This window comes from Bradyrhizobium ivorense, from assembly GCF_900696085.1.
GTDB lineage: Bacteria > Pseudomonadota > Alphaproteobacteria > Rhizobiales > Xanthobacteraceae > Bradyrhizobium > Bradyrhizobium ivorense.
On sequence record NZ_CAADFC020000035.1, the window covers coordinates 1 to 55293 of the forward strand.

Sequence of the window (55293 nt, forward strand, 5' to 3'; positions counted from 1 at the left end):
TCCACGACCGACCCGCAGGCGCGGGTCATGAAGATGGCCGACGGCGGCTTCCGTCCCGCCTACAACTGCCAAGTCGCAAGCGTCGCCGAGGGACAGATCGCCATTGCCGTGGATGTGACCAATGTCGGCTCGGACCGCGGCCTGATGCGGCCAATGCAGGAACGGCTTGCGGGCCTTTATGGTCACGCGAAGCGTTACCTTGTCGACGGCGGGTTCAACAAGCACGAAGACATCGAATGGGCTGCTAGCCAGGGGATCAAGGTCTATGGCCCGCCGGCCAACAGCAAGCATGGGAGCGATCCCTATGCACCACGCCCCGAGGACGGCCCCGGCATGGCCGCCTGGCGCAGACGGATGAAAAGCCTGCACGGCAAGAGCGTCTACAAACGCCGGGCGCCGGGCGAATGCATCAACGCCCGCTTCCGCAACTGGGGCCTGCGCCAGTTCACGGTTCGGGGTCGCGAAAAAGTGCTCACCGTGCTGCGCTGGTTCGCCCTCGCCAACAACGTCCTCGCCGGACACAGGCTCCTGGCCCAAGCAGCATAACCAAACACCAGCGACCTTGAGGGTTGCGCCCTGATCGCCATCGCTCTACTGGGCCAAATGGCGCGGTCACCCCTGTTAGGGTCACAAGCTCTCAGGATGACGGGGAGGAAGGGCCCCTACCGCGGCACGAATGCGACCGGGACGCTGAAGGCGATCGCGCCCTGGGTGACCTCCGGCGGAATCGGCGGGAATGGCTGGGCCTGGCGCACCATCGCCAGCGCGCGGGCGTCGAATGCGGGATTGCCCGAGGAGCCACTGATGTGGCTCGCCAGCACCTGGCCGCCGCGGCCGAGCGTGAAAGTCAGCCGGGCGACGCCGCGCTGGCCGCGGTCCTCCGGCGGATAGGACTGGAAGCGCATCAGATGCGCGCGGACCCGCGCATTGTAGGCCGCGAGCGCCGACGCCGACGCGCCGGCGCTGATCGCGGAGGCCACCGGCGCCTGCCGCTCAGCACGGCTCGGCGCGCTGGTGCGCGGCGCCGGCGTCGCCTCCGACGGCTTTTTGGCCTCACGGCGAACCACTCTTGGCTTGACCGGCTCGGGCTTGCGCTGCGGGACAATTTTTGCCGGCTCCTCCTTTGGCGGCACGGCTTGCTGCTTCTGCTCCGGAGGGGCCGCGACTTCAGGCTTCTCTTGCAGCGGCGTCGGCGCAATCTCCTCCTGCACCAGCTGGGCGGCGACCGGCTGCGGCGGCGCCGCATCCGCTTCCTGCATCGCCGGCCCCGGCGGCGCCTCGGTCTGCGAAATCGCAGGCGCCGACGTAATCGGCGCCAGATCGACCAGCACCGCCGGCACCGCGACGCCCGGCGGCGGCGCCGCGACCCAGGTCATGCCGAGCGCGAGCAGTGCCGCATGCGCCGCGAGGATCGCCGCCGCCGACAGGCCCCAGCGCCGCAGCCGAACCTCGTCGCCCGCATGATGAAGCGCATAGTCGCTCATGACGATAGATCGCGTTCCCTCTCCCGCTTGCGGGGGAGGGCTAGGGCGGGGGTATCACCGCGAGTCGGACCGATCGTGTGGAAAGAGCCCCCACCCGCATCGCATCTTCGATGCGCTGCGACGTCCCCCGCAAGCGGGAGGGGTGAATCTCCGACGTGGCGGCTTCTCCACTTCATTGTCAGCTTCGGCCGTCGAGGCCGACCAGCGCGATCTTGAGATAGCCGGCGTTGCGCAACAGGTTCATCACCTCCATCAGCTCGCCATAGCTGACCGCCTTGTCGGCGCGCAGGAAAATGCGCTCGTCCTTCTTGCCCTGGGTGGCGCCGTCGAGCGCCGAGGTCAGCGCCTCGCGCGCGATCACGTCCTCGCCAACGGCAACCGACAGATCGGGCTTCACGGTGATGAACACCGGCTTGTCGGGCCGCGGCTGCGGTTCGGCGGTCGAGGCCGGCAGATCGACGCCGAGATCGACGGTGGCGAGCGGCGCCGCCACCATGAAGATGATGAGCAGCACCAGCATCACGTCGATGAACGGCGTGACGTTGATCTCGTGCGCCTCGACCAGATCGTCGTCGCCGCGGCGCCGGCCGCCGAACCCGCCGCCTGAGCCGAGTTTTGCACCCATCGCCTACTCCGCGGCCCGCGCCAGGCGGAACAGGCTGCGATCGCCCTCGCGGCTGACCAGCAGCATCACCATGACGGAGGCATCGCCGAGCAGCGCGCGGTAGGCCGCGATCCATCGCGTCAGATGGTTGTAGATCACGACCGCCGGGATCGCGGCCACGAGGCCGAGCGCGGTCGCCAGCAGCGCCTCGGCGATGCCGGGCGCGACCACCGCGAGGTTGGTGGTGTGGGCCTCGGAGATGCCGATGAAGGAATTCATGATGCCCCACACCGTGCCGAACAGGCCGACGAACGGCGCGGTGGCGCCGATGGTGGCGAGCACGCCGGTGCCGCGCGCGATCTGCCGCGACATCGCCGCCTCGACGCGCTCCAGCCGCAGCGCGATGCGCTCCTTGAAGCCGTCGTCGAACATGCCGCCGGACAGCGTCGCCTCGCGCGACGCCGACTGGATGATCTGCGCCACCGCATCGCTGGCCTCGCGGCTCCCCTGCTCGACCTCGGCAAGCTCTGTGTCGCGCTCGAGCAGGGAGATCCGCTGCCGGGCGAGCGCGGTCTTGCGGCGCAGCTCGACGGTCTTGGCGAGCCAGACCGTCCAGGTCACGAGCGAGGCGATGGCGAGCCCGATCATGACAGCCTTCACGACGATGTCGGCACTCTGGAACATGCCCCAGGGCGACAGGTTGCGCGGCAAGAGCGCGTTGTCCGATGCGGCGAGACATGCAGTTGGGAGAGATGCTGCAACGCTCACAATGATCGCGACCGAGACCCCGCCTCTCCTGTCAAACGTCCTGCCTAGCATGTCGCCTCCACGCATTCACATGTGAGATCTTCGATTCGCGTCGAGCCTCAGGTCACCTCGCCCCGCTTGCGGGGAGAGGTCGGATCGCATCGTTAGATGCGATCCGGGTGAGGGGGACTCTCCAGGCACCGCGCTCGCGGAGAGTCCCCCTCACCCCGACCCTCTCCCCGCAAGCGGGGAGAGGGAGAAGACTGTCAGCCCGCCTTCGGCGCGAGGCGGTCGGCCAGCGCGTGGAAGCGCGCCAGCTGATCGCCGCGCAGTGCACGGGTCTCGTCACGGCCGACGAACACCTTGAACATGATGCCGCCGTCACGGTTGAGGAACGCGATGAACGCCGACACCTTGCCCATGAAGGGCCGCTCCACGAACGCGATCGCGGCGCAGCGCTCATGACGGAGATGGCCGTGCAGGCCCTTCGGCTGCATCAGGTTGAAATAGCCGCGGCCGACCTCGCCCTTCGGAATGGCGCCGGTGAATTCGAAGATCGCATCATCGGTGTGCACGATCAGCGTCACCTCGCCCCATTCGGCGATGTCGGCCATCGCGGCGACAAACTCGCCCGGCCCGATCCGCACCATGCTCGCGGGCAGCGCCTCGAGCACCGCGCGCGGCGTCACCTGGCGCTCGCGCGCGACATCCTCGATCACCGCGCCGGGATTGTCGGCCATGGTGGCCTTGAGCTCGGCGTGCGCCGGGCTGAGCACGGCAACATCGGTCATGCGGCGCTCTTCGCCCGCTCGGTGATCAGCACCTCAAAACCCTCGAATTTGGGATGGCCGAGATAGAGGCTGCCGCCGGTCTCGTTGCCGGCGCGGGAATGGGCGCGGCGGAACGCCTCCGACCTGGTCCAGTCCTCGAACGCGGTCTTGCTGGCCCACACCGTGTGCGTGGCATAGAGCGTGTGGTCCTCGGCCTCGGGCCCCTTCACCAGATGAAATTCGATGAAGCCCGGCAGGTCGCCGAGATAGGATTCGCGGGTCTTCCAGACCGTCTCGAACGCTTGCTCCTTGCCCTTGATCACCTGGAACCGGTTCATTGCGATGAACATGAATGTCTTCTCCTGTCGGGCGGCGGATCTTGGATCCTGCCGGCTGATCTCGTTGATAGCATGAACGCGCCAAGGCCGCGCTGGGGGCACCAGCGCGGCCGGAGCAACCTGGATGGAATGATCGGCTCGTCGCGTTACGCTCCACCTAGGTGAATCTTCAGCCCAGCCTTGTAGACGGTGCCCGGACCGGGGCTCGAGAACAGCACGTCGTTCTGCGTCGTGCCGTCGGTCGAGGAGCCTGGGATCGCATAGGGCCGGTAGTACTGGTTCAACAGGTTGTCGACCGATGCCGTGAAGGTGATGTCCTTGGTGGCGTTCCAGGTCAGATAGAGGTTGACGAGGTCGTAGGCGGTCGAGGGCAGATAGCCCGCCGGCAGGTCGTTGTTGGCGCCGAACGAGGCCCATTGCATCGACAGGATCAGCGTGCGGTCGAGCAGCCGTACGCCCGCGGTGGTCGTCACCTTGCGCGGCGTGATGGTGGCGAGGCCGCCATTGGTCTGGGCGTTCTTGCCGCGCATCAGATGGCCGGCAACGCCGAGGAACCAGTCGCCCGCGTCGTACATCGTCTCCAGTTCGACGCCTTCGATCTGGGCCTGTGCGATGTTTTGATACTGGTAGAATTGGCTGAACCGGCCGAACGGCGTCAGGGTCGGCGCCGAGGCCACGAGGTCGATATAGCCGTCGACGTCGTTGCGGAACACGTTGATCTTGCCGCGGAACGAGTCGCTCGCGGAGAAGATGCCGTCATACTTCAGGTTCACACCGGCTTCCTTGTTCTTGCCGACCTCGGGCCGCAGGCCGGCATTGGGCAGGAAGCAGAACAAGCCGGAGGTGCTGTCGGGGCAGTTGAACAGCGCGGGTCCGCCGCCGGTGGCGTGGCCGCCGGCAATCAGCGTCTCGGTGATCGACGGCGCCCGGTAGCCCTCGGCATAGCTCAGATAGGGCGTGAAGCCCGCGACCGGCGTGACGCCGACCGTGATCTTCGGCGACAGCCGATCGCCGTCGGTCGAGGTCTTGTTCGAGTCGAGCTCGTAGCGGTCGTATCTGATAGCGCTGACGATCTCGAGCCAGGTTGAATAGTTCTGCTTCAGCTGCACGAAGCCGCCGGAGACCGTGCGCTGGCCGCCCGGCGTCGTGATGTTGGAATTGCCGCGCGCATCGAAGGTCTGGACATCGTCGCGGAAGGCATCGAAGCCGTAGGTGACGGCGTTGCGCCAGTCGCCGAAGTTGAAGCGCGTGGTGTTGTTGACGTCGAGGCCGACGGTGTCGAGCGAGTAGCCGCGCTTGTCGCCGACGCAGCCGGAGATGTTGTTGCCGGGATTGGCCAGCGTGCAGACACCGCCGCCGGTGGTGATGCGGTTGTTGTAGGTCTTGACCTGGTCGTTGTCGGTGCGGTTGCCGTAGACCGAGATGTTCCAGTCGAACAGCATGTCGTCCGGCTTGGCGTATTTCCAGGTCAGCGTGCCCGTGTAGTTCTTCGCGTCGGAGGCGTAGACCGAGGAGCCGGCGATCGCCGCCAGCGGCGCCGCGGTCGTGGTCGGGCCGCGGTTCGGCTGGCCGATATTGTACTGATAGTCCTGGAAGATCGCGCCGAGCTTGAATTCGTGGCCTTCGGCCGGACGCACCGTTACCTTCATCAGGCCGGCGGCGATGTCGTTGCCGGTGTTCCCTATCTCGGTGCCGGCGCCGTCCTTGTAGTTGCTCTGGGTGCGATAGACCGCGCCGCCAAACACATCGACATTGGGATCGACGCGCACGCCGCCGAAGATCGAGGCCATGCCGCGATCCTTGTTCGAGCCGTAGGAGCCCGAGGTGTCGACGCCCCAGCGCTCGCCGGGACGCAGCACGTCGTCGATGTCCTTGGTGCGGAACGAGACCACGCCTCCGATCGCGCCGGAGCCGTAGATGTTGGCGGTCGGACCGCGCACCACGTCGACGCCGCCGATCAGCTCGGGATCGAGGAAGAACGAGCCGTTGGCGTTGTGGCCGGTGCGCTGATAGTTCTGCCGCGCGCCGTCGACCACGACCGCGACCCGGCCGAAATCCTGCAGGCCGCGAATGTTGATCACGGTCGACGGATCGTCGCCGCGCTCCTGGAACGAGACGCCGGGCACATTGTAGAAGATGTCGGAGAGCCGATTGGGCTGCAGGCCCTGGATCTTCTCCAGCGTCACCGTGCTCACCGGCGCCAACGCATCGATCGCGCGCTCCTCGGTCTTGGTCGCCACCACCGTGATGGTGTCGAGCGACTGCACCGGCACCGCGCCGATCTGCGCGCGCGCATTCATCACCGGCGCTGCGGCGGTCGCCTGTTCGGCTTGCGGCTTCGGTTTGCGCTTGGCCTGTTTCGGCCGCTCGGAAGTGGGACGCGCGGCGGAAGGATCGGCGGTCTGCGCAAGACCGCTCTCCGATACCATTGCCGCAAAGGAAAACAGCGACGCGCCCAAAATCAAGGCGCGCGAATACCTAGCCCCGTCAGCCATAGCCCCAACCCGATGATCGCACTTCTGGTCTGGCTGGCTGGCGCTCTCACGAGCGGCTTGCTGGCTACCGCGTTGCAGTGCGAGCCACCCGCCCGCATTGCGTCATGATTGGTTACGGGCCGGCAACAGAACGGTCAAGAATGCGGCGGCGCTGTTTACATCGATTGTAAAGTGCGGCCGTTGGAACGCGGCGTTGCCCGCTTATACAAGCAGGCAACATTTGAAGATTTCAAGGCGCAGCACCAGCACAATGTCGGCCACTTCCGGAGACAACATCGGCGCAGCCGGCGGCCATGCGGAGAACGCTTCCGAGGCAACCAAGACGCTCATCATGCGGGGAAATCGTCTCGACAGCCGCGACCTGTTCACGACCGAGCGCGAGATCATCATCGCACATGGCGAGGAAAGCTACCGGCTGCGGCTGACCTCGCAAAACAAGCTGATCCTGACCAAGTGACATCATCGATGACAATTTGCCGCACGCTCGCTTTGCTCGCTCTCTGCCTGCTGCCACCAGGCGCGGCCATCGCCGAAGGCATCACGGTGCACGATGCACGCGACCGCGACGTCGTGATCAACGACCCGTCGCGGATCGTCTCGATCGGCGGCGCGATCACCGAGATTCTCTATGCGCTCGGCTTCGCGGACCGCATCGCCGGCGTCGATGCGACCAGCCTCTATCCGCCGTCGGCGCTGCGCGACAAGCCGGACGTCGGCTACATGCGCCAGCTCTCGGCGGAAGGCGTGCTCGGCCTGCATCCCTCGCTGGTGCTGGCGGTGCAGGGCTCCGGGCCGAAAGAGACCATGGACGTGCTGGAGGCCGCCAAGGTGCCGCTGGTGCTGGTGCCCGAGACATTTTCGGAGGCCGGGCTGATCGAGAAGATCAGGCTGGTCGGCCACGCCATGGGCGCCGATCCGCGCGCCGCCTGTCTCTCCGCGGCGGTCGAAGGCGATCTCGCGCAACTGCGCCTGCTGCGCGCCAGGGTGACAAAGCCGGTGCGCGTGATGTTCGTGATGTCGATGGTGGGCGGCCGCGCGATGGCGGCGGGCCACAAGACCGCGGCGGACGAAATCATCCAGCTCGCCGGCGCCGTCAACGCGATCGACGGCTATGACGGCTACAAGCCGCTCAACGACGAGGCCATCGTGGCGGCGAAACCGGACGTCGTGCTGTCGATCGAGCGCGGCAAGGATTCGCTCAACGCCGAAGCGGTGTTCGCGCATCCGGCCTTTGCGCTGACGCCGGTCGCGGCCAACAAGGCCTTCATCTCGATGGAAGGACTTTATCTGCTCGGCTTCGGCCCGCGCACCGCGGCCGCGGCGCGCGATCTCTCGGTCAAGCTCTATCCGGCGCTGGCCTCGCAGGCCGACAGTTTCAGGCCGGCCGCGCTGACCGCGAACTGCCGGCAATGAGCGTGGCGGCCGAGCGCGGCGCGCGCGGGGGACAACGGCGGGCCGGACTATCGCTGCGGCCGCCGGCGACGCTCACCCTGCTCTGCCTGCTTGCGGCGCTCGCCGGCACCGCGCTGATCGCCCTGACTGTCGGCGCCGCCGGCATTCCGCTGGCGCGGCTGCCGGCCGCGCTCGGGCTGTGGAGCGATGGCGCGGCGGGCCCGCTGCTGGCGCGCGACCAGCTCGTGGTGTGGTCGATCCGCGTCCCGCGCATCGCGGCCGCAGCGATGGTCGGCGGGTTGCTCGCGATGTCGGGCGCCATCATGCAGGGCCTGTTCCGCAATCCGCTGGCCGATCCCGCGCTGGTCGGCGTCTCCTCCGGCGGCGCGTTTGCCGCGGCGGCGGCGATCGTGCTCACCGACAGCCACCTCGGCGCGAGCCTGCAGTTCATCCAGCACCAGCTGCTGCCGATCGCGGCCTGCGCCGGCTCGCTGATCACCACCATCGTGCTGTATGGCATCGCCAGCCGCGGCGGGCGCACCTCGATCGCGATTTTCCTGCTGGCGGGGCTCGCGCTCGCCGCGATCGCCAATGCCGGCATCGGGCTTCTGGTGTTCGTCGCCGACGACCGCCAGCTCCGCGACATCACTTTCTGGCTGCTGGGATCGCTGAGCGGCGCGACCTGGACCAAGCTGACGACGCTGGCGCCGGTGCTGGCGATCGCGCTGATCGCCTGCCTCTGGATCGCGCGGGGGCTCGACGTGCTGGTGCTCGGCGAGGCCGAGGCGTTCCACAGCGGCGTCGACGTCGAGCGGCTGAAGCGGATCTCGATCGTGCTGGTGTCGGCGATGACCGGGGTCGCGGTCTCGGTCTGCGGCGTGATCAGCTTCGTCGGCATCGTGGTGCCGCATCTGCTGCGGCTGGTGATCGGGCCGGCGCATCGCCTGCTGCTACCGGCCTCCGCGATCTCGGGCGCTATTCTGCTCGTCGGCGCCGACACGGTGGCGCGCACCATCGTAGCGCCGGCGGAGATGCCGATCGGCATTCTGACCGCGGCAATCGGCGCGCCGTTCTTCCTCGCCATGCTGCTGCGCCAGCGCGGGCTCGTCTCGCTATGAGCGCGCTGCTCGCGGCGCAATCGGTGACGATGACGGTCGGCGGCGCCACCCTGGTCGATGACATCTCGCTGCGGATCGGCGCCGGCGAGATGGTCGCCATCGTCGGCCCGAACGGCGCCGGCAAATCGACCTTGCTGCGGATGCTGTCCGGCGATCTCAGGCCCTCGCGCGGCACGATCCGGCTCAAGCAGCGCGACCTCCACAGCTATGGTCCGCGCGAGCTGGCGCAGCATCGCGCTATGCTGTCGCAGCACGTCAACGTCAGCTTCCCGTTCACGGTGGAAGAAATCGTCGCGATGGGCGCCGGCGAGCGTTCCCGCGCCGCGGCCCGCGACCTCGTCGCGACGGCGCTCGACGAGGTCGGGCTTGCAGATTTTCGCGCGCGGCAATTGCCGACGCTGTCCGGCGGCGAGCAGCAGCGCGCGCATTTCGCCCGCGTGCTGGTGCAGCTCGCCTGCGGCGAGGCGCGGCACGGCCCGGGCCTGCTGCTGCTGGACGAGCCGACATCGAGCCTCGATCTGCGGCATCAGATCGACCTGGTCGAAACCGCGCGGCGGCGCGCCGCCCAAGGCACCGCCGTGATCGCGATCCTGCACGACCTCAACCTGGCGATGCGGTTTGCCGACCGCATCCTGCTCTTGCATCGCGGCCGGCTCGCCATCGACGGCGACCGCGCCGCCGCGATGCGGCCCGAGACCATCCGCCAGATCTTCGAGATCGACGCTGCGATCGCACACACCGAGCAGGGCGTGCCGTTCCTGCTGCCGCAGACCATGCGGCCGGTCTGAATCCCCAACCCACGTTGGATAGATGGGAGGCGACCTAACGCCGCAACCCTTATTCGGTGACAAGCGGCGCCGTTCATAAATCTGTCAGGCGGCTGTCATGGGCACCTCCGAGAACACCGCATCGTTTATCCTCTGGGGAGATCAACCATGCGCCTGTCACTGCTCTGCTCCGTCGCATCCGTGCTGCTTGCCACCGCCGCGCTCGCGCAAGGCGAAGGCGAATTTCCGGCGACGCTGGCGGGACACGCCGTGATGCCGGCCGAGAGCTTCATCGAGGCGCCGGCGGACGCGCCCGCCGACCTGAAGACCTCGGGCAAATACACCACCGGCAAGCGCGTCGACACGATCGGCACCGTGATGGGCAAATCCTATGAGCGGCCGACCGGCGTGTCGCTGCCGTTCAAGGGCCAGCCGCTGCAGGGCCATTCCGGCATCAAGGTGATGCCCGACGGCTCGTTCTGGGTGATCACCGACAACGGCATGGGCTCGCGCTACAACTCGGCGGACTCGATGCTGTATCTCAACCGGCACAGGATCGACTGGGCGAGCGGCAAGATCGAGCGCCAGGAGACCATGTTCCTGCACGATCCCGACAAGAAGGTGCCGTTCCGCATCGTGCATGAGGACACCGCCAAGCGCTACCTCACCGGCGCCGACTTCGACACCGAGGGATTCCAGATCATCGGCGACACCTTCTGGATCGGCGACGAGTTCGGGCCCTACGTGCTGAAGGCGGACAAGACCGGCAAGATCCTCGCCGTGTTCGAGACGGTTGCCGATGGCAAGCCGGTGCGCTCGCCGGATCACTGGGCGGTGCAGTCGCCTGGTGCACCGGGCGCCAGCTACAGCAACGTCAATCTGCGCCGCTCCAAGGGCTATGAGGGCTTTGCCGCCTCGAAGGATGGCAAGTTCCTCTACGGCCTGCTCGAAGGGCCGCTGTGGGATGCCGAGAAGAAGGACTGGGAGAAGGTCGACGGCAAGGAAGCCTCGCGCATCCTCGAATTCGACGTCGCCGCGGAACAGTTCACCGGCCGCTACTGGCAATATGTGTTCGAGCAGAACGGCAATGCGATCGGCGACTTCAACATGATCGATCCGACGGCGGGCCTGGTGATCGAGCGCGACAATGGCGAGGGCACCGCCGACAAGGCCTGCCCGCAGGGCCAGCGCGGCGAGCACTGCTTTCCCGATCTCGCCAAATTCAAGCGCGTCTACAAGATCGAGCTGTCCGACGCCAACGTCGGCAAGCCGGTGCGCAAGATCGCCTATATCGACCTCCTGAAGATCCGCGACCCCGGCCACAAGGCGAAGAAGCCGCTCAACGACGGCGTCTACACCTTCCCGTTCTTCACCATCGAGAACGTCGACCGGGTCGACGACACCCACATCATCGTCGGCAACGACAACAATTTGCCGTTCTCCTCGAGCCGCGATCCCAACAAGGCCGATGACGACGAGTTCGTGCTGCTCGAGGTCGGCGATTTCCTGAAGGCGAAGTGAGGCGTTTCTCTCTCTTCCCCCTCTCCCCGTTCTTCACGGGGAGAGGGTCGGGGTGAGGGGCTGCCTCAGCGAAGGCGGTGACAGCGGACTCGCGGAAGCTCCCCCTCACCCGGATCGCATCTGACGATGCGATCCGACCTCTTCCCGCAAGCGGGGCGAGGTGAATCGCGCCACCTCGTCCACATCCCGTCACGCGGTGCAAACTAAGCGCTCCACTACCAAACCCGTCATCCCCGCGCAAAAGGCGTCGCCTCTGTCGCTGAAGGTGCGAGCCTTGCGGCGCACTTGCGCCGCTGGGCGAGCCTCGAAGGATGCACGGCCCGGCTGGTGGCCGTCGATCCTTCGAGGCTCGCCGAAGAGGCTCGCACCTCAGGATGACGGTGATGGAGTTCTTACGCGGCTCCATCCACGTCATTGCGAGCGAAGCGACTTGTTCGCCGTAGCCTTGGCGAAGGCGGAAGCAATCCATCTCGCTGCAAGCGCAGACATGGATTGCCTCGTCGCTCCTCGCAATGACGGCGTCTGAGGGCGCCCCTCTAGCCCGCCGGCACCATCACGACGCCCTTGTCCTTGGGCCAGCGCATCCGCCAGGCGAAATTGATCTCTTTGACCTCGCCCGGCTTGGCCTCGAATGCCCATTCCAGCACGCCGCGCTTGTCGCGCAGGTTGGTGGTGGTTGCCGGTGTCGACGAGGACAGCATCTCGACCACGATCTCCTCGCTCTCGCTGACCGGCAGCTGGTCCTGGAGCGCGACCTTGATCGGGAAGTCATGGCCGTTGCGCACCGTGGTTTTGAACGCGCGCTCGTCGGTCTTCGACGTCGTCACGATCAGCCCGGCGGAGCCCTCGTTGCGCTTCACCACCGTGCGCTCGATCTTGACCTTGTCGTCGGCGCCGAAGCCGAGCCGCACCGTCTCGTCCTTGGCGGTGGCGGCCATCCGGCTGCGGCCGACAAAGATGCCATCGCGGTAGATCGACACCTGGCCCGGCAGCAGTGTCACGTCGTCGGCCTGCACGAAGCTTGCCTCCAGGAACGCGGTCGGATCGATCGCCGGCGCGGCACGGATCGCGAGATCGGGGGTGATCGTCGCGGTGGAGATGCGCAGGTTTTTCGGGCCCATATTGGCCGCGACGCTGACGCGGCCCGGAATCTTGAAGGTGGCCTGGAACGCGCCGACCTCGGCCACCGCCTCGCGTTCGTCCACGCGCTTCGCCATGGCGTTCTCGGCCGGCTCGGCTGCCGACATCGGCATGGCCCGCTGCGGCACGCTGTCGAGGAGCTTGCCCGCCGCCATCGGCCGCGGCACCTGCGGGTACTGCACGACCAGCGAGCCGAGCTCCGGCGCGTTGCCGCCGCGCGCGACGCGCACGGTGGAGACGGCGAGCGCCACATTCGACCAGTCCTCGCCGGTCGACTGGGTGATCTCGGCGCGGCGCACCAGCTCGATCGCAGGTTTGCGGTCCTTCGCGCCGGTATCGAGGCGGGCGTCGTAGAGCGGCACCCAGCGGGCGCCGCGCACCGCATAGGTCACGCGCAATGTCGCTTTGGTCGCAGCCGCGGAGGCGAGCTCGATCCTGACCTCGAACTTGCTCGACGGCTTGGCGGCGCGATCGGCTTCGAGCCGCTGAACGTCGCGGTCGATCTCGCGCTGCTTGCGCCGGGCGTCGCGGATCACGTTGTCGGCGGCGGCGACCTCGTCGCCGACGGCGGAGAACGCGGCACGCCACTCGCTCACCGGGCGCGCCTCGCCCTTCTCGCCGATGCCTACCGGCGAGACCTCGGCAAAGCGCTCGGCGAATTTGCGGCGCGCCTCTGCCGACTTGATGATGCCTTCGAGATCATCGCGCTGATCCTTCAGCGCCTCGATGCGCTTGTCGATCTCGGGCAGGTTCGCCGGCGGTACCGGACGCGGCGGGCGCGCGTCGATCGCGCCGATCGTGAGTCTTGCCCCCGCGTCACCTTCGACGCGCAGCGAAGACGGATCGAGGCCGACAGGAAAATCCCTGGCGACCAGCGTGTTGTCGCCGGCGGGCAGGTCGAGGGTGATGACGCGGGTGACGCTCGCGCCATCGGGATAGACGATGACGGCGTCGACCTGCGACGCCGCATCGAGATCGGCCGCCTGCAACGGGCCGGCAACCAGCGCAGTCACCAGCGCCAGGCTGGTGGTCACGAGACAGTTGGCAATCAATCGCATGATATCCCTCCGAAGTACGCATCGCGCGCGAGATGTCGGGATGCGCCGGCTGCGCAGGCGCATCGCTTCTCGTGCGTGAGACGCGGCGAGGAAGGAACTGGTTCGATTGAGAATTCCGTGCGGCGCCGGCAAGGCGGCGCCGCGGCCGCGGCGTGGCGCCGCGATGGTTTTGCCGGTCAGTGTCCCGTTTTGCGCCGGATGAAGAGATAGTTCGGCACGAGGGCGGCAATGGTGATGGCCGCCATGATCCACCAGCCGCGCTGGAATGCGGCGATCCGGTCAGTCATCGTGACCGGTGTCGCCAGGATCGCGACCGCGATCGCGACGCCGATCGCCAGCGCCGCCTGCCGGATCATGTTGATCACGCCGGAGCCGGTCGCAAACGAGGATGGCGGCAGCGATCCGGCACCGACGCCCATCAGGGTCGGGAAGGTCAATCCAACGCCGACGCCGATCAGCATCATGCCCACGACAACCGCCGGCACGTTGGACTCCGCGCCCATCAGGGTAGCCCAGATGACGACGCCAGTCGCGAAGGAGAAAATGCCGGCGGCAACCACGGCGGCCGCGCCAAATCGCGCGATCAAGCGCCCGGCAAACAGCAGCGAGGTGACCGGCACCAGCAGCGGACCCGGCGCGATCGCAAGCCCGGTCTGCAATGCCGACCAGCCCCACACCGTCTGATCCCACAATGCGACCGAGAACAGCATGGCGCCGAACGCCGCCGAATACGGCGCCATCACCAGCGACGCGCCGGTGAACGGCCGCACCGCGAACAACGCAGGATCGACGAACGGATTCTTCGAGCTGAAGCAGTGCCGAATGAACGCGGCGAGGCAGACCACCGCGACGGCGAATCCGATGACGATGCCGCGCGAGCCCCATCCCCAGTCGTTCGCCTTGACGATCGCAAAGGTCAGCGCACCGATGCCGCAGGTCACCAGCAGCGCCGCCCATGGGTTCGGCCGCGGCACGTCGTGGCCGGGCACCTCGGGCAGTTTCAGCCAGCCGATTACGATCGCAACAATACCGATCGGAACGTTGACGATGAAGATCCAGCGCCAGTCGAAGGTCACGAGCAGCCCGCCGACCAGCGGTCCGAGCGCCGCCGCAAGCCCGCCGATCGCGGTCCAGGTGCGCACCGCGCCGGCGCGCTGCTCGGCGGGGAAGGAGGCCAGCAAGAGGCCGATCGACGTCGGCGTCATCAGCGCCGCGCCGGCGGCCTGCGCGATCCGCGCGATCACCAAAAATTCGACATTGCGCGCCAGCGCGCACGCCGCGGACGCGGCCGTGAACAGCGCAACGCCGAGCAGAAAGCTTAGGTTGCGGCTGTGCCGCTCGGCGAGCCGGCCGAAGAACACCAGCAGCGCGGCATAGGCGATCGCATAGCCGTTGAGAATCCAGGACAGGTCCTCCAGCGAGGCAGCGCGGAACTCCTGGGCGATGTTCGGCAGCCCGACATTGACGATGAAGAGGTCGAGGTTGGCGAGGCAGATGCCGACCGAGACGATGGCGAGCACCAGCCGCGGGGATGCCGTTGCTCCACGCCGGCGCGGCCGTTCCGCGGGGGCCGCCGGCAGTTCGATCGTCTCCGCATCCACTTCCGACATCACGGCCTCCATATATGTGTATATGCACCTATTGCCATTAGGTGCATATGCATGTAATTGTCAAGCACGCTTTGGAGGCAAATCGAGCAATGGCAAGGCTGGATACGACTAGGTGCAATCTCACGGCGTTTCGCAAGGCGACGCGGCGGGTGTCGCAGCTTTATGACGAGCTCCTCGCGCCGTCAGGGCTGCGCGGCACGCAGCGGGCGATTCTGGTCCATGTTGCGCGATCGCAATCGTCGACGATCGGCGAGCTTGCCGCTGCATTGGTGCTCGACCGCACCGCCCTCACCCACAATCTCAAGCCGCTGCAGCGCGACGGCCTTGTTACCGTTGCCGCCGACAAGGATGACCGCCGCAGCAAGCGGGTCCGGCTGACCAAACGCGGCGAGAGCAAGCTGGCGGAATCGCAGGACGCCTGGCGGCAGGCCCAGGACCGGTTCGAGGCCGCCTTTGGCGCGCGCCAGGCGGCCGAGCTGCGGCAAACGCTCGAGCTGGTCGCCGCGCTCGAATTCGGCGAGCCGATGCCGGCAGCTCCACCCGGGTAGCGCCGGCATCATAACGACCAAGGCGGGATGAAGTTAGGTTGAATCTGTTTGACCGCGGATTCGGTCCACCTCTCCCCGGCGGGGAGAGGTCGATTTGCGCCAGCAAATCGGGTGAGGGCCGCAGCTCCAACGAGAGACCGTAAGCCCTCACCCGGCGCTGCGCGCCGACCTCTCCCAAGGGAGAGGTAAACCTCCGATGTCGCTCCGGCTCAACCTAATCTCATCACCCTGACAATGAAAACGGCCCGGCGTGATCCGCCGGGCCGCATCTTTCTCAGACAGTCGGCGCTATCAGGCGCTCAGCTGTAGATCTCGAACAGGCCGGCGCCGCCCTGGCCACCGCCGATGCACATGGTCACGACGCCCCACTTGGCCTTGCGCCGACGGCCTTCCTGCAGAAGGTGGCCGGTGAGCCGGGCGCCGGTCATGCCGAACGGGTGGCCGATCGCGATCGAACCGCCGTTGACGTTGTACTTCTCGGGATCGATGCCGAGCTGGTCGCGCGAATACAGGCACTGGCTGGCGAAGGCCTCGTTGAGCTCCCAGAGATCGATGTCGTCGATCTTCAGGCCGTGGCGCTTCAACAGCTTCGGCACGGCGAACACCGGGCCGATGCCCATCTCGTCGGGCTCGCAGCCGGCCGAGGCCCAGGCCACGAAACGGCCCATCGGGTTGAGGCCGCGCTTCTCGGCGTCCTTGGCTTCCATCAGCACCACGGCGGCGGCGCCGTCGGAGAGCTGGCTGGCATTGCCGGCGGTGATGTACTTGCCCGGGCCCTTCACCGGCTCGAGCTTGGCGAGGCCCTCCAGCGTGGTCTCGGGACGGTTGCACTCGTCGCGATCGACCACGTAGTCGACGATCGACTCGGCCTTGGTCGCCTTGTCGACCACCTTCATCTTGGTCTTCATCGGGACGATCTCGTCCTTGAACTTGTTGGCCTGCTGCGCGGCGGCCATGCGGCGCTGCGACTCCAGCGAATACTCGTCCTGGTATTCGCGCGAGACCTTGTAGCGCTCGGCGACGATGTCGGCGGTGTCGATCATTGCCATGAAGATGTCGGGCGCGGTCTTCAGCAGGTCGGGATCGATCGATTCCTTCGGCGTGCCGCCGCCCGGAATCGAGATGCTCTCGACGCCGCCGGCGACGATGCAGTCGGATCCATCGGAGCGAATGCTGTTGGCGGCCATCGCGATGGTCTGCAGGCCCGACGAGCAGAAGCGGTTGACCGAGACGCCGGCGGTGGTCTTCGGCAGGCCGGCGAGCAGCGCGGCCTGGCGGCCGATGTTCGGCGCGCCATGCGCGCAATTGCCGAGATAGCAGTCCTCGACATAGTCCTTGGCGACGCCGGCGCGCTCGACGGCGTGCTGGATCGCGTGCGCGGCCAGCGACATCGGCGCGGTGATGTTGAATCCGCCACGGCCGGACTTCGCCAGGCCGGTGCGCGCATAGGAAACGATTACGGCTTCACGCATTGTTTTCTCCCTCTGAGATCGCCGGATAGTGGCGCGTCTTGACGCCTTCGTACACCTAATTTCGGCCGGCACAACAGGAATACCAGCGGCCCCAGAACGACAAACGCCGCCTCCGGGGCCGGAGACGGCGTTCTGTTCCGCAGATCGGAATATCGGTCTGTTTGAAACGCTCTCCGTTTTCGTAGGGTGGGTTAGTCGAAGGCGTAACCCACCTCTTCGATGTTGGAACGGCGGGTTACGCTGCGCTAACCCACCCTACGATCCGGGTTAGAACGTCAGCGCCTTGGCCTGCTTCACCTGCGGCAGCGCCTGCACCTTGGCGAGCACGTCGGCCGGCACGGAGCCGTCGACCTCGACCAGCGCGATGGCGTCGCCGCCCTGCTTGACGCGGCCGAGATGGAAGGTCGCGATGTTGATCTTGGCATCGCCGAGCAGGCCCGCGAAGGCGCCGATGAAGCCCGGCTTGTCCTCGTTGGTCACGTAGATCATCGACTTGCCGAACTCGGCGTCGATGCGGATGCCCTTGATGTCGACGAGGCGCGGCTTGCCGTCGGCATAGACGGTGCCCGACACCGAACGCTCCTGCCGCTCGGTGGTGACGGTGACCGTGATCAGGCTTTCATAGTCGCTCTGCGCGGCGCGGACGATCTCGTCCACCACCATGCCGCGCTCCTTGGCGACGACCGGCGCCGACACCACGTTGACCTCGCCGAGCATCGGCCGCAGCAGGCCGGACAGCACCGCCGAGGTGATCGCCTTGATCTTCATCTCGGCGACGTGGCCCTCATAGGTGATCTGGGTCTTGATGATGCCGCTCTCGGTGAGCTGGCCGGCGAACGAGCCGAGCTTCTCGGCGAGCTCGATGAACGGCTTCAGCTTCGGCGCCTCTTCCGCCGTGATCGAGGGGAAGTTCACCGCATTCGAGATCGCGCCCGACAGCAGATAGTCCGACATCTGCTCGGCGACCTGCAGCGCGACGTTCTCCTGCGCCTCCGTGGTGGAGGCGCCGAGATGCGGGGTGCAGATCACGTTGGGATGGCCGAACAGCACGTTCGAGGTCGCCGGCTCCTCGACGAACACGTCGAAGGCGGCGCCCGCGACATGCTTGGAGTTCAGCGCATCGACCAGCGCCTGCTCGTCGACCAGGCCGCCGCGGGCGCAGTTGATGAGGCGCACGCCCGGCTTCATCTTGGCGATCGCGGCGGCGTCAATCAGGTTCTTGGTCTTCTCGGTGAGCGGCGTGTGCAGCGTGATGAAATCGGCGCGCTTCAACAGCTCGTCGAGCTCGACCTTCTCGACGCCGATGTCCTTGGCGCGCTCCGGCGACAGGAACGGGTCGAACGCGATCACCTTCATGCGCAGGCCGAGCGCGCGGTCGGCGACGATCGAGCCGATATTGCCGCAGCCGACCACCCCGAGCGTCTTGGCGGTGATCTCGACGCCCATGAAGCGGTTCTTCTCCCACTTGCCGGCCTGGGTCGAAGCGTCGGCCTGCGGGATCTCGCGCGCCAGCGCCAGCATCAAGGTGATGGCATGCTCGGCGGTCGTGATCGAATTGCCGAACGGCGTGTTCATCACGATGATGCCCTTGGCGGTCGCCGCCGGGATCTCGACATTGTCGACGCCGATGCCGGCGCGGCCGATCACCTTCAGGCGGTTCGCCTTCTCGATCAGCTTGGCGGTGGCCTTGGTGGCCGAGCGGATCGCCAGCCCGTCGTAATTGCCGATGATCTCGGCAAGCTTTTCCTTGTCCTTGCCGAGGTTGGGCTGGAAGTCGACCTCGATGCCACGATCCTTGAAGATCTGCACGGCAGCCGGGGACAGCGCGTCGGAAATGAGAACTTTGGGTTTTGACATTTGGATGTTCCTTCGCCCTGCAGCGCGCGGGCGTCCTGGACCAACGGGGTGAAGTCTCTGATCACTTCTCCCTCTCCCCGTTCTTACGGGGAGAGGGTCGGGGTGAGGGGCAGCCACAAACGCCAGCGTGAGCGGAGAGAGGCCCCTCACCCGGCGCTATGCGCCGACCTCTCCCCGCAACAACGGGGAGAGGTGACTAGGGAAAAATCAGGCTGCCTTGGGCAGCGCGGCCTTGGTCTCGGCAAAGGCCCAGTCGATCCACTGCGTCAGCAGCTCGACGTCCTTGGCTTCGACAGTGGCGCCGCACCAGATCCGCAGGCCCGCCGGCGCATCGCGGTAATAGGCGAAGTCGAAGCCGGCGTTCTCCTTTTCGACCAACGCGACCAGCTTCTTGCAGAAGTCGGCCTGCGCATCCGCGGGAAGCGAGGTGATCGCGGGATCGGTGAACTTCAGGCACACCGAAGTGTTGGAGCGGATCGCGGGATCCTTGGCCAGGAAATCGATCCACGGCGTCTTCGCCTTCCAGTCGGCGAGCGCCTTGGTGTTGGCGTCGGCGCGCGCGATCAGGGCCTTGAGGCCGCCGATCGACTTCGCCCAGTTCAGCGCGTCGAGATAGTCCTCGACGCACAGCATCGACGGCGTGTTGATGGTCTCGCCCTCGAAGATGCCCTGGTTGAGCTTGCCGCCCTTGGTGAGGCGGAAGATCTTGGGCAGCGGCCAGGCCGGCTTGTAGGTCTCGAGCCGTTCCACCGCGCGCGGGGAGAGGATCAGCATGCCGTGCGCGGCCTCGCCGCCGAGCGCCTTCTGCCAGGAGAAGGTGACGACATCGAGCTTGGCAAAGTCCAGCGGCTGCGCGAACGCGGCCGAGGTAGCGTCGCAGATCGTGAGGCCTTCGCGGGTCGCGCTGATCCAGTCGGCGTTCGGCACGCGCACGCCCGAAGTGGTGCCGTTCCAGGTGAAGACGACGTCGGAGGCGGGATCGACCTTGGACAGGTCGGGGATCTCACCGTAGGCCGCGTTGAGCTTGGTGACGTCCTTGAGCTTCAATTCCTTGACGATGTCGCTGACCCAGCCCTCACCGAAGGATTCCCAGGCGAGCGTGGTGACCGGGCGCGCGCCGAGCAGCGACCACAGCGCCATTTCGACCGCGCCGGTATCCGAGGCCGGGACGATGCCGATCTTGTAATCGGCCGGCACCTCAAGCACTTCGCGCGTCAGTTCGATCGCGAGCTTGAGCTTGGCCTTGCCGACCTTCGCACGATGCGAGCGGCCGAGGGCGGCGTCCTTGAGATTGTCGGGGTTCCAGCCGGGGCGCTTGGCACAGGGGCCAGACGAAAAATGCGGCACGTGAGGCCGCGAAGCGGGCTTCGCTGCAGTCATAATCTACCCTTCCAGATAGCTGCCTCTCGGTGGGGAGAGGTTTCCCGCCGCCGGAGATATTGGAAAGGCGTTAAAACGTCAAGGAAGTTCAGATACGTCGGGATGGACGGGGGGATCACGGCTGATTGATGGGGATTGCTCGGCCTGCTGCATCAGCTCCTGATCGAGCAGATCTGCCGCCAGCGTCATGAGCTTAACCGCCTTGCGCCGGCTGGATATTTTCAGAATGCTCTTCTCGCCGGCCTGTACGATGTACTCGTTGCCGAGCCGCACGATCGAGTAATTTGGCATCTGAAATCCCCAAGCTGCCGCCGCGCCGATGGGAGACGCTGACATAGCCCAGTCGTTCCTGGCCGTAAAATTACGGAGGTGGGCGTAGTTTATTGCTCCTTAACCGGAACGCGGAGCGATAACCACCGCAGGCATCGCAGGCGAGAAAACACAATTTCACGCACGCATTTCAAAAGCGCAGCGTCATGCCGAGATGGCTGCGCGCGAAACCGAGCCGTTCATAGAAGCGCTGCGCGTCGACACGCGTTTGATGCGTCAGGAGCTCGACCAGCCCACAGCCTTTCGCCCGCGCCTCGGTGACCGCCCACTGCACCAATAGCTCGCCGATGCCGCGGCTGCGGCAGTGCTTGGCGACGCGAACGTCCTCGAGCAGGCCGCGCGAGGTGCCTTGCGAGCTGAGGCCCGGCATCACGGCGAGCTGCAGGCAGCCGACCACGGTCCCCTCGCCGTCGATGGCGACGACGAGCTGCACATTGGCATCGCGATCGACCCGCTCGAAGGCCCGATAGTAGAGTTCCGGCAGCGGATCCTCGATCCGCTCGCGTCCGCTGCCGAGCGGATCGTCGGCGAGCATGCCGACAATGGCGGCGACATCCTCGCGGCGGGCGCGGCGGATCGTGATCGATGCAGCTTCGGTCATGGTGGTCCTTGGCAGTCCTGGTCAGATCTCAGCGCGCCGGCGGCAGGCCGAGCACGCGCTCGACATCGGCGATCCAGCGGCGGATCACGGGATAGCGGTCGAGGTCGAGGCCGCCCTCATGCGCCACGCGGGTATAGGCGACGAGCGAGACGTCGGCGAGCGAAAATGCCTCGCCAACCAGGAAGCGGGTGCCGGCGAGATGCCGCTCCAGATGATCGAGCGCCGCGTAGCCGCGCTTCACCAGGTTGGGATCGAGCTCGGCGACGGCCTTGCCGAGATACACGATGTGGAAGCGGCAGACCGCGACATAGGGCTCGTGGGTGTTCTGCTCCCAGAACATCCAGGCATCCATCTGCGCCGCGCGATAGGGGTCAACAGGAACGAGATCGCTGCCGCGCGCGAGATAGCGGATGATGGCGTTGGACTGCGCCAGCGTGCGGCCGTCGTCGAGCTCGACCGTCGGCACCTGCCCCCAGCCGTTCAGCTTGAGGAATTCCGGTGTTCGGCTGCCGCCCTTCAGGGTGTCGATCTCGATCCAGCTGTAGGGCAGCGCCAGCCGGTCGCAGACCCACTTCACCTTCAGGCAATTGCCCGAATTGCTGTCGCCGTAGCTCTTCATTCGATTGCGCTCCCCAGGGCGATATCCGGCGGCGAACCTGCCGCGCGAAATCATGCTCACACAACGGAGCGGGCGCGTCGATGATTGATTGTGCATGACGGCTGCGGCATCCGGTCAGCCGCGCCGTTCGCCGGCACGCCGCAGCGGCAGCGCGTCAGAACTTGTAGCCGAGACCGAGGCGCACCGTATTGATGCTGGTGTCGACGACCGTGGTATAGCGCGCGTATTCCCACTCGGCACGCATGAACAGGCCGGCCATCAGGCTGATATCGATGCCGAGGCCGCCGCTGTAGCCGACCACCAGGTTGTTGTGCCGGACGTCGGTCGCGCCGTTGACAAACGGCGCCGAGAACGGGCCCAGCGCGGAGGTGCTGATGGAATCGTAGATGGTCACGGAGCGCGAGATGTTGGCATTGCCGAAGCCGACGCCACCGAAGATGTAGGGCAGGAAGCAGCCCCAGGCATAGCCGGCGCGGCCGCGGAACGTGGCCATGTCGGTAATTTTGATCGACGCGGTCGAATCGACGCGTACGTCGTGGAAGAAGCTGTCGGTCAGCGCCGTGCTGCTGATCAACTCCTTGCTTGCAGTCGAAGTGCCGCCGAAGTTGCCGTGCAGGTAGCTCACCTCGGCACCGACGACCACGTCTTCGAATTGCCAGTTGTAGCCGGCAAAGCCGCCAAACGCCGAGCCATGCTGCGACACCTTGCCGAGCCCGAGATTCCAGTTCGCGACGTCCATCTGCTGGATCACGTTGTGGTCGAGCAGCGGCGTGAGCAGGTTGGTGTTGGTCCCCGAGAAATTCTCGTTCGACGATCCATAGGCGCCCTGGCCGCCGACATAGAAGCCGGCCCAGTTGGTGGTTCGCGGCGCATCGCTGTACGAGCCGCGCAAAACCGGAAGCTCGGAAAGATCCGCAGCTTGCGCAGCGGTCACCGCTCCGAACATCATCGCTGCCAGCAAGAACCTGCGCATCCCAACGCTCCATCCAACCCCACGAACTACGCGTTGATCATCGCCTGTTAACCTTAACCAATCGTTGTCGCCGGCCGCTTTTGACATGCTGCGTTGCACGGCTGCGCGACAGCGCGCCAAAAATGCAAAACGGCGCGGGATGCTCCCGCGCCGTCTGCAATCGTTAACCGTGAAGGCCGGAAATTAACCCTTGCGGATCAGCGGCGGGGGCGGCGGCGGGGGCGGCACGTCGCAGCACGGCAGAGCGAAGCGCACGCCGAGCTTGACGTCCTGCGAGGTCAGGTCGCGGAACTCGAACGAGGACGGACCGGTGTTGGTGCCGTCGAACGAGCGACCATTGCCGTGCTTGGCCGTGCCCATGTCGAGATAGCGGTAGGCCAGTTCGACGGTGAAGTTGTTGGTGACCTTGTAGGCGACACCGGCGTGCACCGCCCAGGCCAAATTGGTCTTGGTGGCGCCGTCCGCGACGAAGGTGCCGGTGAGACCGGACCCGCTCGGGAAGGTGGCGACATCGGAGAACGCCGTGGTCTTGATCGACGCGGCACCGACACCGGCGCCGATGAACGGCGTCAGACACCACCAGGTGCCGAGATCGGCATAGACGTTCACGAGGCCGACCCAGGCCTGGTAACCGCCGTGATAGGCATCGGCGAGCGGGTTGGTCGGGAAGGTTGCGAAGTCGGTCCCGTTGAAGCTCACCTTGGAGCGATACTCACCGGTGATGTCGGCGCGGAACCAGTTGTTGAACTGATAGCCGACGCCGAGGCCGTAGACCATGCCGCTGTCGAAGCTGTGGCCAAGGTGGTTGATCGTCGCGCCGGCCGGCAGCGTGTCGTAGGCGTTGACGTGCAGCCTGCCCTGGGTGTTGGTCATGCCGATGTCGCCGCGCAGATACCAGCCGCCAAAATCCTGCTGAACCGGCGGCGGTGCATACGCCATCGGAGGCGGCGGCATGATGGGCATGTCGGCGGCGAACGCCGCCGAGGACAGCAGGGATGCCGCGCCGGCGGCAATCAGAGACTTTACGCTACGCATTGGCTTCGTCCTTTGTTGGCCGGTGAGGCGACAACGAAAGCCCCACGTCTGAAACTCACGGGCCGGACGATGGCAGCAAATGTTTAAGCGGCACTTAACCCTAATTTTTAAGGTTGATTTTCTCTGACCTTTTTTCGCAGGCCGCGCTTATGGGTCCATCAATTGCCGCGCACGCAGCGCGAAAGATGGCCAGCGCGCCACAAGTGCTAACGATGTCTTGACGGAGATGCAGGGTTTGCGCTGCACCGAGCCGCATCTGTTAGCGAGTGATTAACGAGAGCTGCCGCGCGGAGCGGACCGCTATAGCGAATCGCGTTCGGCATCTTCGGCTGGAACGCCGCGAGCCCTCTCTCACCGTCACCCTGAGAGGGTGTGAAGCTTTGCCCTCATATACCGTTGTCATCGCCCGGCCTGTGCGCAATTGCGCACATGGACCGGGCGATCCAGTACGCCGCGGCCTCTCGCTTCTATCACCGGCGTCTCTGGAATACTGGATCACCCGGTCAAGCCGGGTGATGACACCGAGCAAGCTGAGCAAACCAACACCGTCACCCTGAGGAGCCTGCGCAGCAGGCGTCTCGAAGGGTCGACGGCCCGGCTCTCACAGCGGCAACAGCCGGGCCGTGCATCCTTCGAGGGCCGCTGAAGAAGCGGCCACCTCAGGATGACGGAATTGGCAAGCTGATGATCGGACAGCGGACTCTACGCCGCTGCGGCGTGGCCGAGTGCGGTGACGATGTTGTCGACGACCTCTTCGACCAGGATGCGGTCGTCGCCCTCGCCCATCACACGGATCACCGGCTCGGTGCCGGAGGGGCGGATCAGCAGACGGCCATGGCCGTTGAGGCGCTTCTCGCCGTCGGTGATCGCGGACTTGACCTCGGCGTTGTCGAGCGGCTTGCCGCTGCGATAGCGCACGTTCTTGAGGATCTGCGGCAGCGGATCAAAACGCCGGCACACTTCGGAGACCGGGCGGCGCAGCTTCTGCACGACCGCCAGCACCTGCAGCGCGGCGACAAAACCGTCGCCGGTGGTGGCGTAGTCGGACAGGATGATGTGGCCGGACTGCTCGCCGCCGAGATTGTAGCCGCCGCTCAGCATCTGCTCGAGCACGTAGCGGTCGCCGACCGGCGTGCGGATCAGCTGCAGCCCCTGGCCCTGCAGGAAGCGCTCCAGCCCGAGATTGGACATCACGGTGGCGACGATGCCGGGCTTGGCAAGCCGGCCGTCTTCCTTCCAGCTCTGTGCGATCACCGCGAGCAGCTGGTCGCCATCGACCAAATGGCCGCGCTCGTCGACCAGGATGACGCGGTCGGCGTCGCCATCGAGCGCAATGCCGATATCGGCGCGCATCTCGCGCACCTTCCTGGCCAGCGCCTCCGGCGAGGTCGAGCCGCATTCCTTGTTGATGTTGAAGCCGTCGGGTTCGACCCCGATCGGCACCACATCGGCGCCGAGCTCCCACAGCGCCTCCGGCACCACCTTGTAGGCGGCGCCGTTGGCGCAGTCGATCACGACGCGCAGGCCCTCGAGCGAGAGGTCGCGCGGCAGCGTGCGCTTGGCGAATTCGATGTAGCGGTCATGGACGCCGTCGATGCGGCGGGCGCGGCCGAGGCTCGCGCTCTGCGCCAGGCGGCGGTCGAGCGATTCGTCGAGCAGCTGCTCGATCTGCTTCTCGACATCGTCGGACAGCTTGAAGCCCTGCGGGCCGAACAGCTTGATGCCGTTGTCCTCGAACAGATTGTGCGAGGCCGAGATCATGACGCCGAGATCGGCGCGCATCGACTTGGTCAGCATCGCGACCGCCGGCGTCGGCATCGGGCCGAGCAGCAGCACGTCCATGCCGACCGAGGTGAAGCCCGCAACCATGGCGTATTCGATCATGTAGCCGGACAGCCGTGTGTCCTTGCCGATCACGACGCGATGGCGATGGTCGCCACGCTGAAACACCAGGCCGGCGGCCTGCCCCACCTTGAGCGCGAGCTCGGGCGTGATCAGTCCATTGGCGCGGCCCCGAATCCCGTCGGTCCCGAAATATTTGCGGCTCATGTATCCCCCAAGACGGGCCCCTCGAACCGGATGGCGAGAGAGCCCCGAACGCCCACCAGTCTAGCGTGCATCGGCCTTATAGACTGCCAGGCGCTAAAATGACTTCAAAAAATATGATGAATCATTACGGCGATCGAACCACGCGGCTCGCGCCTAACACTTTGAAAAATATACCCTTATTGTCTGATACGCAAGCCTGCCGGGACCTGCGCCGCTATTCCTTGTCGCTGCGCCGGACGTGCTGGTCGCCCTTGCTGGGCGCCGGCTGGGTGACATTGACGGGGTCGGAACCCGGAAACGTCTCCTCCAGCCCCTCTTCCAGGGCTTCGTCGAGGCGGCGCTTTTCCGCGCTCTGATCCGCTTTCGGCTTGGCGCCTGATGCCGTCATCGCGCTCTCCATCGTGGTTTCGCTTCGCTCCGATTTGGCAAGCGGTTCAACCATGCTAGATGACGACGAGACCTCGAACCCGCAAGATTTGCGATCAAGAAGAAGGCCCCCGGGAACGTCCATGAAGCACATTACCTGCATCGAAGACCTGCGCCAGCTGCACAAGCGGCGGGTGCCGCGCGCGTTTTTCGATTACGCCGACCGCGGCTCCTATACCGAGGACACGCTGCGCGCGAACTCGGCGGACCTGCAGCAGATCAAGTTCCGCCAGCGCATCCTTGTCGACGTCTCCAAGCGCAATCTGTCGACCACGATTCTCGGCGAGCCGTCCGCGATGCCGCTGATCCTGGCGCCGGTCGGCCTGCTCGGCATGCAGCATGGCGACGGCGAAATCCACGCCTGCCGCGCCGCGCAGGCGGCCGGCATTCCCTTCACCCAGAGCACGATGTCGATCTGCTCGATCGAGGAGATCGCGGCCGCGGTCGACAAGCCGTTCTGGTTCCAGCTCTACGTCATGAAGGACCGCGGCTTCATCAAGTCGCTGATCGAGCGCGCGATTGCCGCCAAATGCTCAGCGCTGGTCTTGACCGTCGACCTGCAGGTGATCGGCCAGCGCCACCAGGACATCAAGAACGGCATGACGGTGCCGCCGGAATGGTCGCTGTCGAAGCTGATCGACTTTGCCAGCAAGCCGTCCTGGGTCGCCGGCGTGATGCGCGGCAAGCGCCGCAGCTTTGGCAACATCGTCGGCCACGTCAAAGACACCGAGGATCTCACCAAGCTGGCGGCTTGGACCGCGTCGCAGTTCGACACCACGCTGAACTGGAAGGACATCGACTGGATCCGCTCGATCTGGCCGGGCAAGCTGATCCTGAAAGGCATCCTCGATGTCGAGGACGCCGAGATCGCCGCCAAGAGCGGCGCGCAGGCGATCGTGGTCTCCAACCATGGCGGCCGCCAGCTCGACGGCGCACCGTCCTCGATCGAGGTGCTGCCGGAAATCGTCGACGAGGTCGGCTCGCAGCTCGAGATCATGTTCGACGGCGGCATCCGCACCGGCATGGACATCATGCGCGCGCTCGCGCTCGGCGCAAAATCCTGCATGATCGGCCGCGCCTATGCCTACGGGCTTGGCGCCGGCGGCGAGGCTGGCGTCGCGAAGGCGATCGACATCCTGGCGAAGGAGCTCACCACCACGATGGGGCTCTGCGGCGTCAACACGATTGCCGAGATCGACGATCACGTGCTGGCGGTGTAGCTCCGCTGCCGTAGCCCGGATGGAGCGCAGCGCAATCCGGGACAGCCTTTCCGCGGACGATTCCCGGATTTCGCTTCGCTGCATCCGGGCTACGCGCTCCTCTTCGCTTCTCCCCTTGTGGGAGAAGGTGGCGCGGACGTAGTCCGCGACGGATGAGGGGTCTCTATCCGCGGAGACAACCCCTCACCCCGCTTCGCTGCGCGAAGCGACCCTCTCCCACAGGGGGAGAGGGTAAGAATGGTCACATCGGCGGCGCGATGCCGTCGCGGCCGACGTTGACGCGGTTGGCTTCCAGCGTGCCATCCTCCTTCTTCGCCGCGCCGAAGATGATGATCTGGGCGCCCGGCTTCAGCTCCGACTTGTCGCCGGCGACGAAGGTGACGACCGGCGTGCCCGGCGGCACCACGACCTTCTTCTCGCCGTCCTTGTACTTGACCAGAACGTTCTGGCCGTCGGTACCCTTCACCGTCTCGGCGACGGTGGCGTTCGTCATGGTCGAGTTGGCGCGCAGGTCCCAGGGACGAAAGCCCTCGGCGGCGCCGCGCTGGTTCTCCGGGAAGATGTGCACTGCGATCGCCTTCTGCGTCCCGTCGGGCTCCGGCATCGCGGTGATGCCGATATAGGAGCCGGGCTTGATCTCCGACAGATCGGTCTTGGCGACGCCGAACACCGCGACGTTGTCGGTGGCGCGCACCTTCATGTCGGCGCCGTCGCGCGATTTGATCGACAGCATCGCGCCGTCGACGGCCTCGATGGTGCCGCGGATCCGCACCGTCGGCGGCTGCTGCGCGGATGCGACAGACGTGAAAGCAACGGCGAGCAGCGCCGCGAACAGGGGCGATTTTAGCATGATGTCCTCCGGGGATCGGCTGGCGGATTCACGAACACCGGAGCGTCGGCGGTATTCCCACGCTCCTGACCTTCGGGGAGAAGGTCGTTCGCACCAACTGATACGAGGCGGGTTTGGGTTTGTTACCCCCGGCCACAATCAAGGGTGCCGTAGCCCGGATGCAGCGAAGCGCAATCCGGGACGGTCATGCCGCGGCGAGAGACCCCGGATTTCGCTTCGCTGCATCCGGGCTACGCACCGCTTTGATCTGAGCGGCTGCATTCTCAGTTCCGTCATCCTGAGGTGCGAGCCTCTTCGGCGAGCCTCGAAGGATGAATCGGCCGACAGCCGGGCCGTGCATCCTTCGAGGCTCGCAAGAGCTTGCACCTCCAGCGACAAAGGCTTCGCCTTTGCGCGGGGATGACGGGAGTGGTAGCGGAGATCGTAGTCCCGGCTTTTCACCGGGACGACGTGTTAAAAGAGACGCGCCTTCGCATCACATCGGCGGTGTCAGACCGTCGCGGCCGACGCTGACGCGGTCGGTCTCGAGCGAACCGTCCGGCAGCTGCTTCGTGAAGGCGATCACCTTGGCGCCGGCCTTGAGCTCCGACTTGTCACCGGGAACATAGGTCACGACCGGCGTGTCCGGCGGCACCTCGACCTTCTTCTCGCCGCCCTTGTATTTGACCAGCAGCGTGTGACCGTCATTGCCGATGACAGAATCCGCGACCGTGGCGTTGGTCATGCTGCTGTTAGGCTTGATATCCCATGCGCGGGAACCCTCACCGGTGCCGCGCATGTTCTCGGGGAACACATGCACCTCGACCGCCTTCGGCACGCCGTCCGATCCGGGCACCGTGGTGGTGCCGATGAAGGAACCCACCTTGATGCCGGACAGCGGGATCTTGGTCAGGCCGAGCACCATCATATTGCTGGCCATGCGCAGCTTGACATCCTCGCCGCTGCGCGACTTGACCGCGAGCGTATCGCCGTCGACGCTCTCGACGGTTCCACGAACGCGCGTCGGCGTCGGTGACTGCTGTGCGATGGCGTAGAACGTGGAGCCCGTCACCATCGCAAGCGCAATGACCGGACGTATAAAGGTGGAACGGCGGAACGGCATACCGGATCTCCAGGAGGGGATGCTGGGTGATGTAGCAATGACCCCCGCCCGGTGAGGCTATTCCGCGCCTCAAGTCTTTGTGAGATCGGCTTCGACGATCGCACGCAATTCTGATGTGACCTGCGGGCGCTGGCCGAACCACAGTTCGAAGCCGCGCACCGCCTGGTGCAGCAGCATGCCGAGCCCGTCCGCGGTCTTCAGCCCGCGCGCCTGCGCCGCCGCCAGCAGCGGCGTCACCAGCGGGACGTAGACGAGATCGGAGACCACGGCGTGCTGCGGCAACAGGCCGACATCGATCTCGAGCGCGGGCTGGCCGTGCATGCCGAGCGATGTCGTGTTCACCAGCAGGCCCGCGCGGGGCAACAGGTCATTGACCGCATCCCATGTCGCCGGCTGCACCGACGCGCCGAACTGATCGGCGAGCGCGCGGGCGCGATCGACGGTGCGGTTGACCAGATGCACCCGCGCGATACCGCGCTCGATCAGCCCGAACACCACCGCGCGCGCCGCGCCGCCGGCCCCCAACACCAGCGCGTCGCTGGTCTTGTCCCAGCCGGGCGCACAGGCGTCGAGATTGTTGATGAAACCTTCGACATCGGTGTTGGTCGAACGAAGCTCACCGTCGGCGAACCACAGCGTGTTGGCGGCGCCGACGGCGCGGGCGCGCTCGTCCGGCGTCGACAGCGCCAGCGCGTGCTCCTTGTGCGGAAGGGTGACGTTGGCGCCGACGAAGCCGCGCAGCGACAGGCGGAAGATGAAATCCTTGAAATCGTCCGGCGGCACCGCCTCGATCACATAGCCGCCCTCGATGCCGAGCGTACGCAGCCAGTAATGATGGATCAGCGGCGAGCGCGAATGCGCCGCCGGCCAGCCGATCAGGCACGCGGCACGGGTTTTTGCGGACGATGTCATGACCGTGACATCGGGCATGGCGCCGCCGCTGTCAATCCGTCCACTTTACGGTTGCGGCAACCAGCGCACTCAGCGCGAACGCCACGCCGGCGGCAAACCAGACCGCCGCGAGGTTGATCCAGCGATAGGCGGCTGCGCCGGCCACCGCGCCGATCACCAGCGCCGCCCACAGCAGCAGGTTCGGCAGCCAGGCCCAGGGCGCGCCGCCGGTCAGCGCGGCGGCGATCAGCTGGCCGACCTTGACCAGCGCCCCCGTGACATAGGTCAGGCCGAGCCCGCCACCGCCTTCAATCTGGAACACGGCATTCTCCAGCCCCATCGCCAGCACGATTGCGGCGATCGCGGTCGCCGGCAGGTTGTAGGCATAGGCCGCGGCCGCCCCCGAGAGCAGAAGCGCCTCGGCAAGCAGCATCAGCGGCTGGCGGTATGCGATGCGGCTGAGCACGATCAGGCTGCCGGCCGCAGCGCCGGCAACAAACAGCGCGATCAGGGCGAACGGCTCGGCCGCGTGCTCCCAATGCCCCTCGGCGAGCGTCACGCCAAGCCGCGTCGAGTTGCCGCTCATGAAGGACACGAACAGCCCGCCGAGATGCAGATAGCCGATGCTGTCGATATAGCCCGCAAGCGCGCTCAACGCACAGGCCAGCGCCAGGTTGCGGCGGGATTGAAGCATGCTGTTCGGACCACTGCGCGTGAAGCCAGCAGTGTTCATGAAAGTAATTGGCTTGGAAAGGGAGCGGACCAGAAACGCACCGTCATTCCGGGGCGATGCGTAGGCATCGAACCCTCAGGTGCGCAATTGCGCACCGAGAATCTCGAGATTCCGGGTTCGGTCCTGGCGGACCGCCCCGGAATGACGGAAGATCATCACGCCGCGTCGCGGTGGGCGGCGATGATCTGGTCGGCGGCGCGGCCCGTGACCTCGGCCATGCGGTCGAACTGGCGGGTGAAGCTGCCGGCGCCGGCGGTGGCCGATCGCAGCTCCACGATCAGGTCGCCGATCTCGGCTTCCGGCATCGTGGCGCGAACGCAGTCCCAGCCGCTCCAGCCCTCGCGGGTGTCGAAGCCGAGGATCTGGCCGCGGCGCGCCGACAGGATCGCGTTGATCTTGGCGGTCGCATCGGTCGGGCAGACGATCTCGACCAGATGGATCGGCTCCAGCAGCACCGGCTGGCATTGCGGCAGCCCTTCGCTGACCCCGATCCGCGCCGCGGTCCGGAATGCCAGATCGGAGGAATCCACGCTGTGATATGAGCCGTCGGTCAGCGTGACGTCGACGTCGATCACCGGGAAGCCGAGCGGCCCACGCGCCAGCGCGTCGACGACGCCCTCTTCCACCGCGCCGATATAGTTGCGCGGCACCGCGCCGCCGACCACCTTCTCGTGGAATTCAAACCCCGAGCCGCGCGGCTTCGGCTTGATGTCGAGCACGACGTCGCCGAACTGGCCGTGGCCGCCGGACTGTTTCTTGTGCCGGCCGCGCTGCGTGATCGGCTTGCGGATGGTCTCCTGATAGCCGATCGCCGGCGGATGCGATTTGACGCTGACGCCAAACCGGTCCTTCAGCCGCTCCTGCGCGACGCGCAGATGCATCTCGCCCTGTCCCCACAGCACGGTGTCGTGGGTGCGCGGGTTCTGGATCATGGTCAGCGAGGGATCCTCCTCGTTGAGCCGCAGCAAGGCCTGACCGAGCTTGACGTCGTCCTTGCGGTCGGTCGCCGCGATCGAGATCGATAGCACCGGTGCGGCCGGCACGACGCTGACCAGCGAGGCCGGCGCGGTCTTGCCGCTCGAGACCGTGTCGCCGGTCTTGATCGCGTCGAGCTTGCCGAGCGCGACGGCGTCGCCGGCTTCCGCCGACGGGCGCTTGCTGTCATGCGTACCCGACACCGCGAGCACGCCGGAGACGCGCCCGCTCTCACCGGACGACGATTGCAGCGTCGCGCCGTCGTCAAGCCGGCCGGCGAGCACGCGGGCCAGCGACAGCTTGCCGCCGTGCTGCAGGTGGACGGTCTTGAACACATAGGCCAGCGCGTCCTTACTGTCCTTGACGCCAAGCCGCTTGGCGGTCTCGGCGACGCCGGGCGCCTCATGGCGCAGCGCCTTCATCAGCCGCAACACGCCGTTCTCGCGGATCGCCGAGCCGAGCAGCACCGGACAGATCAGGCCCTCGCGCAATTCGCGGGCGAGATCGTCGAACACGGCGTCGCGCGGCGGCTGGATATCCTCGAGCAGCTGCTCCATCAGCGCATCGTCGTGATCGGCGAGCTTCTCCAGCATCGAGAAGCGCGCTTCCTTCTCGCGATCGAGATTGCCGCCTTCGAGCTCGACGACCTCCGACGGCTTGTGCTCGCGATAGACGAAGGCGCGCTCCAGCGCCAGATCGACAAAGCCTTCGATCAGATCGCCGTTCCAGACCGGGATCTGGCGCAGCACCAGCGGCACGCGCGAGGCCGGCTGCAGCGTCGCAAGCGTCTCGCGGATGCGCTTGTTGGCGCGATCGATCTTGTTCAGGAACAGGAAACGGGGAATGCCGAGCTCCTCGAGCTCGCGCAGGATGATTTGCAGCTGCGGCAGCTTCTTTTCATCGGCCTCGCAGACCACGACCGCGGCGTCGACCGCCGGCAACGCGGCACGCATATCGTGCGCGAATTCGACCGAGCCGGGGCAATCGATAAAGGTGTAGCTGTCCCCCATGAAGCTGGTGGTGGCGGCGGTCAGCCCGACGCCCATCTTGTGCAGGCGCGCCTCGGGGCTGGCATCGCCGACGCAGGTTCCGGCATCAACGCTGCCAGCTGTCTTGATGGCGCCCGTACGCGCCAGAATCGCTTCCAGAAGTGTGGTTTTACCGCTTTGGAAAGGGCCCACCAGTGCGATGCACCGTGGACCTCGGGGACTTCTGACGTCTTGTCCCATTGCCGCCTCCTCGTGTTGGAGCTCGGCCCATAATTGGGTCGGCGACCGTTCATGCTCTGCCTGCGTCGGGCGTTTGGCAAGCGGGAAAACGTCGCTGCGGTGCGGCGGCATGGCCGCGCGTCTCTGCCTCTCCCCGTGCTTGCGGAGAGAGGTCGCCGGCGCGGAACAGTGCACGCGAAGGGTGTGTTAGCGGCCCGGGCGCAGTTCGAGGCTCTCGAGCCCCGCCGCGATGTTGACGCCGACCTGGCCCTGCACGCTCAAAGGTTGCAAAGCGATGGTGTTGTCGGAGCCGCCGACCAGCACGTTGCCGCCGACGCCGACGCCGAGCGTCGCGCTGCCCTGCGCGCCGGCATAATTGCCGGACAGCGCGCCCGGCCCGAGCCGCGACACCGGTGCGTAGACGCCCCAAGCCAGCGCCGATTCCTGGGTGATGCCGAGATCGATGCCGACCTTGCGGATGGTGGCGATGTAGCGGTCCTCGGGCAGGCCGTCGGCCCGCAGCACGCAACCGAGATTGGTCACCGAGCCGACGATGAAGCCGATGCTCGCGCCGCCGCGGCATTCCAAGACGCCGACCTGCACGCGCGGCAACGGCTGCTGGGCGTTGGCGCCGCTGACTGCAGCGGCCAGCGTGGCGATGGCGGCACCGGCGAGAAGGATGAAGCGACGCATGTCGGGAATCTCCGGCTGAAGGGCGTGACGCGAACAGGGAGCAGATGAATGCCGTGGCTGCGGCACCCGTGCCTGCTATGCCACATCACCGCACAGCCGGCCAGACTGCGAGACCTTCGACCTCGGATTGTCGGCGGATGTGGCGGCGTTGCTATAGGCGCCGCGGCTGCACGCCGCGATCGAACGGCAAAAAAAGAGGCCCGCTTGCGCGGGCCTCTTTGATGATGACTTGATCGGCTTAGTGGTGGCGGTGATGCCGGCGGTGATGATGATGCCGGCGCGGACCGCCGACGCGGACCGGCTCGAGGTCGATCCCGGCGATGCCGGCCGCAACGTTGAGGCCGGTCTGGCCCTGCACGCTGATCGGCTGCAGCGCGTAGGAATTGTTCGGGCCGCCGAACAGGAAGTTGCCACCGGCGCCGAGGCCGACCGATGCGTTGACGCCGACGCCGCCGTAGCTGCCGGCGAGCGCACCGCGCGGCACCTGCGTGGTCGGCGCGCTGACCGCCCAGGCGAGCTGCGTCGTAGCGGTGACGCCGAGGTCGACGCCGATCCGCTTCACGGTCGCAAGATACGGCTCGGGACGGCGGCCGCCGCTCTGGAACACGCACTGCAGCTGGGTGACCGAGCCGACGACGAAGCCGACATTCTCGCCGCCCTGGCATTGCAGGACGCCGGCCTGAACCTGCTCCGGCATCGCGTTGGCGGTGGCGATCGGTGCCAGCAGCGCGAGCGTGGCGAGGGTGAGTGTCGAAAGTCGCATTGGGTCTGTCTCCGCAGGTGAACTGAATTGCGCGCGGACACAAGGCAAGCGTCGTGTCCAAAACAAGGCAGTTCGCAAAGACGCCCTAAAAACTTCCGGCGTGTGACATCGATGCCCGCGCGCAGAAACGCAGATGTGAGCAGGCGTGATTTGACACGCCGATTATACCGGCGCGCGCAATCTAGCGACACAAACAGAAACGTTCCCGCACGCGGATTCGGGAACGTTCTGTCGATCCAAACTGCTTAGCGCAGATTGCCGCAGAAGCGCTGGATGCGCTTGCAGGCGTCCTCGAGATCCGAGGTCTTGGTGGCGTAGGAGATGCGGAACGCCGGTCCAAGTCCGAACGCCGAACCCTGCACCACGGCGACGCCTTCGCTCTCGAGCAGCTCGGTGACGAAGGTCTCGTCGTTGTCGATCAGCTTGCCGGTCGGCGCCGTCTTGCCGATCGTGCCGGCGCAGGACGGATAGACGTAGAACGCGCCCTCCGGCCGCGGGCACTCGATGCCAGCAGCCTGGTTGAGCATCGACACCACGAGGTCGCGCCGCTCCTTGAACACCTTGTTGTTGGCGGCGATGAAGTCCTGCGGACCGTTGAGCGCCTCGACCGACGCCCACTGCGCGATCGACGACGGGTTCGAGGTCGACTGCGACTGGATCGTGGCCATCGCCTTGATCAGCTGCGCCGGACCGCCGGCGTAACCGATGCGCCAGCCGGTCATGCAGTAGGCCTTCGACACGCCGTTCACGGTCAGCGTGCGCTCGTAAAGGCTCGGCTCGACCTGCGCCGCAGTGGTGAACACGAAGTCGTCGTAGACGAGGTGCTCGTACATGTCGTCGGTCATCACCCAGACGTGCGGATGCTTGACCAGGACGTCGGTGAGCGCCTTCAGCTCGCTCCTGGTGTAGGCCGAGCCGGTCGGGTTCGATGGCGAGCACAGGATCACCCACTTGGTCTTCGGCGTGATCGCCTTCTCGAGATCCTCGGGACGCAGCTTGAAGCCGGTCGAGGCCGGGCATACCACCGGCACGGACTCGCCGCCGGCGAGCGCCACCATCTCGGGATAGCTGACCCAGTACGGCGCCGGAATGATCACCTCGTCGCCCGGATTGATGGTTGCCATCAGCGCGTTGTAGAGCACCTGCTTGCCGCCGGTGCCGACGATGATCTGGTTCGGCTTGTAGGAGAGGCCGTTCTCGCGCTGAAACTTGGCGATGATGGCTTCCTTCAATTCCGGAATGCCGCCGACATCGGTGTACTTGGTCTTGCCGGCCTCGATGGCGCGGATCGCCGCCAGCTTGATGTTGGCGGGCGTGTCGAAGTCAGGTTCACCGGCGCCGAGGCCGATGACGTTGCGGCCCGCGGCTTTCAGCGCGCGTGCTTTGTCCGTGACCGCGATCGTCGCGGACGGCTTCACACGGTCGAGCGCAGCGGACAGGAAGGCCATAATCATCTCCTGGCAAACGTCGTGAGCCCTTGGCCACGACTTGATTTGAATGGGATCACAGCACCCTAGGCCTGTCGCCGCTGCGCCGCAAGAAGCTTGGCGGCCGCGCGCGAAAACTTTCGCGCACGTGCGGACAAGCGCGCAATATTCCGCAAGTTCCGGGCCCGAATCGATCATATCCGGCAAGGCCGGCCGCGGCCCCAAAGCCTGGCCTGCAAGGCCTCCGGCGGCGCGCGCGAGCACGAATTGCTCCGAGGACAATCTGTCGCGCGACACCTGCCGGACAGCATCGACCGTCTGTCGCTCGTAACCGGCTCGGACCGCCGTGCCGCGTTAGGATTTGTAAATCGCAACACGTCCACTGCCTGCATCGACCGGCACCATGCAGAGCGTCGCGCAAGCGTGAACCGAGTTGTTCGGCCGTGTTGATGGAATCGTTCTGCGCGTGTGCAGTGCGGTAGACGTTTCGACTTTTTCCATGGTGCGGGGCTTGCGACGCACGCGCATCGGCATCATTGTTTAGCGGCGTTGCGGTGTGACAGGCCGCGCAGTTTTCAAGCGTACCGTCTTCCCGATCGAGTGAACCCCGACGCAATGTACAAGCTCTATTCGATGCAGCGCTCCGGCAACAGCTACAAGGTCCGGCTGGCGCTCGCGGTACTGAACACGCCGTACGAGGCGGTCGAGATCGACATCCTGCGCGGCGAGAGCCGGACCCCGGAATTCCTGGCCAAGAATCCGAGCGGCCAGGTGCCGCTGCTCGAGGTCGACGGCCGCCATCTCGCCGAGTCCAACGCCATCCTCTGGTACGTCGCGATCGGCACGCCGCTGGCTCCGGAGTCGCGGATCGAGCGCGCCGAGGCGTTGCAATGGATGTTCTTCGAGCAGCACGCGCTGGAGCCGAACATCGGCGCCGCCTATTTCTGGCTGTCGCTGGTCAAGGGTGGGCGCGACCTGCAGACCCATGCGCTGGAAGACTGGATGGAGCGCGGCTATGCGGCGCTGCAGGTGATGGAGAACCACCTCAAGGACCACGCCTACTTCGCCGCCGAGCAGTTCACCATCGCCGACATCGCGCTCTACGGCTACACCCACGTCGCCGACCGCTGCGACTTCGATCTGGCGCCGTTTCCATCGGTCCGCGCCTGGCTGAAGCGGGTCGAGCAGACCCCCGGCTTCATCACCATGGACTGGCAGGGCGGCACCGAGACCGAGCCCCCGCCCCGCCTCGCCGCCGGCGTCTGATAGCGGGGATAGCGGGAAAACCGCCCGAATAGCGGGCAAAACCGCGCTTATTGCCGTATCCCGCCGCATTTTCGCCACGTTTCGGGGTGGCCGCCGCCGCAATGTTGCCGGCGACCGTCGGCAGATTCCGGCGGATGTCCCGGGTGATTCGCCCGCGACGCGAAGGATTCAGGCCAGAGATTCTGGCCAAGGATTTCGACCATGACACGGTGGTCCGGCACGGCAGGCTTCCAGGGCCGCCCTGCCCCAGTGGCGTCTTCCCGGCTGACCAGCGCGATCGCCGCATCGCTTGCGATCGGCGCGCTGGCGCTGTGCCTCGTCGTCACGCTGACGCTGCTGTCGAGCAACATCACCATGGCGACGCCGGTCCCGGCGTAATCAGGCATTCCCCGTTGGCACCTTAACGCGCGAAAGGCGCAACCAAGACAGCGCGGCCCGAGATGTTGAAGACACCCGTCGGACTTGTGACCGTGACGCTGGCGGTGGCGATCCTGCTCGCCGCATCGCTGCTGATCGTGACCGGCACGCAGGGCGAGGATCGCGCGCTGCGGATGCGCATCATGACGCCTGCGTCCAAATAGAGCATGATCCGGAAAAGCGTGAAGCGGTTTTCCCTCGCGACAAACGCGTAGCGTTTGCGCGGAGATCATGCTGATACAAGGAAGCGCTAGCCCAATTTATGGAAGATCAGAAACGCGCCCATGGCGATGAAGGCAAAGCCGAGTGCGTGATTCCAGCCGAGCGGCTCCTTCAGATACAGCACCGAGAAGCCGGCGAACACCACCAGCGTGATCACCTCCTGCATGGTCTTGAGCTGCGCCGCGCTGTAGACCGCGCTGCCCCAGCGATTGGCCGGCACCGCCAGCCAGTACTCGAAGAAGGCGATGCCCCAGCTCACGAGAATGACGATGGGGAGCGAATGATCCTTGAACTTGAGATGGCCATACCAGGCAAAGGTCATGAAGACGTTCGAGGCGAACAGCATCAGGATCGGCAGCAGCGACGGCGAAATGGCGGACATCGAAGGACCTCTTGCAAGCGGGCACGCGGTAACCGGCGGGCACGGAACCCGGTTCCGTGCCGCGACTGCATAGCATTTGAATTGAAAGCAGCGAAAGCTGGCTCGAACGGCGCAAGCCCGACTTAACGCTTGATCCGGAAATGCCGGTGGCGTTGCAGACCTGTCGTCAAACTGCGACCTTATTGTCTGTTCGACGAGCAACGAGAGCGAGCATGCGGTTCGACTGGCGCGCAATTTCTGGTCCGGCTTTGACGGCGGTCGTCGCAGTCGCCGCGTTCGTGATCGACCGCTTCATCGTCGCCGTGCCCAACCCCGCGCCGCTGTTCGTCTGCATCGTCGCGCTGGCGAGCTCCGTCAGCGGCATCACCTCGGGGCTGGTCTGTGCGATCATCGCGGTGGCCTCCTCGGCGCTGTTCTTCCTCGGCCATCGCGCAATGCCCGGCTACGACGCCTCCGACATCGCGCGGATGCTGATGCTGGCGGCGACCGCCGCCGGCACCGCGCTGATCACCGGTCTGCTACGGCAGAAATGGATCGATGCCTTCGCCGCCGACCAGGAGCATCACGCCACCGCGGCGCGGCTCGCGGCCGCGCTCGACCAGGTCGACATCGGCATCGTGCTGCTCGACGCCGACACCCGCGCCGAATTCATCAATCGCGCCTTCCGCGATACTTTCGCGCTGTCCGACGAACAGGCCGACAGCAAGCCGCCGTTCATCGCGCTGATGTATCACGGCCGCGACACCGGCGCGTACGAACTGCCGGAAGAGGAACTGAGCGCATTCATCGCCGAGCGCATCGCGATGATGCGCGCCGGCGATTCCACGCCGATCAACCTCAATCTGGCCGACGGCCAGGTGCTGCGCTTTTCCTGCACCGCGCTGCCCGACGGCGGCCGCATGCTGAGCTACACGCCGGTCACCGACCTGGTGCGGCACAGCGACGATCCCGCCAGGGCCGACGAATATCGCGCCCAGCGCGGCGGCGGCGAGCGCCATCCGGCGCGGCTGCTGCGCGCCGCCGAGTGAGATGCGGCTCACGCAATTGATCCCGCACGAGCGCGACGATACAACGCCGAGAGCGATGCGCGCATCGCTCAACGCGAGGAACGCTCATGTCCGACGACGTCACCATCCGCTTCGTCACCCGCGACGATTACGCTCAGTGGCTTCCGTTGTGGGAAGGCTACAACGCATTCTACGGACGGTCGGGACCGACGGCGCTGGCGCCCGAGATCACCGCGATGACGTGGACGCGCTTCTTCGACGCCTATGAGCCGATGCACGCGCTGGTCGCCGATCGCGGCGGCACGCTGCTCGGGCTGACGCACTATCTGTTTCACCGCTCGACCATCTCGATCGCGCCGAACTGCTATCTGCAGGACGTCTTCACCAGCGAAGCCGCGCGCGGCAAGGGCGTCGGCCGCGCGTTGATCAACGGCGTCTACACCCAGGCCAAGCTGGCGGGACTGTCGCGGGTCTACTGGCAGACCCACGAGACCAATCACACTGCGATGCAGCTCTATGACAAGATCGCGGAGAAGCCGGGCTTCGTCATCTATCGCAAGGTTTTCTGAGCGCGTTTTGTCACCTGTGGATTGCGCGCAGATGTCACCGGGGCGTTACAAACCACGGCTAGACTCCGCCTCGCGTAAGATCAGGCCCCCCGTCTCGGATCTCGCGCCCCGAGCGGTCCCCGTCAGTCGCCGCGTCTGACCGGGACCGCTTTTTTTTGCAGCATTGCATTCTTCGTGACATCGCCTTTTTGCGACAGTGCCATGCATCGGCGACGGTAGGGCGGCACCTTGCCGCGCCTTGGTGCGCGCGTCACAATGCGCCGCATCCCTCGCCTATCCCACAGGATTATCTCATGGAAATTCGTAACCTCGGCGGTTCCGGCCTGCGCGTGTCGGCCGTCGGCATCGGCTGCAACAATTTCGGCCAGCGCACCGATCTGGAAACCTCGCGCAAGGTGATCCACAAGGCGATCGACCTCGGCGTCACCTTGTTCGACACCGCCGACATCTATGCCGGCATGGGCGGCTCGGAAACCGTGCTTGGAACCGTGCTCGGCGACCGCCGCAAGGACATCGTGCTCGCCACCAAATACGCCAAGCCGATGGCCGCCGACGGCACCAAACAGGGCGCCTCGCGCCGCTACATCATGCAGGCGGTGGAAGCCAGCCTGACGCGGCTGAACACCGACTACATCGATCTCTACCAGCAGCACGATTACGATCCGCTGACCCCGATCGACGAGACGCTGCGCGCGCTGGACGACCTCGTCCGCCAGGGCAAGGTGCGCTACATCGGCAATTCCAACTTCCCGGCCTGGCGCATCGCCGAGGCCGAGTACGTCGCGCGCCAGATGAACGTCAGCCGCTTCGTCTCCTGCCAGGATGAATACAGCCTCTTGGTGCGCGACATCGAGAAGGACCTGCTGCCGGCGGCACAGGAGTACAATCTCGGCCTGCTGCCGTTCTTCCCGCTCGCCAGCGGACTTCTCACCGGAAAATACCAGCGCGGCGCCGCCGCGCCCGCCGACACGCGCTTTGCCAAGGCTCCGGCCTTGAAAGACCGCTACGTCACCCCGCGCAACGAGGACATCGTCGAGAAGCTGCAGGCGTTCGCAAAAGAGCGCGGCCACACCTTGCTCGAACTCGCCTTCTCCTGGCTCGCCGCCCGACCGCAGGTCTCAAGCGTGATCGCAGGAGCCACGCGGGTCGAGCAGGTCGAGCAGAACGTGAAAGCGATCAGCTGGAAGCTGACGGCCGAGGAGATGGCTGAGATCGATGGGATCACGAAGGAGTAGGCCCGGCTCTCTCGCTCCCTCTCCCCGTCCTTCACGGGGAGAGGGTTGGGGTGAGGGGCTCTATCCGGCGAGTTCAGACTGAATTGTGAGTAAGACGCCTTCGATGTTGCCGAGCACATCGTTGTTCCAGAAGCGCAGCACCCGATATCCCTCGTCAGCCATATAGCGATCGCGAACAACGTCGGCAACGGAATCGGCGTGCTGCCCACCATCGACCTCGATCACAAGCTTCTTCTCACGGCAGACGAAATCGCAGCTGTAGCGTCCGATCGGGATCTGCCGCGCGAACTTGTGGCCATCGATCTGGCGGTTGCGGATGCGATTCCACAGCACAGTTTCTTCATCCGTTTGATTGACCCGCAGTCCTCTCGCGAGTCGGATAGGCGCTTCCTTGCGGCCCCGCATTGCCATGCCCCTCACCCGGATCGCATCTTCGATGCGATCCGACCTCTCCCCGCAAAGGGCGGGGAGAGGTTGAAGAAAGTCAAACCACCAGCCCCTTCATCGGCTTCACCGGGGCGCTGTCGGGGAACACCGCTTCCGCCAGCACGCGCTCGGCGATGCCGAACTGGTCGTGCAGCACGCCCTTGATCACCGCGCGCAAATCGGTGGTCGGGGCGAGGTCGCGGGCCTGGTAGAGGTTGGCGGGTTTGAGGCCCGGCCAGTCGGTGATCATCCTGCCGCCGCCCACCGCGCCGCCGGCGAGCAGCGCGATGGTGCCGGTGCCGTGGTCGGTGCCCTCGGTGCCGTTGATGCGCGCGGTGCGGCCGAACTCGGTGGCAGCCACGATCACGGTGTCGCGCCAGCGCGCGCCGAGCCCGTTCTGGAATTCGGCCAGCGCGGCGTCGAGCCCGCCGAGCAGCTGCGCGAGGCGACCGACCGGCCCGCCCTCATTGGCATGGGTGTCCCAGCCGTCGAAGGCAAGCGCGCCGATCCGCGGGCCGTCATCCGCCGCCATCAGCTTTGCCGCGCCGCGCGCCACCAGCCGCATCGCCGCCGCGCCGCCCCCGCCGGGCTTCGGCTTCATGTCGTCGCCCTGCGCCTGCTTCTCGAGCTGCAAGCCCTGCGTCAGCGCGCTCGCCAGCACGGGATCGCGGTGCTGATAGAGTTCGAGCAGCCGCATCGCGGTGTCGTCGGCGGCCTGCGGCAGCGCCGTCGGCGCCCAGCCGACGGTCGGAGCTGTGCCGCGCAGCACCAGCGGCGTGGTCGGACCGACCGCAAGCGCGCTCGTCACCCGCTCGCCTTTCGGCAGCGCCTCCAGCGCGCGGTTGAGCCAGCCGGACTGCACACGGCCCGGCCCCGGAAAGCCGCTCTCCAGCACGTCCTGGCCGTCGAAATGCGAGCGGTCGCGATAGGAGGTCGCCACCGCATGCACCACCGCGGCCTGCTTGGCGCGGTACATCCGCGCGAATTCCGGCATCGCCGGATGCAGGCCGAAGAACGCATCGAGCATCACGGCGGCATTCGGACCGTCGCCCCTCAGCGCGATTGCGCCGTGCAGCCCGGCATAATCGGGATCGCCGAGCGGCGCCACGGTGGCAAGCCCATCCAGCGCGCCGCGCAGGATCATCACGACAAAGCGCGGATCGCGGCCGTCCGCCGCGCGCGCGAATTTCGGCAAATACGCCCACGCCGCGAACGACGCGCCGCCGAGCAGCAACGCGCGCCGCGAGGTCGCCTGCATCATCGCGCTCTCGGAGCAGTCCATCGTCATCTCCTCTGGAATTCCGGCGACATCAACAGCAGCGCCAGCGCCTGCGGCCGCGATTCCGCGCGCTCGACCGTGCGCCGCGTCTCGGCCGAGGCGGCGTCGGCGGCGACCAGTTCGAGCAGCTCGCGCGGATCGAACCGGTCGGCGAGCTGCGCGCCGAGCTGGGCTGCGATATCGAGCCGGAGTTTGATGCCCTCCGGCGCCGCCCAGGCCGCGTTGCTGTCCGGAAAACCGTTCGGCCCGGCCGGCGTCCACAGCGGCTGGCCGAGCAGATTGAGGCCGTTGAGATAGCGCCCCGGATCCTCCGGATTGCGCGCCAGCAGCCGGCCCGACGCGATCAGGAATTCGTACGGCGAGCGCATCTTCGTCAGCGGCGTCTGCCAGGCTTCGTTGGACTGCACCAGCGCGGTGGCCAGCGCCTTGAGGTCGCCGTCGGTTCGGGTGAAGACATCCTGCAGCTTCGCCACCAAGGCCGGCGGCGGATCGTCGGCGACGAAATGGCGGGCGAATTTGGTCGCGATGAATTTTGCGGTCGAGGGATGCCGCGCGATGTCAGCGAGCACCGCCTCGCCCTGCGCGACGCCGTTCTGCGAATAGGTCTTGCCGAGCACCTGTTGCGGTCCGGGTTGGTGCGCATTGGCATTGAACACAAAGCTGCCGGGCGCGCCGAGCTGACCCTGGCGGCCGGCAAAGGTCCACCCGGTGATGACGCGCGCCAGCGCCGTCACGTCGTCCTGGGTGTAGCCGCCGCCGACGCCGAGCGTATGCAGCTCCATGATCTCGCGCGCGAGGTTCTCGTTGAGGCCGCGCTTGCGGTTGATGCCGGCGCGCGAGTCGGGGCCGAGCGATTGCTGGTTGTCGAGAAAGAACAGCATCGCAGGATGCTGCTCGACCGCTTTCAGCATGTCGGCGAAGCGGCCGAGCACATGCGGGCGGATCGCCTCGCGCTCGAACGAGCCCGCCCACATCCGCGCCAGCGCGCCCTTGTTGGCGGAGATGCAGAAGTGGTTGGACCAGAACACCACAAGCCGCTCGGCAAAGCCACAATCGACGACCACACCACGCTGCAACCGCGCCAGCGCCTCGGCGCGAAATGTCTTCTGGATGATGTTGGGCGGCTCTACTGCCGGCTTCGCTGGATTGGCCGACGGCTGCATCGCGCCGGCATTGGCGGTATCGGCCATCTGGCCGGGCGCCTGCATCGCCGGATCCTTGCCCGCGATCTCCTTGGCGGCTGACGAGAGCGACAGATTGCGCCGCTGCGCCGGCTTTGCGTCCGCAGCGGGCGCGGTCTCACTCATGGTGGATTGCGCAGCCTTCGCCGCGTTGCGCGCTTGCTGCACCTCGAACTGATAGTCGAACACCTGCTTGCCGAGCTCCGCCGTCGAGAGCTGGCCGGGCATTTCGAGCAGCGCGCCGTTCGGCCGCGCCAGGTCGGCGATGACAAAGCCGCGCGGATCGGAGGCCGCGTTGGTGAAATCACCGGATGCGCCGCCGCGGGCGCCGAAGCCAAAGCGATTGAGGGCAACCAGCGCTGCTTGCGAATCGCGAGCCATGTTAGTGTCCTCGGGAGTTCCCTTGACGGCATGCCCCTTGTATACGTGCTGCGCGGCATCATAGCGCGGTTCGCGATGAACCCGAGATTAATTCCGCGATTAAATCGCGGTAAGAATTCGCATCCAGCCATGACAGATCAAAACCAAGACACTGCGCCCCGACGCCTCGCCTGCACCAAGTGCGGCAGCGAATTCTCCTGCACGTTCGGTGGGCCGTGCTGGTGTTCCGACGAGAGCTTTCGCTTGCCGATGCCGAGCGACGGCGGCGACTGCCTGTGCCCGGCATGCCTGCGGAAACTGGCGGACCAACCGGCCATGGTGAGCGCGAGGTGAGCGACCGCTGGCACGTCGACGCCGTCCTGCTCGACATGGACGGCACGCTGCTCGACACCGAAAAAGTCTATTTCGACAGCCTGGTCGCCGCGCTGAACGGGTGCGGCTATACCGACGACGTCGCGGCGCTATGTCATTCCATGGTCGGCCTGCCCGGTCCGGTTTGCGAAGCCATGCTGCTCGATCGCTACGGCGCGGCGTTTCCGCTTGCCGAGGTCAACCGCGCCTTCATCGTTCACCGCGACCGGATGTTCGACGCCGCCCTGCCGCTGAAATCAGGCGCGATCGAATTGCTCGACGGTCTCGCCGCCGCCGCTTGCCCAATCGCGATCGTGACCTCGTCATCCCGCCGCACGACCGAGCGCCATCTTGCCATCGCCGGCATCCGCGAGCGTTTCGACACGCTGCTGACGCTCGACGACGTGACCCATGGCAAGCCGGACCCCGAGCTCTATCTGAAAGCGGCAGCCCGCCTCGGCGTGACGCCACCCGCCTGCGTCGCGGTGGAAGATTCCAACCACGGCGTCGCCGCCGCCCATGCCGCTGGCGCCATCACGCTGATGGTGCCCGACATGGCGCCGCCGCTAGAGGAGACCCGCGGCAAATGCGCCGCCGTGCTGCCGGACCTCCACGCGGTGCTGGCCCTGCTGCGCGAGCGCGGCGCGTTCGGCTGCTAAACGCGCCGCGCCGCTGTCAATCGCGCGGCGGACGCTGCCGGCCGCGGCGGCCGGCGAGCGCCGTCTCGATCAACGCGCGCGCCGCTTCGCCCGCCGTCTCCATATAGCTGGCGTCGCGATGCAGCAGCACGACGGCGAACGAGCCGTCGAGCAGCAGCAGGATCTGCCGCGCCAACTTGAGCGGATCGGCAATGCCTTCCGCCGCGAAGGTCGCGCGCAGCCAGTCCTCGAACTTCTTCTTGTGCGCGGCGCCGATCCTGATCGCGGGATGGCCGGGCATATTGGCAAGCTCGGCCGAGGTGCGCAGGAAGCCGCAGCCCTTCCACTTCGGATGCCGCGCCGAACGCGCCAGATTGCGGAAGATCGCCTCGACCTTCGCCGGCAGGCCGCCGTCGGCCTCGGCAAACCACTTTCGGAACAGCGCGAGATTGGGCTGGTCGCGCGCGGCGAGATAGGCGGCGACGAGATCGTCCTTGCTGCGGAAGTGATAATACAGCGTGCGCTTGGTGAGGCCGGCCTTGGCGGCCACCTCGTCGACGCTGACGCGGCGGATGCCTTCATTGTAGAACAGCGCGCTCGCCGCCTGGATGATGCGCTCGCGGGTGGGTTCGGAAGGTCTTGGCATGCCGCTATGTATACCGACCAGTGAATATACACAAATCGCGGCCGCCCCTACATTTCGCTCTGACACTGTGACGCAAATGCCGGAGACCTCGATGACCGCACCCATCCTGCTCGATATCGACGACGGGATCGCCCTGATCACGCTGAACCGCCCGGAGCGGCTCAATGCGCTGAGCTTTGAGCTGATCGACCACCTGATGGCGGCGCTCGACCGCATCGAGGGCGGCGCTAATGTCCGCGCCGTGATACTGACCGGCGCGGGCGAGCGCGCCTTTTCGGCCGGCGCCGACATCCACGAATTTTCGCAAAGCGTGCGGCAGGGCGCCGCGATCGCGGTGCGCGATTTCGTCCGCCGCGGCCAGGCGATGACCGCGCGGCTCGAGGCGTTCAAGAAGCCTGTCATCGCCGCGGTCAATGGGCTCGCCTTCGGCGGCGGCTGCGAGATCACGGAGGCCGTGCATCTCGCGATCGCCAGCGAGCGCGCGCTGTTTGCAAAGCCGGAGATCAAGCTCGGCATGCCGCCGACCTTCGGCGGCACGCAGCGGCTGCCGCGGCTGGCGGGCCGCAAGCGCGGCCTGGAATTGCTGCTGACCGGCGACCCGTTCACGCCGGCGCACGCGCGCGAGATCGGGTTGGTCAACAAAATCGTGCCGCACGATCAGTTGCTGCCGGCCGCGCGCGAGCTCGCGGGCCGCATCGTCAGGCATTCGCCTGGCTCGGTCAGCAGCGTCGTCACCGCGGCGACGCGCGGGCTGAACATGCCGATTGCCGAGGGCCTATTGGTCGAGACCGAACAGTTCGCCGCACTGGTGGGAAGCCGCGATCTCGCCGAGGGGCTGGCGGCGTGGAAGGAACGGCGCGACGCGACGTATGTCGGGGAATGAGCACGCTCATTCCAGAGCCGTCATTGCGAGGAGCGTAAGCTACGAAGCAATCCATCCGTCCCTTATGCCGCGATATGGATTGCTTCGCGGAGCCTGTCATCGGGCGCGCATTCGCGCGACCCGTTGGCTCGCAATGACGGGAGAGAGCTGCGCCCTACCGCACCACGGCCGCGGTCTGTCCGAACAAGAGCTTGCGCTCCTCCTCGGTGCGGATCGCGGGCTGGCCGAAATTCGGGTTGACCTCCTTGGCCTTGGCGTAGGCGCGCTCGGTCGCCGGGCGCTTGCCGATGGTTTCCAGCCAGCGCTTCAGATGCGGAAAATCCTCTATGTCCTGGCCCTGGTTCTTGTACGGCACCACCCAGGGATAGCTCGCCATGTCGGCGATCGAATAATCGCCGGCGATGAATTCGCGGTCGGCGAGGCGCTTGTTGAGCACACCATAGAGCCGGTTGGTCTCGTTGACATAGCGGTCGATCGCGTAGGGCAGCTTTTCGACCGCGTAGTTGCGGAAGTGATGGTTCTGGCCGGCCATCGGGCCGAGCCCGCCCATCTGCCAGAACGTCCACTGGATCGCGTCATAGCGGCCGTGCAGATCGGCTGGCAGGAATTTGCCGGTCTTCTCGGCGAGATAGAGCAGGATCGCGCCGGACTCGAAGATCGAGACCGGCTTGCCGCCGCCCTTCGGCGCGTGATCCAGGATCGCGGGGATGCGGTTGTTCGGCGCGACCTGCAAAAACTCCGGCTTGAACTGATCGCCCTTGCCGATGTTCACCGGGAAAATCCTGTACTCCAGGGCGGTCTCTTCGAGGAACATCGTGATCTTGTGACCGTTCGGCGTGGACCAGTAATGGAGATCGATCATGGCGGCGATCCTGCGTTTCCAGAGATGGCTGACAGCATATGGAGAAAGATGCGAATGCATGCATTTGGGCGCAGCCCCGCCGCCAAGTCAATGGCGCGTGCATTGCACCGCGCGCGAATGTGATGTGCGCTTCGCGCAGGCGCGCGATTGAGCCGCGCCCGGATTGCTCCTAGGCTCCCTGCAGCTAACACCGAATAATTTTCAAGCAGGGGAGATTTGCAATGACGCGCGATTTGGCACGGCGTGATTTTCTCAAGGGTTCGGCGGCGCTCGCCGGCGCCGCGGCAGCCGGCGCATTTTCCTGTGTCGAGATCGCAAGCGCGGCACCGATCGAGGTGCCGAGCGTCGACAAGCTCTCGATCCGTGTGCTGGTCGACTCCAGCTTCGATCAGTTCTTCAAGCCGAAGCAGGCGGCTGGCGTCACGATCGCGCCTCCGCCGCGCAGCGCCGACTACCAGAAGTCACTGCACAACGAATGGGGCCTGTCGCTGTGGCTGGAGTCGGAGGCCAAGGGCGCCCAGCGTACGCTGATGCTGGACTACGGCTACACGCCCGAGGTGCTGCTCAACAACATGGCGCTGATCGGCGTCGATCCAACGAAGCTGGATGCGATGATCGTGAGCCACGGGCATTACGATCATTTTGGCGGCCTCAACGGCCTCCTCGACAAATTCCGCGACAAGCTGCCGGCCGACCTAAAACTCTATGCCGGCGGCGAGGACAATTTCTGCCACCGCGTCAGCGCGACGCCGACCAAAGGCCAGTTCGCCGATTTCGGCACACTCGACCGCCGCCAGCTCGCCGCGCAGCGCGTCACCACGGTGCTGTGCGAAACCCCGACCGTCATCGCCGGCCACGCCTTCACCACCGGCAAGATCACCCGCCGCAGCATCGAGCGGATTCTGCCGCAGACCTGGGTCGAGTTCGGGATCAAGGACGGGCTCGGCTGCAACACCAGCCACTATCTGCCCGCCGAGCTGGACGGCAAGATCGTGCCCGACGAGCACATCCATGAGCACGCCACCTGCTTCAACGTGAGGGACATGGGCCTCGTCGTGATCTCCTCCTGCGGCCATGTCGGCATCGTCAACTCGGTGAAGCAGGCACAGGAGGTCTCCGGGATCCAGAAGGTGCACGCCATCGTCGGCGGCTTCCATCTCGGACCGGCGCCGAAAGACTACCTCACCGAGGTGGTCGCCGAGATCAAGAAGCTCGATCCCGACGTGGTGGTGCCCATGCACTGCTCCGGGCTCAACTTCGTGCAGGAGGCGAGCGCGCAGCTCGGCGACAAGGTGCTGGTCACCACCACCGGCAGCCGCCTCTCCTTCGGCATATGATCTCGAATGTGATCTTGCGCGCCATCGCATGCCTCGGCGCCGGCCTGTGGCTGACGCTGACGGCGGCGACGGCCGGAGATGCGCCGGCGCGCTCAGCGGCCGAGATCATGGACATATTGATGTGGAATCGGGAGCCGGTCGGCGGCCCGTTCACGCTCACCGATCAGGCCGGCCATGAACGCACCGACCGCGATTTTCGCGGCCGGCTGATGCTGGTCTATTTCGGTTTCACCACCTGCCCCGACGTGTGCCCGACCGACCTGCAGGCGATCGGCCTCGCGCTCGACAGGCTCGGCGGCGATGCTGACAGCGTGCAGCCGATCTTCATCACCGTCGATCCCGAGCGCGACACCGCAAGCCATCTCGCCGACTATGTCCCACTGTTCCACCCGCGCCTGGTCGGTCTCACCGGCAGCCTTGAGGCGATCCGCAAGGTGGCCGATGCCTACAAGGTCTATTACGCCAAAGTGCCGCTGCAGGATGCCGACTACACCGTCGACCACACCGCCTACATCTATCTGATGGACCGCGACGGCAGCTATCTCGGCTTCTTCCCGCCTGGCACCTCGGCCGACCGCATGGTCGAGATCATCAAGCCGCGGCTGGCGGCGCCGGGACGCTGACGCGTCTCAATGCATCCGCCCGTGCGCGCGCAAGAACGTCTCGCCGCTTTCCGTCACCGTCACCCGCATGCCCTCGACCGAGGGCCGGCGCGCGACGTAGCCGCGGTCAACGGCGTCTTCCCAGATCGTCAGCCGCGGGCACGAGGTGCGCCAGACCTCGATCACCTCGGCATAGGGCCGCGGCTCACGCGCCACCCATTCGACGAGATCGAGCACCAGGGCATCAGGGGTCTCCGCCATCCTGTCCTCCTGCCGTTGCGCGTTCCAAAGCTCACTTCGCCACCGCGGTGTCACCCGCCAACATCAGCCAGCTGCCGTACAGCAGATAATAGCTCGCCACCGTCGTGATCAGGCGGTTGGCCCAGGTGCGGAACTGCTGGTCGCTCATCGCTTCCAGGATGCGCCGCGCCAGCGAGGTGCCGAGCATCGAGGCCGCGACCGCAACCGCCGCCAGCACCGGATCGAGCGAGGCCGCCTGGTCGATGATGCCGCCAAAGTAGATCAGCTTGGTAAAGTGGCTCGCGACCTGGCAGGTCGCTTTCGTCGCCACGGTTTCGCGCCGGTCGTAATTGCCGCCGAGGAAGAAGGTGTCCATCAGCGGTCCGGAAACGCCGGTCATCAGCATCAGCCCCATGCAGGCCGAGCCGTAGAACGCGCCCTGCCAAACACTGTCCGGATTCGGCTTGATGCTGGCCGGCATCAGCCGCGCCATGAACGGCGTGACGCCGAGCAGCAGCAGCGCCACCGGCTTGTCCGGCACGTAGCGGGTGATCGACCACAGGCCGAGCGCGGTCGCGCAGCCGATCATGTAGACCGCGACCGGCCGCCAGCGGATATGCTTCCGCCACAGCAAAGCGCGCCAGCCGTTGGAGGCCATCTGGGTGATCGCATGCAGCACCATCGCCGACGGCAGCGGCAGGATCGCGAGCAGCACGCCGATCAGGATCAGCCCGCCGGCCATGCCGAACAGCCCCGACAGAAATGCGGTGGCGACCATCAAGGCCCCGAGCACTGCGATCAGTAATGGCGACATTTGAAATCTCTTCTGTGCGAGTCGAACTGCAGGACCCGAGCACGGATATCTTCCCCTTCTCCCCGCGCGCGGGGAGAAGGTCGGGATGAGGGGGGTTCTCCGCGAGGTCGGTGAGAACCGGTTCGCGGGCGCTCCCCCTCACCCGGATCGCATCTGCGATGCGATCCGGCCTCTCGCCGCAGGCGGGGAGAGGCGAAGAAACTGCGCAGACTCGGCAACTAAACGAATGCCCACTCTTCTGCTCCGCTTGGCGCATTCCCGCAAACTGAGATATCTTGCCCTTGCATCAGCTTTCCTGAGGGTGACAAATTGCGGCGGCTGCTCTTTCTCAACGGCATCAAGGCATTCGAGGCCGCGGCGCGGACCGGCAGCTTTGCTGCCGCGGGCCATGAGCTCAACGTCTCGGCCGCCGCGATCAGCCGGATGGTGCACCTCCTGGAAGAGCGGCTCGGGGTTGCGCTGTTCGAGCGCAAGGCGAACCGGCTGGTCACCACGGCGGCGGGCCGCGCCTATCAGAGCGGGCTGACGCCGATCTTCGACGCGCTGGCGAGCCTCACCGCGCAGGTCACCGCCGCCAGCACGCGCGTCTTGACCGTCGGCGTCGGCCCGACCTTCGCGATGAAATGGATGATCCCGCACCTTGCCGAATTCCGCAAAGCCGAGCCCGACATCGAGGTGCGGATCACCACCGGCGGCATCGCGGTGCCGTTCGGCGACGACTGGAGCTGCGGCATCAAGCTCGGCGACGGCGAGTGGCCCGGCCTGGTCGCCGAGCCGCTGTTCGCCGCCGACCTGATGCCGGTGTGCACGGCGCGGCTCGCCAACACGCTGAAACGCCCCGCCGACCTCAAGGGGCCGAGCCTGATCCGGGTGGCGCATTCGCCCGACGACTGGCCGTCCTGGCTGAAGGCGGCCGGCGTGCCGCGGCTGACCGCGCGCGGGCCCGAGTTCCAGTTCTACGGCCAGGCACTGCAGGCAGCCAGCGACGGGCTCGGCATCGCAATGGGCATCCGGCCCTATATCGACGACGACCTCGCCGCCGGCCGGCTGGTGGCGCCGTTCGCGCTCAGCGTGCCGAAGGGGATGCGCTGGTATCTGGTCTATCGCGGCTTCCATGCCGAGCAGCGCGACTTCGCCGCGTTCCGCCGCTGGATCATCCGCGCCGCGGCCGAGCCCGCCGCCGCCCGCAAGGGCGCGCGCAGCGCCGGCTGATCCCATCCCCCATACCGGCCGGGCGTCGACGCGCCGGTTCCGGCGCTGCCCCGCACAAATAAACCAGCCGGTTTGTGATCTCCTTCACACTCGGCACCGCGCGCCCGTGCTTCGATTGAGAAGGACGTCAGAGGACGGCGGATGATTTACGGCGATTGTGAAATCAAGTCATTCGAGGTGGGGAAGGGGCAATGGCACGCCAGGATTCAACGGGTCGATCAAAGGCCGGTCGTCATCGATGGCATGTCGTTTCCGACGCTCGACATCGGTTTTGCGTGGTCAGATCCGGATGCGGCGATCGCGGACGCGAGGCGGCTCATCGACCGGTTCCCGCAGCGATTTGCCACGATAGTGCCGTCAGCCGAAGCCTTGTCGTGAACGGCAGCGCCATGATCGCCGTCGTCCCGCAATGCGAACCCGATCCGGTGTGGCCGGCGCAAGTGCGCACCAGCTGCCCGGACTGCACCGCCAGGCTCGAGCTGCTGCGCGTCATCCCCGGTCGTGCCGCCGAATACTGGACGCTGCGCTGCGCCGGCTGCGGCGGCATCCATATGGACATCGTCGACCGGCCGCGGGGCTGATGCGTTCGCTTACCTCGCCCCCCTTGCGGGAAGAGGGAACGAGAGCGTTACTGACATCTGCTGACAGCTAAATTCCGGGCCAAGGGCACGCGTAAATTCCGGGCCAAGGGCACGCGCCCTTTGCCCTTTTCTCGCTGCCGGACTCGTCCCATATTCCGGCCATGGCGAAGACACCCAGCACTCCGAAAAAGCCCGGCAAAACCCCAAAATCCAAAGCACACCGGCCCGACGTCCAACCGATCGGGCCTGCGCTGGCTGAGCTGCTCAATCCCGCGATCAATCGCGGCGATGCCGGCATGGGCTCTGGCACCGGCCTGCAGCCGCCGCCGGACAATTCCTGGGACCGCCGCGCCGGCGGCGAGGCCGCGGCGCATCGTGCCCGGGCCTCGACGCGCGAGAGCAGCGGCGATGTCGCCCGGCGCGATGCCGCAGGTCCTGGCGCGGGTCTCGGCGAGGCCCCGCAGGCCAATTACGGCACCTCGGCGACCGTGCCGACGCTCGACCCCGAGCTGGCGCGGCAGCTCGGGCTGCCGACCGCGGAAGACGACGACGAGGCGCTGGCCCGCCCGCCGCGCAGCAAGATGGAGGCGCTCGGCGTCAAGGCGACCGCCGACGCGCTGGAGAATCTGATCCGCGACGGCCGCCCCGAATTCCGCAAGGACGACGGCTCGATGCGGGTGTGGACCCCGCACCGGCCGCCGCGTCCGGAAAAGTCCGAAGGCGGCGTGCGCTTCGAGATCAAGTCCGAGTATCAGCCGAAGGGCGACCAGCCGACCGCGATCGCGGAACTGGTCGAAGGCATCGGGCGCAGCGACCGCACCCAGGTGCTGCTCGGCGTCACCGGCTCGGGCAAGACCTACACGATGGCCAAGGTGATCGAGGCGACGCAGCGCCCTGCCCTGATCCTCGCCCCTAACAAGACGCTGGCGGCGCAGCTCTACGGCGAGTTCAAGAACTTCTTCCCCGACAACGCGGTGGAGTATTTCGTCAGCTATTACGACTACTACCAGCCCGAGGCCTATGTGCCGCGGACCGACACCTATATCGAGAAGGACTCGTCGATCAACGAGCAGATCGACCGCATGCGCCACTCGGCGACGCGTGCGCTGCTCGAGCGCGACGACGTCATCATCGTCGCCTCGGTGTCGTGCATCTACGGTATTGGCTCGGTCGAGACCTACACCGCGATGACCTTTGCGCTGAAGAAGGGCGAGCGCATCGACCAGCGGCAGCTGATCGCCGACCTGGTCGCGCTGCAGTACAAGCGCACCCAGGCCGAGTTCACCCGCGGCACCTTCCGCGTCCGTGGCGATGTCATCGACATCTTCCCGGCGCACTATGAGGACCGCGCCTGGCGCGTGAACCTGTTCGGCGACACCGTGGAGAATATCGAGGAATTCGATCCGCTCACCGGCCACAAGCAGGACGAGCTCGAATTCATCAAGATCTACGCCAACTCGCACTATGTGACGCCGCGCCCGACCCTGGTGCAGGCGATCAAGTCGATCAAATCGGAGCTCAAGATCCGTCTCGACCAGCTCAACGACCAGGGCCGCCTCTTGGAAGCGCAGCGGCTCGAGCAGCGCACCACCTTCGATCTCGAGATGATGGAGGCGACCGGGAGCTGCGCCGGCATCGAGAACTATTCGCGCTATCTCACCGGCCGCCGTCCCGGCGAGCCGCCGCCGACGCTGTTCGAATACGTCCCCGACAACGCGCTGATCTTCGCCGACGAGAGCCACGTCACCGTGCCGCAGATCGGCGCCATGTTCCGCGGCGACTTCCGCCGCAAGGCGACCTTGGCCGAATACGGTTTCCGCCTGCCCTCCTGCATGGACAACCGCCCGCTCCGCTTCGAGGAGTGGGACATGATGCGGCCGCAGACCGTCGCCGTGTCGGCGACGCCGAGCGGCTGGGAGTTGAACGAGTCCGGCGGCGTGTTCGTCGAGCAGGTGATCCGCCCGACCGGGCTGATTGATCCGCCGGTCGACATTCGTCCGGCCCGCACCCAGGTCGACGACCTCGTCGGCGAGGTGCGCGCCACCGCGGCTGCCGGCTATCGCTCGCTCATCACGGTGCTGACCAAACGCATGGCGGAGGATCTCACCGAATACCTGCACGAGCAGGGCATTCGCGTCCGCTACATGCACTCCGATATCGACACCATCGAGCGCATCGAAATCATCCGGGATCTCCGGCTCGGCGCGTTCGACGCGCTGGTCGGCATCAACCTCTTGCGCGAGGGCCTCGACATTCCCGAATGCGCGCTGGTCGCGATCCTCGACGCCGACAAGGAGGGCTTTTTGCGCAGCGAGACCTCGCTGATCCAGACCATCGGCCGTGCCGCGCGCAATGTCGACGGCAAGGTGATCCTCTACGCCGACAGCATGACCGGCTCGATGGAGCGCGCCATCGCCGAGACCAACCGCCGCCGCGAGAAGCAGGTCGAGTACAACGAGGCCAACGGCATCACGCCGGAGAGCGTCAAGAAGTCGATCGGCGACATCCTCAACTCGGTCTACGAGCGCGACCACGTGCTGGTCGAGATTGGCGACGGCGGCATGGC

General features: G+C 66.2%; 57 protein-coding genes (1 of these 57 only partly in view). 22 read left to right on the top strand and 35 right to left on the bottom strand.

Annotation, left to right across the window (positions count from 1 at the left end; all coding sequences use genetic code 11):
- Nucleotides 1-546, top strand: a 546-nt coding sequence (locus CI41S_RS41670; protein ID WP_172628402.1) for a transposase, incomplete at its 5' end; no start/stop codon positions are given.
- Nucleotides 547-662: 116 nt separating this feature from the next.
- Here CI41S_RS41670 and CI41S_RS41675 read toward each other — a convergent pair.
- From CI41S_RS41675 to CI41S_RS45120, 7 genes are all read right to left on the bottom strand, one after another.
- Nucleotides 663-1484 carry an energy transducer TonB family protein gene (locus tag CI41S_RS41675; protein ID WP_139864775.1) on the bottom strand — a complete coding sequence of 274 codons (822 nt, stop codon included), beginning with the start codon at nt 1482-1484 and terminating at the stop codon, nt 663-665.
- Nucleotides 1485-1662: 178 nt separating this feature from the next.
- Complete coding sequence (gene exbD / locus CI41S_RS41680) at nt 1663-2109, bottom strand: TonB system transport protein ExbD (protein WP_139864776.1); 447 nt, start codon at nt 2107-2109, stop codon at nt 1663-1665.
- Nucleotides 2110-2112: 3 nt separating this feature from the next.
- Entirely contained in the window at nt 2113-2907 is a 795-nt protein-coding gene (exbB, locus tag CI41S_RS41685; RefSeq protein WP_139864777.1) for a tonB-system energizer ExbB, read from the bottom strand.
- 194 nt (nt 2908-3101) lie between these two features.
- Nucleotides 3102-3626 carry a heme utilization cystosolic carrier protein HutX gene (gene hutX / locus CI41S_RS41690; protein ID WP_172628403.1) on the bottom strand — a complete coding sequence of 175 codons (525 nt, stop codon included), beginning with the start codon at nt 3624-3626 and terminating at the stop codon, nt 3102-3104.
- Nucleotides 3623-3955, bottom strand: a complete 333-nt coding sequence (gene hmuQ / locus CI41S_RS41695; RefSeq protein WP_139486344.1) for a heme-degrading protein HmuQ — start codon at nt 3953-3955, stop codon at nt 3623-3625. The genes hutX and hmuQ overlap by 4 nt, the downstream gene beginning before the upstream one ends.
- A gap of 134 nt (nt 3956-4089) precedes the next feature.
- The gene (locus CI41S_RS41700) at nt 4090-6438 is read right to left on the bottom strand and encodes a TonB-dependent hemoglobin/transferrin/lactoferrin family receptor (protein WP_139864778.1); all 2349 of its coding nucleotides are present in this window, start codon (nt 6436-6438) and stop codon (nt 4090-4092) included.
- Between the two features lie 201 nt (nt 6439-6639).
- Nucleotides 6640-6771 carry a hypothetical protein gene (locus CI41S_RS45120; protein WP_283813196.1) on the bottom strand — a complete coding sequence of 44 codons (132 nt, stop codon included), beginning with the start codon at nt 6769-6771 and terminating at the stop codon, nt 6640-6642.
- Between CI41S_RS45120 and hemP the strand changes: the two genes are divergently transcribed.
- From hemP to CI41S_RS41725, 5 genes are all read left to right on the top strand, one after another.
- The gene (gene hemP / locus CI41S_RS43975) at nt 6713-6895 is read left to right on the top strand and encodes a hemin uptake protein HemP (RefSeq protein ID WP_244626862.1); all 183 of its coding nucleotides are present in this window, start codon (nt 6713-6715) and stop codon (nt 6893-6895) included. The genes CI41S_RS45120 and hemP overlap by 59 nt on opposite strands.
- 8 nt (nt 6896-6903) lie before the next feature.
- Nucleotides 6904-7851, top strand: coding sequence for a heme/hemin ABC transporter substrate-binding protein (locus tag CI41S_RS41710; RefSeq protein WP_139864780.1), 948 nt, complete (start codon nt 6904-6906; stop codon nt 7849-7851).
- Nucleotides 7848-8948, top strand: coding sequence for a FecCD family ABC transporter permease (locus CI41S_RS41715; RefSeq protein ID WP_139864781.1), 1101 nt, complete (start codon nt 7848-7850; stop codon nt 8946-8948). Before CI41S_RS41710 ends, CI41S_RS41715 begins: the two co-directional genes overlap by 4 nt.
- Entirely contained in the window at nt 8945-9736 is a 792-nt protein-coding gene (locus tag CI41S_RS41720) for a heme ABC transporter ATP-binding protein (protein WP_139486363.1), read from the top strand. Before CI41S_RS41715 ends, CI41S_RS41720 begins: the two co-directional genes overlap by 4 nt.
- A gap of 147 nt (nt 9737-9883) precedes the next feature.
- Nucleotides 9884-11236 carry an esterase-like activity of phytase family protein gene (locus CI41S_RS41725; protein ID WP_139486365.1) on the top strand — a complete coding sequence of 451 codons (1353 nt, stop codon included), beginning with the start codon at nt 9884-9886 and terminating at the stop codon, nt 11234-11236.
- Between the two features lie 536 nt (nt 11237-11772).
- Here the strand turns inward: CI41S_RS41725 and CI41S_RS41730 are convergent.
- Both CI41S_RS41730 and CI41S_RS41735 read right to left on the bottom strand, forming a co-directional pair.
- Nucleotides 11773-13434, bottom strand: a complete 1662-nt coding sequence (locus CI41S_RS41730; RefSeq protein WP_139864782.1) for a mucoidy inhibitor MuiA family protein — start codon at nt 13432-13434, stop codon at nt 11773-11775.
- A 176-nt stretch (nt 13435-13610) separates the two neighbouring features.
- Nucleotides 13611-15044, bottom strand: coding sequence for an MFS transporter (locus tag CI41S_RS41735; RefSeq protein WP_139864783.1), 1434 nt, complete (start codon nt 15042-15044; stop codon nt 13611-13613).
- Between the two features lie 89 nt (nt 15045-15133).
- Here CI41S_RS41735 and CI41S_RS41740 point away from each other — a divergent pair, with 89 nt between their 5' ends.
- Nucleotides 15134-15592 (top strand): MarR family winged helix-turn-helix transcriptional regulator, encoded by a 459-nt coding sequence (locus CI41S_RS41740; RefSeq protein ID WP_139864784.1) that lies wholly within the window; start codon nt 15134-15136, stop codon nt 15590-15592.
- A gap of 299 nt (nt 15593-15891) precedes the next feature.
- Here CI41S_RS41740 and CI41S_RS41745 read toward each other — a convergent pair whose 3' ends face one another.
- The 10 genes from CI41S_RS41745 to CI41S_RS43980 all read right to left on the bottom strand — a co-directional run bounded on the left by CI41S_RS41745 (nt 15892) and on the right by CI41S_RS43980 (nt 26296).
- Nucleotides 15892-17064, bottom strand: a complete 1173-nt coding sequence (locus CI41S_RS41745) for a thiolase family protein (protein ID WP_139486380.1) — start codon at nt 17062-17064, stop codon at nt 15892-15894.
- Nucleotides 17065-17331: 267 nt separating this feature from the next.
- Nucleotides 17332-18921 carry a phosphoglycerate dehydrogenase gene (gene serA / locus CI41S_RS41750; protein ID WP_139864785.1) on the bottom strand — a complete coding sequence of 530 codons (1590 nt, stop codon included), beginning with the start codon at nt 18919-18921 and terminating at the stop codon, nt 17332-17334.
- Nucleotides 18922-19128: 207 nt separating this feature from the next.
- Nucleotides 19129-20301 (bottom strand): phosphoserine transaminase, encoded by a 1173-nt coding sequence (locus CI41S_RS41755; protein ID WP_139864786.1) that lies wholly within the window; start codon nt 20299-20301, stop codon nt 19129-19131.
- A 78-nt stretch (nt 20302-20379) separates the two neighbouring features.
- A complete protein-coding gene (locus CI41S_RS41760; protein WP_139864787.1) occupies nt 20380-20592 on the bottom strand; it encodes a hypothetical protein in 213 nt (70 codons plus the stop codon).
- Between the two features lie 169 nt (nt 20593-20761).
- Nucleotides 20762-21232, bottom strand: a complete 471-nt coding sequence (locus tag CI41S_RS41765) for a GNAT family N-acetyltransferase (protein ID WP_139864788.1) — start codon at nt 21230-21232, stop codon at nt 20762-20764.
- 28 nt (nt 21233-21260) lie between these two features.
- A complete protein-coding gene (locus CI41S_RS41770; protein ID WP_139864789.1) occupies nt 21261-21851 on the bottom strand; it encodes a glutathione S-transferase family protein in 591 nt (196 codons plus the stop codon).
- A gap of 154 nt (nt 21852-22005) precedes the next feature.
- Nucleotides 22006-22824, bottom strand: a complete 819-nt coding sequence (locus CI41S_RS41775) for an outer membrane protein (RefSeq protein ID WP_172628404.1) — start codon at nt 22822-22824, stop codon at nt 22006-22008.
- Nucleotides 22825-23007: 183 nt separating this feature from the next.
- A complete protein-coding gene (locus tag CI41S_RS41780) occupies nt 23008-23859 on the bottom strand; it encodes an outer membrane protein (protein WP_172628405.1) in 852 nt (283 codons plus the stop codon).
- 702 nt (nt 23860-24561) lie between these two features.
- Nucleotides 24562-25908, bottom strand: coding sequence for a phosphoglucosamine mutase (glmM, locus tag CI41S_RS41785; protein ID WP_139864790.1), 1347 nt, complete (start codon nt 25906-25908; stop codon nt 24562-24564).
- A gap of 214 nt (nt 25909-26122) precedes the next feature.
- Nucleotides 26123-26296, bottom strand: coding sequence for a hypothetical protein (locus tag CI41S_RS43980; RefSeq protein ID WP_172627132.1), 174 nt, complete (start codon nt 26294-26296; stop codon nt 26123-26125).
- A gap of 121 nt (nt 26297-26417) precedes the next feature.
- Between CI41S_RS43980 and CI41S_RS41790 the strand changes: the two genes are divergently transcribed.
- A complete protein-coding gene (locus tag CI41S_RS41790; protein WP_139864791.1) occupies nt 26418-27554 on the top strand; it encodes an alpha-hydroxy acid oxidase in 1137 nt (378 codons plus the stop codon).
- Nucleotides 27555-27795: 241 nt separating this feature from the next.
- Here the strand turns inward: CI41S_RS41790 and CI41S_RS41795 are convergent, their stop codons facing one another.
- From CI41S_RS41795 to CI41S_RS41830, 8 genes are all read right to left on the bottom strand, one after another.
- A complete protein-coding gene (locus CI41S_RS41795) occupies nt 27796-28404 on the bottom strand; it encodes a single stranded DNA-binding domain-containing protein (RefSeq protein ID WP_139864792.1) in 609 nt (202 codons plus the stop codon).
- Between the two features lie 475 nt (nt 28405-28879).
- Nucleotides 28880-29506, bottom strand: a complete 627-nt coding sequence (locus CI41S_RS41800; RefSeq protein WP_139864793.1) for a hypothetical protein — start codon at nt 29504-29506, stop codon at nt 28880-28882.
- 69 nt (nt 29507-29575) lie between these two features.
- The gene (locus CI41S_RS41805; RefSeq protein WP_139864794.1) at nt 29576-30418 is read right to left on the bottom strand and encodes a shikimate dehydrogenase; all 843 of its coding nucleotides are present in this window, start codon (nt 30416-30418) and stop codon (nt 29576-29578) included.
- A gap of 31 nt (nt 30419-30449) precedes the next feature.
- Entirely contained in the window at nt 30450-31091 is a 642-nt protein-coding gene (locus tag CI41S_RS41810) for a YoaK family protein (RefSeq protein ID WP_139864795.1), read from the bottom strand.
- 194 nt (nt 31092-31285) lie between these two features.
- Nucleotides 31286-33334, bottom strand: a complete 2049-nt coding sequence (locus CI41S_RS41815; protein WP_139864796.1) for an elongation factor G — start codon at nt 33332-33334, stop codon at nt 31286-31288.
- Nucleotides 33335-33520: 186 nt separating this feature from the next.
- Complete coding sequence (locus CI41S_RS41820) at nt 33521-34006, bottom strand: DUF992 domain-containing protein (RefSeq protein WP_139486480.1); 486 nt, start codon at nt 34004-34006, stop codon at nt 33521-33523.
- A gap of 238 nt (nt 34007-34244) precedes the next feature.
- The gene (locus CI41S_RS41825; protein WP_139864797.1) at nt 34245-34769 is read right to left on the bottom strand and encodes a DUF992 domain-containing protein; all 525 of its coding nucleotides are present in this window, start codon (nt 34767-34769) and stop codon (nt 34245-34247) included.
- Nucleotides 34770-35014: 245 nt separating this feature from the next.
- Nucleotides 35015-36217, bottom strand: coding sequence for a pyridoxal phosphate-dependent aminotransferase (locus CI41S_RS41830; RefSeq protein WP_139864798.1), 1203 nt, complete (start codon nt 36215-36217; stop codon nt 35015-35017).
- Nucleotides 36218-36811: 594 nt separating this feature from the next.
- Between CI41S_RS41830 and CI41S_RS41835 the strand changes: the two genes are divergently transcribed.
- The 3 genes from CI41S_RS41835 (at nt 36812) to CI41S_RS43990 (ending at nt 38043) form a co-directional block, all read left to right on the top strand.
- Nucleotides 36812-37462, top strand: a complete 651-nt coding sequence (locus CI41S_RS41835) for a glutathione S-transferase family protein (protein WP_139486483.1) — start codon at nt 36812-36814, stop codon at nt 37460-37462.
- A gap of 201 nt (nt 37463-37663) precedes the next feature.
- The gene (locus CI41S_RS43985) at nt 37664-37840 is read left to right on the top strand and encodes a hypothetical protein (protein WP_172628407.1); all 177 of its coding nucleotides are present in this window, start codon (nt 37664-37666) and stop codon (nt 37838-37840) included.
- 62 nt (nt 37841-37902) lie between these two features.
- A complete protein-coding gene (locus CI41S_RS43990; protein ID WP_172628408.1) occupies nt 37903-38043 on the top strand; it encodes a hypothetical protein in 141 nt (46 codons plus the stop codon).
- Between the two features lie 86 nt (nt 38044-38129).
- On the opposite strand, the gene CI41S_RS41840 is transcribed toward CI41S_RS43990, so the two are convergent.
- Nucleotides 38130-38483, bottom strand: coding sequence for a DMT family protein (locus tag CI41S_RS41840; protein WP_139486484.1), 354 nt, complete (start codon nt 38481-38483; stop codon nt 38130-38132).
- A 212-nt stretch (nt 38484-38695) separates the two neighbouring features.
- Here CI41S_RS41840 and CI41S_RS41845 point away from each other — a divergent pair, with 212 nt between their 5' ends.
- From CI41S_RS41845 to CI41S_RS41855, 3 genes are all read left to right on the top strand, one after another.
- Complete coding sequence (locus CI41S_RS41845; RefSeq protein ID WP_139864799.1) at nt 38696-39511, top strand: PAS-domain containing protein; 816 nt, start codon at nt 38696-38698, stop codon at nt 39509-39511.
- An 86-nt stretch (nt 39512-39597) separates the two neighbouring features.
- Entirely contained in the window at nt 39598-40059 is a 462-nt protein-coding gene (locus CI41S_RS41850) for a GNAT family N-acetyltransferase (RefSeq protein ID WP_139864800.1), read from the top strand.
- Nucleotides 40060-40352: 293 nt separating this feature from the next.
- On the top strand, nt 40353-41294 hold the full coding sequence (locus CI41S_RS41855) for an aldo/keto reductase (protein ID WP_139864801.1): 942 nt from the start codon (nt 40353-40355) through the stop codon (nt 41292-41294).
- A 60-nt stretch (nt 41295-41354) separates the two neighbouring features.
- Here CI41S_RS41855 and CI41S_RS41860 read toward each other — a convergent pair whose 3' ends face one another.
- From CI41S_RS41860 to CI41S_RS41870, 3 genes are all read right to left on the bottom strand, one after another.
- Nucleotides 41355-41705, bottom strand: coding sequence for an endonuclease domain-containing protein (locus CI41S_RS41860; protein WP_430650072.1), 351 nt, complete (start codon nt 41703-41705; stop codon nt 41355-41357).
- A gap of 73 nt (nt 41706-41778) precedes the next feature.
- Complete coding sequence (locus CI41S_RS41865) at nt 41779-43008, bottom strand: DUF1501 domain-containing protein (protein WP_139864802.1); 1230 nt, start codon at nt 43006-43008, stop codon at nt 41779-41781.
- Nucleotides 43005-44561, bottom strand: a complete 1557-nt coding sequence (locus CI41S_RS41870) for a DUF1800 domain-containing protein (RefSeq protein WP_139864803.1) — start codon at nt 44559-44561, stop codon at nt 43005-43007. The genes CI41S_RS41865 and CI41S_RS41870 overlap by 4 nt, the downstream gene beginning before the upstream one ends.
- A 284-nt stretch (nt 44562-44845) precedes the next feature.
- On the opposite strand from CI41S_RS41870, the gene CI41S_RS41880 reads away from it, so the two are divergent.
- The gene (locus tag CI41S_RS41880) at nt 44846-45571 is read left to right on the top strand and encodes an HAD family hydrolase (protein WP_244626859.1); all 726 of its coding nucleotides are present in this window, start codon (nt 44846-44848) and stop codon (nt 45569-45571) included.
- Nucleotides 45572-45587: 16 nt separating this feature from the next.
- Here the strand turns inward: CI41S_RS41880 and CI41S_RS41885 are convergent, their stop codons facing one another.
- Nucleotides 45588-46196: a TetR/AcrR family transcriptional regulator gene (locus tag CI41S_RS41885; RefSeq protein ID WP_139864806.1), complete on the bottom strand. Its 609-nt coding sequence runs from the start codon at nt 46194-46196 to the stop codon at nt 45588-45590.
- A 91-nt stretch (nt 46197-46287) separates the two neighbouring features.
- Between CI41S_RS41885 and CI41S_RS41890 the strand changes: the two genes are divergently transcribed.
- Nucleotides 46288-47079 carry a crotonase/enoyl-CoA hydratase family protein gene (locus CI41S_RS41890; RefSeq protein ID WP_139864807.1) on the top strand — a complete coding sequence of 264 codons (792 nt, stop codon included), beginning with the start codon at nt 46288-46290 and terminating at the stop codon, nt 47077-47079.
- Nucleotides 47080-47233: 154 nt separating this feature from the next.
- Here CI41S_RS41890 and CI41S_RS41895 read toward each other — a convergent pair whose 3' ends face one another.
- On the bottom strand, nt 47234-47941 hold the full coding sequence (locus tag CI41S_RS41895) for a glutathione binding-like protein (protein WP_139864808.1): 708 nt from the start codon (nt 47939-47941) through the stop codon (nt 47234-47236).
- A gap of 221 nt (nt 47942-48162) precedes the next feature.
- Here CI41S_RS41895 and CI41S_RS41900 point away from each other — a divergent pair, with 221 nt between their 5' ends.
- Both CI41S_RS41900 and CI41S_RS41905 read left to right on the top strand, forming a co-directional pair.
- Nucleotides 48163-49278, top strand: a complete 1116-nt coding sequence (locus CI41S_RS41900; RefSeq protein WP_139864809.1) for an MBL fold metallo-hydrolase — start codon at nt 48163-48165, stop codon at nt 49276-49278.
- Nucleotides 49275-49901, top strand: a complete 627-nt coding sequence (locus CI41S_RS41905; protein ID WP_139864810.1) for an SCO family protein — start codon at nt 49275-49277, stop codon at nt 49899-49901. Before CI41S_RS41900 ends, CI41S_RS41905 begins: the two co-directional genes overlap by 4 nt.
- A gap of 6 nt (nt 49902-49907) precedes the next feature.
- Here the strand turns inward: CI41S_RS41905 and CI41S_RS41910 are convergent, their stop codons facing one another.
- Both CI41S_RS41910 and CI41S_RS41915 read right to left on the bottom strand, forming a co-directional pair.
- Nucleotides 49908-50141: a hypothetical protein gene (locus tag CI41S_RS41910; RefSeq protein ID WP_139486497.1), complete on the bottom strand. Its 234-nt coding sequence runs from the start codon at nt 50139-50141 to the stop codon at nt 49908-49910.
- A 31-nt stretch (nt 50142-50172) separates the two neighbouring features.
- Nucleotides 50173-50934 (bottom strand): sulfite exporter TauE/SafE family protein, encoded by a 762-nt coding sequence (locus CI41S_RS41915; RefSeq protein ID WP_139864811.1) that lies wholly within the window; start codon nt 50932-50934, stop codon nt 50173-50175.
- Nucleotides 50935-51243: 309 nt separating this feature from the next.
- Between CI41S_RS41915 and CI41S_RS41920 the strand changes: the two genes are divergently transcribed.
- From CI41S_RS41920 to uvrB, 4 genes are all read left to right on the top strand, one after another.
- Complete coding sequence (locus tag CI41S_RS41920) at nt 51244-52146, top strand: LysR substrate-binding domain-containing protein (protein WP_139864812.1); 903 nt, start codon at nt 51244-51246, stop codon at nt 52144-52146.
- A gap of 141 nt (nt 52147-52287) precedes the next feature.
- A complete protein-coding gene (locus CI41S_RS41925; protein WP_139486500.1) occupies nt 52288-52524 on the top strand; it encodes a hypothetical protein in 237 nt (78 codons plus the stop codon).
- A complete protein-coding gene (locus tag CI41S_RS41930; protein ID WP_430650073.1) occupies nt 52521-52727 on the top strand; it encodes a hypothetical protein in 207 nt (68 codons plus the stop codon). The genes CI41S_RS41925 and CI41S_RS41930 overlap by 4 nt, the downstream gene beginning before the upstream one ends.
- A 161-nt stretch (nt 52728-52888) precedes the next feature.
- A protein-coding gene (uvrB, locus tag CI41S_RS41935; protein ID WP_139864813.1) for an excinuclease ABC subunit UvrB crosses the window boundary here: on the top strand, nt 52889-55293 show its 5' portion. Its footprint extends 520 nt past the window's final position; 2405 of the gene's 2925 nt are visible here — the first part of the coding sequence; its start codon is at nt 52889-52891; the stop codon falls past the right edge of the window.

Excerpts from the sequence above, each read along its gene's own strand:
- CI41S_RS41675 (WP_139864775.1), bottom strand. The coding sequence starts at position 1,484 with ATGAGCGACTATGCGCTTCATCATGCGGGCGACGAGGTTCGGCTGCGG.
- exbD (WP_139864776.1), bottom strand. The coding sequence starts at position 2,109 with ATGGGTGCAAAACTCGGCTCAGGCGGCGGGTTCGGCGGCCGGCGCCGC.
- exbB (WP_139864777.1), bottom strand. The coding sequence starts at position 2,907 with ATGCTAGGCAGGACGTTTGACAGGAGAGGCGGGGTCTCGGTCGCGATC.
- hutX (WP_172628403.1), bottom strand. The coding sequence starts at position 3,626 with ATGACCGATGTTGCCGTGCTCAGCCCGGCGCACGCCGAGCTCAAGGCC.
- hmuQ (WP_139486344.1), bottom strand. The coding sequence starts at position 3,955 with ATGTTCATCGCAATGAACCGGTTCCAGGTGATCAAGGGCAAGGAGCAA.
- CI41S_RS41700 (WP_139864778.1), bottom strand. The coding sequence starts at position 6,438 with ATGGCTGACGGGGCTAGGTATTCGCGCGCCTTGATTTTGGGCGCGTCG.
- CI41S_RS45120 (WP_283813196.1), bottom strand. The coding sequence starts at position 6,771 with ATGATGAGCGTCTTGGTTGCCTCGGAAGCGTTCTCCGCATGGCCGCCG.
- CI41S_RS41710 (WP_139864780.1), top strand. The coding sequence starts at position 6,904 with ATGACAATTTGCCGCACGCTCGCTTTGCTCGCTCTCTGCCTGCTGCCA.
- CI41S_RS41715 (WP_139864781.1), top strand. The coding sequence starts at position 7,848 with ATGAGCGTGGCGGCCGAGCGCGGCGCGCGCGGGGGACAACGGCGGGCC.
- CI41S_RS41720 (WP_139486363.1), top strand. The coding sequence starts at position 8,945 with ATGAGCGCGCTGCTCGCGGCGCAATCGGTGACGATGACGGTCGGCGGC.
- CI41S_RS41725 (WP_139486365.1), top strand. The coding sequence starts at position 9,884 with ATGCGCCTGTCACTGCTCTGCTCCGTCGCATCCGTGCTGCTTGCCACC.
- CI41S_RS41730 (WP_139864782.1), bottom strand. The coding sequence starts at position 13,434 with ATGCGATTGATTGCCAACTGTCTCGTGACCACCAGCCTGGCGCTGGTG.
- CI41S_RS41735 (WP_139864783.1), bottom strand. The coding sequence starts at position 15,044 with ATGTCGGAAGTGGATGCGGAGACGATCGAACTGCCGGCGGCCCCCGCG.
- CI41S_RS41740 (WP_139864784.1), top strand. The coding sequence starts at position 15,134 with ATGGCAAGGCTGGATACGACTAGGTGCAATCTCACGGCGTTTCGCAAG.
- CI41S_RS41745 (WP_139486380.1), bottom strand. The coding sequence starts at position 17,064 with ATGCGTGAAGCCGTAATCGTTTCCTATGCGCGCACCGGCCTGGCGAAG.
- serA (WP_139864785.1), bottom strand. The coding sequence starts at position 18,921 with ATGTCAAAACCCAAAGTTCTCATTTCCGACGCGCTGTCCCCGGCTGCC.
- CI41S_RS41755 (WP_139864786.1), bottom strand. The coding sequence starts at position 20,301 with ATGACTGCAGCGAAGCCCGCTTCGCGGCCTCACGTGCCGCATTTTTCG.
- CI41S_RS41760 (WP_139864787.1), bottom strand. The coding sequence starts at position 20,592 with ATGCCAAATTACTCGATCGTGCGGCTCGGCAACGAGTACATCGTACAG.
- CI41S_RS41765 (WP_139864788.1), bottom strand. The coding sequence starts at position 21,232 with ATGACCGAAGCTGCATCGATCACGATCCGCCGCGCCCGCCGCGAGGAT.
- CI41S_RS41770 (WP_139864789.1), bottom strand. The coding sequence starts at position 21,851 with ATGAAGAGCTACGGCGACAGCAATTCGGGCAATTGCCTGAAGGTGAAG.
- CI41S_RS41775 (WP_172628404.1), bottom strand. The coding sequence starts at position 22,824 with ATGCGCAGGTTCTTGCTGGCAGCGATGATGTTCGGAGCGGTGACCGCT.
- CI41S_RS41780 (WP_172628405.1), bottom strand. The coding sequence starts at position 23,859 with ATGCGTAGCGTAAAGTCTCTGATTGCCGCCGGCGCGGCATCCCTGCTG.
- glmM (WP_139864790.1), bottom strand. The coding sequence starts at position 25,908 with ATGAGCCGCAAATATTTCGGGACCGACGGGATTCGGGGCCGCGCCAAT.
- CI41S_RS43980 (WP_172627132.1), bottom strand. The coding sequence starts at position 26,296 with ATGACGGCATCAGGCGCCAAGCCGAAAGCGGATCAGAGCGCGGAAAAG.
- CI41S_RS41790 (WP_139864791.1), top strand. The coding sequence starts at position 26,418 with ATGAAGCACATTACCTGCATCGAAGACCTGCGCCAGCTGCACAAGCGG.
- CI41S_RS41795 (WP_139864792.1), bottom strand. The coding sequence starts at position 28,404 with ATGCTAAAATCGCCCCTGTTCGCGGCGCTGCTCGCCGTTGCTTTCACG.
- CI41S_RS41800 (WP_139864793.1), bottom strand. The coding sequence starts at position 29,506 with ATGCCGTTCCGCCGTTCCACCTTTATACGTCCGGTCATTGCGCTTGCG.
- CI41S_RS41805 (WP_139864794.1), bottom strand. The coding sequence starts at position 30,418 with ATGACATCGTCCGCAAAAACCCGTGCCGCGTGCCTGATCGGCTGGCCG.
- CI41S_RS41810 (WP_139864795.1), bottom strand. The coding sequence starts at position 31,091 with ATGCTTCAATCCCGCCGCAACCTGGCGCTGGCCTGTGCGTTGAGCGCG.
- CI41S_RS41815 (WP_139864796.1), bottom strand. The coding sequence starts at position 33,334 with ATGGGACAAGACGTCAGAAGTCCCCGAGGTCCACGGTGCATCGCACTG.
- CI41S_RS41820 (WP_139486480.1), bottom strand. The coding sequence starts at position 34,006 with ATGCGTCGCTTCATCCTTCTCGCCGGTGCCGCCATCGCCACGCTGGCC.
- CI41S_RS41825 (WP_139864797.1), bottom strand. The coding sequence starts at position 34,769 with ATGCGACTTTCGACACTCACCCTCGCCACGCTCGCGCTGCTGGCACCG.
- CI41S_RS41830 (WP_139864798.1), bottom strand. The coding sequence starts at position 36,217 with ATGGCCTTCCTGTCCGCTGCGCTCGACCGTGTGAAGCCGTCCGCGACG.
- CI41S_RS41835 (WP_139486483.1), top strand. The coding sequence starts at position 36,812 with ATGTACAAGCTCTATTCGATGCAGCGCTCCGGCAACAGCTACAAGGTC.
- CI41S_RS43985 (WP_172628407.1), top strand. The coding sequence starts at position 37,664 with ATGACACGGTGGTCCGGCACGGCAGGCTTCCAGGGCCGCCCTGCCCCA.
- CI41S_RS43990 (WP_172628408.1), top strand. The coding sequence starts at position 37,903 with ATGTTGAAGACACCCGTCGGACTTGTGACCGTGACGCTGGCGGTGGCG.
- CI41S_RS41840 (WP_139486484.1), bottom strand. The coding sequence starts at position 38,483 with ATGTCCGCCATTTCGCCGTCGCTGCTGCCGATCCTGATGCTGTTCGCC.
- CI41S_RS41845 (WP_139864799.1), top strand. The coding sequence starts at position 38,696 with ATGCGGTTCGACTGGCGCGCAATTTCTGGTCCGGCTTTGACGGCGGTC.
- CI41S_RS41850 (WP_139864800.1), top strand. The coding sequence starts at position 39,598 with ATGTCCGACGACGTCACCATCCGCTTCGTCACCCGCGACGATTACGCT.
- CI41S_RS41855 (WP_139864801.1), top strand. The coding sequence starts at position 40,353 with ATGGAAATTCGTAACCTCGGCGGTTCCGGCCTGCGCGTGTCGGCCGTC.
- CI41S_RS41860 (WP_430650072.1), bottom strand. The coding sequence starts at position 41,705 with ATGGCAATGCGGGGCCGCAAGGAAGCGCCTATCCGACTCGCGAGAGGA.
- CI41S_RS41865 (WP_139864802.1), bottom strand. The coding sequence starts at position 43,008 with ATGACGATGGACTGCTCCGAGAGCGCGATGATGCAGGCGACCTCGCGG.
- CI41S_RS41870 (WP_139864803.1), bottom strand. The coding sequence starts at position 44,561 with ATGGCTCGCGATTCGCAAGCAGCGCTGGTTGCCCTCAATCGCTTTGGC.
- CI41S_RS41880 (WP_244626859.1), top strand. The coding sequence starts at position 44,846 with ATGCCTGCGGAAACTGGCGGACCAACCGGCCATGGTGAGCGCGAGGTG.
- CI41S_RS41885 (WP_139864806.1), bottom strand. The coding sequence starts at position 46,196 with ATGCCAAGACCTTCCGAACCCACCCGCGAGCGCATCATCCAGGCGGCG.
- CI41S_RS41890 (WP_139864807.1), top strand. The coding sequence starts at position 46,288 with ATGACCGCACCCATCCTGCTCGATATCGACGACGGGATCGCCCTGATC.
- CI41S_RS41895 (WP_139864808.1), bottom strand. The coding sequence starts at position 47,941 with ATGATCGATCTCCATTACTGGTCCACGCCGAACGGTCACAAGATCACG.
- CI41S_RS41900 (WP_139864809.1), top strand. The coding sequence starts at position 48,163 with ATGACGCGCGATTTGGCACGGCGTGATTTTCTCAAGGGTTCGGCGGCG.
- CI41S_RS41905 (WP_139864810.1), top strand. The coding sequence starts at position 49,275 with ATGATCTCGAATGTGATCTTGCGCGCCATCGCATGCCTCGGCGCCGGC.
- CI41S_RS41910 (WP_139486497.1), bottom strand. The coding sequence starts at position 50,141 with ATGGCGGAGACCCCTGATGCCCTGGTGCTCGATCTCGTCGAATGGGTG.
- CI41S_RS41915 (WP_139864811.1), bottom strand. The coding sequence starts at position 50,934 with ATGTCGCCATTACTGATCGCAGTGCTCGGGGCCTTGATGGTCGCCACC.
- CI41S_RS41925 (WP_139486500.1), top strand. The coding sequence starts at position 52,288 with ATGATTTACGGCGATTGTGAAATCAAGTCATTCGAGGTGGGGAAGGGG.